We start from the raw sequence: 57,671 nt of genomic DNA, 5'->3' as shown, positions 1-57,671 counted from the left end.
CCACACCGCCTCGGCTTCCTCGGGGGAAAGCGGCCGAACGGCGTGGAAGGCGCGGACGGCCGGCAGCACGTGGTGAGGCTCGATGCCGTCGTGGTGGAGCATCGAGGACAGTGATATGGCGAGTTCGCCGACCGCCCAGCTCGTGGTCACGTCGCCGAAGTCGATGACCCCGTCCGGCACGGTCGGACGGCTGTCGGGGCAGCGGACCAGATTGTCGTCGGTGAGGTCCAGGTGCACGGCCTGCGACGGCAGCGCGGCGGCGAGCCTGTGGACGTGTGCCCAGGCCTCGGCGGTCGCGGTCTGCACGGCGGCGCGCCGGTCGGGTTCGCCGATGTGCCGGGCGAGCTTGGCGACGACGCGATCGGCGTGCTGCGGATCCCACTGGAGCACCCGGTCGAGGCCCGGGTGCCGGAAGGCGCGCAGGGCGGTGCTGACCTTTCCGACGATCGTGCCCATGCCCGCCACGGTGCCGGGTGAGAGGTGCCGTGGTCCCGAGAGCGTGCCGCCGGGCAGGTGGCGCAGCAGGCGTGCGACGGCCGGACCGTTCTCGGTGTCCACCGTCGTGCGCAGCGGGGAGCCGTCGGGGCGGCGCAGGACGGTGGCGACGCGCAGTTCCGGGCGGGCCGAGGCGATCAGGTCGGCTGCCGCGTCCTGGGCATCGATCTCCACCGTGGAGAAGGCGGGGTTGGCGATCTTCAGGATCGTCGCGGGCGTCCCGTCGTCGGCGTGCAGCAGGAAGTTGGCGTCCTGCTGGCTGCCCAGCGCCTGCGCGCGAGCGGTGATGCCGAGGTGTTCGGCGGCGATGAGCTCGGCCTCGGCCGGCGTCGTGCGGGGTGCGGGAAGGGCTTCCTCGGCGAAGAAGTCGATCGTGCGGTAGTCGTCGGGCAGCATGCGGGTTCCTCGGCTGGTGTGGGCGAACAGGGCTCGGACGCTCGGACAGGTGGTGTTCCGCCAGGTGGTGCAGCCGGTCAAGGCGCCGGGATCCGGAGGTCGGGGTCAGCGGCTCCGTCAGGGCGAGTGTTGGACGCGCCCGAGCGGGAGGTCTCCTGGGGTGCCGTCCCTACGGAGAGCGTCGGCGGCCTCGTACCGAAACCCGTGCCCCTCGATCGCTTGCGCCACGACGCGGGACACGGCCCTCGGACGCCTCGGTCGACACCCTCAGTCGACGTGCCACAGGAAGCGGTGCGTGTGAATGCCGAAGTAGGGGAAGTTCGCCACGGATGCGACACCCTCGACGGGCCGCACGACGTCGTTGATGAAGTCCAGAAGATCCCGGGGCTGAGGGCACACCACTTCCGCGAACAGGTCGAAGCCGCCGGCTGTCAGGACCGTGTACACGACTTCGTCGTGCTGGGACAGTTCATCGGCGACCGCCCGGGGATCGCCGTCGATGCGCAGGCCCAGGAGTGCCATCGTCTGCCGGCCCATGGTCATCGGGTCGGTCACTCCGACGACCTGGACCGCCTTGGTGTCGATCAGCCGCTGCAGCCGGAGCCTCGCGGCCGAGGGTGACAACCCCACCTTGGGACCCAGATCGGCGTAGGGGATCCGGCCGTCGACCTGCAACTCCCGCAGGATGGCCCGGTCGATGTCGTCCATGCGATACCTCTCCCCTGCGTGAACGGCAGGCATTGCGCTTGCATCAAGCACAATGACGGATCCATGTGCTCGATTCAAGTGCGACGACGATGGAATCGAGCGAAGCGTGTGTGCGGGCTCCCGTGAGCGCTACACGGTGGATCCGCGGTGCCGCGTACAACCTGCGCGTGCGCCCCGGACGTTTGCTCAGGAGGACGCGAGGAGGCTGTCGTCCAGGAACTCCCTTACGTGGCGGATGACTTGCGCCCGGTCCGTACCCCGCAGCCCGATCGCCACCTGGATGGAGAACCCGTCGAGCAGCGCCCGCAGCCGGGCGCCGAAACGGTCCGGGTCGACCCGTCGGAACTCGCCCCTCGACACGCCCTCCGCCAGCAGTGCCACCAGGTCGCGGTGCCAGACGCCCTCGATCGCGGCCTGTCGGTCGCGGGCCGCGTCGTCGGCGTTCTGCGAGCGGTTCCAGACCTCCAGCCACAGCGTCCAGTGCGGGTCCCGGTGGCCGTCGGGCACGTACAGGTCGACGTACGCGTCGAGCCGCTCACGTGCGGAGGTGGTGCGGGTCAGCAGCCGGCCGCGTTCGGCACCGAGCCGGCCCTCGCTCCATTCCAGGGTCTGGAGCAGCAGTTCGTCCTTGGAGTGGAAGTAGTAGAGGAGATGGCCACTGCTCATCCCGACCTCACGGCCGAGCGCCGCCATGGTGAGCTTCTCCAGACCGCGCTCGGCGATCATCGCCATGGCGGTGGCGAGGACGTCCTCGCGGGCGGGCGGGGTCCGGCGGCGGGTGCTCACTCGGCGTCCTCCGCCCGCACGGCACCGGGGACGAGCCGGGTCTCGTAGCCGCTCGTGCAGTCGGCGGCGACGATCGCGACCTCGGCCCCGCACGCGCAGACGTGGTTGCACCCGGCCTGGCCGTCCGGCCCGCAGCAGCCGATGAGGCGGTGCGGGTCGGGATGCGGGGCGAGGTCCACGACGTCGTCCGGGTGCAGGACGTAGGTGCCGCGCGGCCCGGCGGAGACCAGGAAACCCCGCTCGTCGGACTTCCACATGCCGCCGGGCACGATCCCGTCGTACTCCTCGTCGGGACCGACCGGCTCGAACGGCGCCCCGAACGGGAGCGGGTCGACGACGTACGTCCCGCGCGGAACGCTCGGCGGGTCGTGCCGTCGGCCGTCCGGGCCCGGAAGGCCGTCCCACCCGGGGTACTCGGGCATCTCGTCGAGCTGCAGTACGTTCACCGGTACGTTCTACCTGACCACGGCCCTCGGCTGCTGCTGGGTTATGCAGTGGATGCCGCCGCCGCCCGCGAAGACCGGCCGCGCGTCGACCAGTGTCACCGTCCGCTGCGGGAACAGCCGGCGGAAGATGTCGGCCGCGGTCTCGTCCCGGGGGTCGTCGAAGCCGCACAGGACGACGCCTCCGTTGCAGAGATAGTGGTTGATGTAGGAGTAGTCGGCCCAGTGGCCGTCGGCCTCCAGGACGGTCGGTGCGGGCACCTCGACGACCTCCAGGCGGCGGCCCAGCGCGTCGGTCTGCGCCCTCAACAAGCCGACGACCTCCTGCGTCACCTCGTGGTCGGGGTGGGCCGGGTCCGGCTGCACATGGGCCACGACCACACCGGGACGGGCGAACGCGGCGACGATGTCCACATGGCCGAGGGTGCCGTAGCCGTACGGGGGGTAGTCCGCGGTGAGGCCGCGCGGCAGCCAGATCGCCTTTCGGGTGCCGAGGTGGGCGTGGATCTCGTCCTCCACCTGCTCGCGGGTCCAGTGCGGGTTGCGTTCCGGCCCGAGCTGGACCGTCTCCGTCAGCAGGACCGTGCCCTCGCCGTCCACGTGGAGGGCACCGCCTTCGTTGACGAGCTCCGAGGTGTACGTCTTCGCCGAGCCCGCGAGGTCGGAGACGTACACGGCGATCTTCGCGTCGTGCTCCCAGCGCGCCCAGTGCTGGGCGCCCCAGCCGTTGAACGTCCAGTCGACGGCGGCCAGTTCACCGGCGTCGTTGGTGAGGAACGTGGGCCCGATGTCGCGCATCCAGGCGTCGTCGAGGTCCCGCTCGACCGTGTCTACGCCGGGCCCGAGCAGAGCGCGCGCCTCGGCCGACTGTCCGGGGCCGCACACCACCGTCACCGGCTCGAAGCGACGCACCGCGCGGGCGACCGAGGCCCAGGCGGTGCGCGCGGCGGCGAGGTCCTCGGGGTCGTCGAAGGTCGGGTTCGGGCCCGGCCACGCCATCCAGGTGCGCTCGTGCGGGGCCCACTCGGCGGGCATGCGGAAGCCGTCGGCGGCAGCAGACATGAGTGATCCTCACAGGCTGTGACATTCAGAGGAAATACAGGCGGTTGAGGGAGACGGACTCGGCCGGTTCGGAGCGCAGCGGCTCTCCGTCGAGCGTGACCAGCCCCGTGCGCTGGTCCACGTCGACCGCTCCGGTACGGGAGTTGAGGCGCAGGTCGGCCGGCCCGATGCCGCGCGTGCCCCGTACGGCGACCCTGCGGCGCCGGGTCGGCATCGCGTCGCCTCCCTGGTCGAGTGCCGCCTGGGCGACGAAGGCGACCGAGATGTCGGCGGGCGTGGCGCCCTGGGCCCCGAACTGCGGGCCGAGGACGAGGGGTTCGCAGGCGTCGGTGGCCGCGCCCGGGTCACCGACCACGCCGTACGCCGGGAAGCCGGCCTTGAGCACGAGCTGGGGCTTGGCGCCGAAGTACTCCGGCCGCCACAGCACGATGTCGGCGAGCTTGCCGACCTCGATCGACCCCACCTCGTGGGCGAGGCCGTGCGCGATGGCCGGGTTGATCGTCAGCTTGGCCAGGTAGCGCAGGACGCGCTCGTTGTCGTGGTCGTCGGGCGCCCCGAACTCGGCCTTCATCTTCCCGGCCATCGCGAACGTACGGCGGACGGTCTCGCCGGCCCGCCCCATCCCCTGCGCGTCCGACGACGTGATGCCGATCGCGCCCAGGTCGTGCAGCACGTCCTCGGCGCCCATGGTCCCGGCGCGGATGCGGTCGCGGGCCATGGCGGCGTCGCCGGGCAGGTCCGGCTTGAGGCCGTGGGCGGAGACGATCATGTCGTAGTGCTCGGCGACGGCGTCCCTGCCGAAGGGGAGGGTGGGGTTGGTGGAGGAGCCGATGACGTTCGGGACGCCGGCCATCTTCAGCACGTTCGGGACGTGTCCGCCGCCGCAGCCCTCGATGTGGAAGGCGTGGACGGTCCGGCCCTCCAGCACGCGCAGGGTGTCCTCGACCGAGAGGCATTCGTTCAATCCGTCGCTGTGCAGGGCCACTTGCACGTCGTGTTCCTCGGCGACGCGCAAGGCGGTGTCCAGGGCACGCGTGTGGGCGCCCATGTCCTCGTGCACCTTGAAGCCGGACGCGCCGCCCTCGGTGAGGGCCTCGATCAGGGGTGCCTCATGCGAGGACGAACCCCGGCCGAGGAAGCCAATGTTGACCGGCCAGGCGTCGAAGGCGTTGAACGCGTGCCGCAGCGCCCACGGCGAGTTGACCCCGACGCCCCACACGGGCCCGAACTCCTGCCCGATGATCGTGGTGACGCCGGAGGCGAGCGAGGCTTCCATGATCCGTGGCGACAGCAGGTGGACGTGGGTGTCGACGGCTCCGGCGGTCGCGATGAGCCCCTCGCCGGACACGATCGAGGTCCCGGTGCCCACGACGACGTCGACCCCGTCGAGGGTGTCGGGGTTCCCGGCCCGCCCGACCGAGCAGATGCGGCCTTCCCTGATGCCGATGGAGACCTTATGGATGCCCAGCACCGCGTCGATCACGACGACGTTGCTGATGACCACGTCACAGGTGTCCCGGACGGCCGCCGCCTTGAGGTGCAGTCCGTCCCGGGCCGTCTTGCCGAACCCGGCGAGGAACTCGTCACCGTAGCGCTGCGAGTCGGACCCGACGCGGATCGTCAGGCCGGAGTCGCCCAGCCGGATCCGGTCGCCCGCGCGCGGGCCGTGGGTGGCGGCGTACTCGTACGGGCTGAGGCGGCGGGCCTCGGCGGGGTGGCCTCCTGGGCGGCTCATCGCCCGACCTCCTGATCAGGTGTCTCCGGTACGCCGAGGTATCCGCAGGCGGCGGCGCGGCGCAGTGCCTCCTCGCGGGCGCCGGGCGCGTCCAGTGCCCCGTCGACCAGACCGGCGAACCCGATGGCGATCCGATCGCCCCCGATGGGCACGAGCCCGACCTGGAGGCTCTCCCCCGGCCCGAAGCGCACGGACGACCCGGCGGGTACGGCGAGCCGCATCCCGTAGGCCCTCTCCCGTGCGAAGTCGAGCCGGGGGTTGGCCTCGAAGAAGTGGAAGTGGGAGGTGACGGAGACCGGCACGGCGGCGGTGTTGGTGACCGTCAGCCCGACGGTCGCCTCGGGCTCCGTGTGCTCGGGACCCGGCAGCAGCGCGCCCGGAGCCCGCCCGCCGAGACTCCCGCCGATCGGGTCGCTCACGACGGCGAGCCGCGAACCGTCGTCGAAGACCGCCTCGACCTGCACCTCGGTCACGACGTCCGCGACACCTGGCAACACGTCGTCCGGGCCGAGCACGGATCTGGCGCGCTCGACGGCCTCCGCGAGCCGGGCACCGTCGCGGGCGGCCTCACAGACGGTGTCCGCTATCAGCGCGGTCGCCTCCGGCACGTTGAGCCGCAAGCCCCGGGCACGGCGGGCGCGGGCCAGCTCAGCGGCTCCGAAGAGCAGCAGCCGGTCACGCTCCGTGGGAGTCAGTCTCATGCCGCGGGCATCTCCTCGTCTCGGCCGAATTAGAGCAACACTCTAAGCATGGAATGCCTGGAACTGAAGTCCTTACTCAGTCCTGAGGATCCTCTACATTGAGCAGCACTCTAATCTTTGGGCGCCGCAGGCGGCCGATCAAGGCACGTCATCGGCCCGCTTCCCAGCCCGCCACTACTCCCGCCGGGTCCTGCACGCGGCGTGGCCCGGCCTGGTCCGCCGCCCACCAAGCCCCGGCCACGGCCGCGTCCGTGAACCGGCTCGCCTCGCCGGCGGCGGCGCGGCCACGCGGCAAAGGGGCTGACGACCGGCGAGGTCCAGGCCCACAGCGCCGCGCGGGCCGGAAGCCGCATCGCGTCCGGACGATTCACGCCGTTGCCGGCTCGTCGTCGAGGCGGAACCTCGGGTCGCCCGGGACGGACGCGAGGAGTTGAGCGGTGTACGGGTGGCTCGGCGCGGCGAAGGTGGCCCCGGTCGGGCCGAGTTCGACGAGGTCCCCGTGCAGCAGGACCGCGACCGAGTCGCTCACGTGCCGGACGACGGCCAGGTCGTGCGAGATGAACAGCATCGTCAGCGAGAGCCGGCGGCGCAGATCGGCGAGCAGGTTGAGGATCTCGGCCTGGGTCGTCAGGTCGAGGGCCGAGGTGATCTCGTCGGCGATGACGAACCGGGGACGCGGTGCGAGGGCTCGTGCGATCGCCAGCCGCTGCCGTTGGCCGCCGGAGAACTCGTGCGGGTAGCGGTCCATGGTGTCCGGGTCGAGGCTCACCTGGCCGAGCAGCTCGGCGATCCGGGTACGGACCGGTTTGACCCTGGCCCGGATCGGATCGAGTGCCTCGGCGAGCGACTGCGCGACGGTGCGTCGCGGGTCGAACGAGGAGTACGGGTCCTGCGGGATCATCTGAACCGTCGCGGCTCCCGCCCGTCCGCGCGAGGTGCGCAGCGGGGCGTCGTCCACGAGGATCCGGCCGCTCGACGGCCTGTGGACGCCGACGAGTGTCCGCGCGAGCGTGGTCTTGCCCGACCCGGACTCGCCGACGAGCGCGAGAGTGCTGCCCCGGGGGATGTCGAACGAGACTCCCTTGAGCACCCTGCGGGCCGCGACGCCGTGGCCGAGCTCGACGGTGACATCCTCGACGCGCAGCAGCGGATCGGCCGTTTGCGGGTCCGGTGCGGTGGCGGTGGCGGACATCAACGGCTCCCTTCCGCGGCCGGGGGGCGGTCCGCGGCTTTGTCGAAAAGATCGTCCGACGGCGCCCCGCTCGGCTGCGCCGCGTGCGCGTCGGCCGTCCACCGGACCGCGCTGAGGGTTTCGCCGGCCTCGACCGCGGCGGGCGTCGCCGCGAGCAACGCGCGGGTGTACGGGTGGGTGACCGTCCCCCGGCGCAGGTCGGCGCCCGTCGTCCGGTCGACGACCCGGCCGCCGTGGAGCACCAGGACGGTGTCACAGAGCACGCCGACCACGCCGATGTCGTGCGAGATGAACAGCATCGCCGTGCCGTGCTCGCGGTTGATGCGCCGGAACTGCCGCAGCACCTCCGCCTGGACCGTGACGTCGAGGGCCGTCGTCGGTTCGTCGGCGATGAGCAGCCGCGGGTTCGTCGTCATCGCGGAGGCGATCGAGGCGCGCTGGAGCATGCCGCCGCTCAGCTCGTGCGGGTGCTGGCGCAGCCGCCGGTCCGGCTCGGTGACGTGGATGTCGGCCAGGGCGCGGACCATGTCCCGCGCGGCCTGACGCCGGGGCGTCCGCAGATGCACCCTGGCCACCTCGGTGAGCTGGGTGCCGAGCCTCAGCGCGGGGTTGAACGTGCCGATCGGGTCCTGGTAGACGATGCCGATCTCGGTCGCGAGGCGTCGCTGCGGCGGTGTGCCGAGCAGGTCGAGGTCGCCGAGGGCGAGGCGCGACGCGTTCGCCCGCACGCCCTCGGGGAGCAGACCCGCGACCGCCATGGCGATGGTGGACTTGCCCGAGCCCGACTCCCCGACGAGGCCGACGATCTGGCCGGCCCCGATGGTGAACGACACGTCGTCGACGAGTGTCCGGTCGCCGGCCCGCACGGTCAGCCCGGCGACGGTCAGCAGGCCGTCCGGCTCCGCGCCGGCCGCTGCCCCCGCACCGCCCGACGCCTGAAGCGCCTGAGGCGCCGGTGCCGGGGCGGCCGGTACCGCCGCGTCCGCCGTCCCGGCCGGTGCGGGCGCCGTGCCGCGGGTTCGCGGGTCGACGAGTGAGGCCACGCCGTCCCCGAGGAGCATGGCGCCCACACCGGTGACGATGAGCATGATCGACGGAGCGAGGACGAGCGACGGCTGGGCGAAGATCGACGGCAGCGCCTCGTTGAGCAGCCGTCCCCAGTCGTACTGCGGGCTCTGCACACCGAGGCCGACGAACGACAGACTGCTGATGTCGAGCAGGGACAGGGTGAAGCTCGAACTGAGGAGCACCAGCAGCGGCCCGCTGATGTTCGGCAGGACATGCCGGCCCAGGATGCGCAGGCCGGGGACGCCGAGCAGGCGCGCGGTGAGCACGTAGTCCTTGTCCGCGACGGTCGCGGCGAGATTCGCCGTGAGCCGTGCGAACCCGGGGACGCCGGCGACGGCGATCGCGACGATCGCTGACACCGTGCCCGGACCGAGCACAGCCGCTATGACGAGGGCGAGCACGAGCGAGGGGAAGGCCACCGCCGAGTCGATGAGCCGCAGACAGGTCTCGCGCAGCCATCCGGGGGCCAGGTGGACCAGCGCGCCGATCGCGACGCCGACGACGAACGAGGCGGCGGTGGCGACGGCGGCCATGAGCAGGGTGAGCCGGGTCGCGACGAGCGCCCGGGCGAGGACGTCACGGCCGAAGGCGTCGGTGCCGAGGAGATGCTCGGCACCGGGCCCGAGCCGGGTGTCGTCCGTGAGGGTCTCGGCGGAACCGCTCAGCAGCGGCGGGGCCAGGAGGGCCACGACGAGAAGCAGTCCGAGGATCACGGCGCCGGACAGCAGCGACGGGTTGCGGCGCGGGCGGCGCACGGTCGTGTCAGTGGCCACGACGACCTCCCTCGAGCGTGCGCGGGTCGACGATCCCGAGGACGACGTCCACGAGGAGGTTGACGAGGAGGGCGAGCATGCCGACGACGAGGATGATGCCCTGGATCACCGGGTAGTCCTTGTTGATGATCGCCTGGACGACCTCGGTGCCGAGCCCTGGGTAGGTGAAGACGTTCTCGAGGATGATCGTCCCGCCGAGCAGGGACGTGAGGACGAGACCGCTCAGGGTGAGGACACTCGTCACGAGGTTGGGCAGCGCGTGGCGGAGGTGGAGACGCACGGATCCCAGGCGGTGGCCGCGCGCGGTCCTCATGTAGTCCTGGGCGAGTACCGAGGCCGTCTCCTGCCGAACGACCCGGGCGATGGCGAAGGCCGGGCCGATGCAGAGCGCGGCGATCGGCAGGACGAACGCGCTCGGCGTCTCGGCGCCGCCGGACGGCAGCAGCCCGAGGCTGATCGAGAAGAGGACGATGAGGAGGGTCGCGACGACGTAGACCGGCGCCGACGCGAGGAGTCCGGCGACCGTACCGAAGCCGACGCCGAGCCGGCGGCGGCGTCCGTCACGGGTGAGGACACCGACGGCCATGCCCAGCGGGACGGCGATGACCAGGGAGAGCAGGACGGCCGGGATGACGAGCTGGACGGTGTACGGCAACCGCGTCGCGACGATGTCCGCGACCGGGGTGTCGAACCGGAACGAGGTGCCGAGCCGTCCGGACGCGATGTCACCGAGGTAGTGGACGAACCTCGTCGCCATCGGCTCGTCGAGGCCCAGTCGTTCGCGTATCGACGCGAGCGTGGCCGGGGAGGAGTTGGTGCCGGCGATCGCACGGGCCGGGTCCCCGGGCAGCAGGGGCACGATGAGGAACGTCACGAGGACGAGCAGCAGCATGGACATCAGCAGGCCGCCCGCCCGGCGGACGGCGAACCCGGCCCAGCCACGGCCCAGCCGCAGCCGGGGAACGCGCCGGACGGGTGCGGCCGGCAGCGGCCCGGTCGGGACCGCGGTTTCGGCACTCACAGCGCCCCCGCGAGTGCCGCGTCGTCCGGGTGCCGCTCGTGCCAGCGGAACAGCGGTTCGAGCTGCGCCGACAGGCGCAGCAGTGTCGCCTCGTCGTAGGGCGCACCGATGAGTTGCGCGCCGACCGGCAGTCCGTCCGGGGTCGTGTGGACGGGCAGCGAGATGGCGGGCAGCCCGGCGATGTTGACGAACGCGGTGAACGACACCATCCGGGTCTCGGTGGCCCGCGGGCCGTCCGGGTCGGAGTTCGCCTCGTCGTACACGGGGCCGACCGGTGGCGCCACGACCGCCGTGGTCGGCGTGAGGAGAACGTCGAAGTCCCTGCCCCACTGGGCGAGCACCTCGCGTGACTCGGCCTGCAGGCGTGCCGCCGTACGGGCGTAGTCGCCGGCGGTGACCTCCAGGGCGGTTTCCCGGCGGCGCCGGATGTAGGGGTCCACCGCGTCGGGATCGTCGACCTCGATGGCGTAGGTGGAGGCGCTGATGATCGTCCAGGTGAAGCCCATGATCGCCTCGTACGAGAACATCTTCGGACGGGCCTCGACGACGTCGTGCCCGAGGTCGCGCAGTGCCTGCGCGGCCGTCAGCGCCGCCTTGCGGCACTCCGCGTCGACCGGCAGCCCGGTCGGCGCGTCGAGGAGCAGGCCGATCCGCAGCCGTCCGGGATCGGCGCCGACCTCCTCGATGTACGGGCGCGCCGGTTCGGGCGCGCTGTACCAGGAGAGCCGGTCGGCGCGGCCCATGACGTCGAGCATGAGGGCCGTGTCGCGCACCGTGCGGGTGATCGCGCCTTCGGTCGTCGAGTGTTCCCAGGCCCGGACGAACGAGGGCACGCGTCCCCGGCTCGGCTTGAGGCCCACGAGGCCGGTGACGGACGCCGGTACCCGGATCGATCCGCCGCCGTCGCCGGCATGCGCCACCGGGGCGAGCCCGGCCGCGACGGCCGCCGACGCGCCGCCGCTGGACCCGCCCGAGGTGTGCGCCAAATTCCAGGGGTTGCGTGTCTTGCCGTGCCGGGCGTTCTCGGAGACGGTCAGGGCGCCGAACTCCGGGGAGTTCGTCCGGCCGAGGGGGATCGCCCCGGCGTCGATGAGGAGCTGGACGTCGGGGTCCGTGAGCGTCTGCGGAGTGTCGCGGATCGCCAGCGAGGACATCGTGTTGGGTTGTCCCGCGACGGAGCTGAGGTCCTTGATGGGGACGGGGACGCCGTGCAGCGGGCCGAGCGGATCGCCGCTCAGCACCGCCCGCTCGGCCCGGACGGCCGCCGCGCGTACGGCGTCGGTGTCGAGCCAGACGACGGCGTTGACGGCGGGATTGATCCGTTCGATGCGGTCGAGGTAGGTCTCGGCCACCTCCACCGGGCTGACCTCTTTCGTGCGCACGAGGTCGGCGATCTGCTGGGCGGTGCTGAATGGGTCGATCACCAGGGGACTCCTGTCGGAAAGATGCGAGGGTCTCGGTGCGGGGCGCCGGAACAGCGCGGGGATTCTCCGTGCCGGCCGGTCGCGTCCGGCCGCGTGGGTCTCCGCCGCGTGCCGGCGGCCTGTCCGTCAGCCGGTGACGCGCAGGATGGGGTCGTCGAGCGAGCCGCCGAGCATCTGTGCGCTGAATCCCTTGCGCAGCGCGTAGATGAACGGGTCGTTGACCAGCGGCACCGCGTCCACCTGGGAGATCAGGGCCTTGGCGGCCTTCTGGTAGGCGGCGCAGCGGGCCTCTTCGGTCGTCGCCTCGGCGCCCTGGGCGAAGGCCTTGTTCACCACGGGGTTCTGCACCGCGCCGAGGTTGCCGCCGCCTTCGGGGACGGTCGGGCCCACGAACTTGGCGAGCGGGCTGGCGAGGCTGCCGAGGAAGTTGAGGTCGGCGAAGACCGTGAGGTCCCAGGCGTCGGGCTTGCCGAACACGGTCCCGACCCAGGTCCCGACGTCGACGTTGGCGAGGGTGACGTCCGCGCCCGCGGCCCGCAGCGCCTCCTGGATGTACTGGTTTCCGGCGCCGGCGGGCCCGACGACCTGGGGGCCGACGAGGCGGATCTTCTTGCCCTTGAGCGCGGCCGCTGCCGCGGCTTTGTCCTTCGGTACGAGGAAGGAGGAGCCGGGGTCGTTGCAGGGGATGCCCTTCTGCACGAACATCGTCGACGGCTCGCCCGTGTCCTTCGAGACGACCTTGGTGAAGGCGGCGCGGTCGACGGCCTGGGCGACCGCCCGGCGGGTGGCGACGTCAGCGAAGACGGTGCCGGGTCGTTCGTTGAAGAGCAGGTAGAAGTCGGAGAACCGGCTGATGCTCACGCTGTGGCCGGCCACGCCGTCGAAGCGCGGGATGCCGGAGGCGTCGATCTTGCCGATGTCGAGCTGGCCGCTGGTCACGAGGTTGCCGGTCGCCGTCGGGTCGGGCGAGACCAGGTACTCCATCGTCGCGGCGACCTTGCCGGGGATCTTCGTACGCCAGGCCGGCCATGCCTTGTACTCGGGGCGAAGTTTGTAGGAGTACGAGACGCCGGACTTGGACTTCTCGAGGAGGTAGGGGCCGGACTGGGAGCCCTTGGCCCTACCGGCGGCAAGGGCCTTGAGGTCCTTGAGTCCCGCCGGGCAGACGATGCCCGTGCTCGCGACCGACAGGCCGGTGACCATGTCACCCCACGGCCTGGCGAGCGTGATCCTCACCGTCCGCGCCGCGTCGTCGGCGGTCACTTTCACCGTGTTGCCGGGGCCGAAGACCGTGGGGAGATCGGGCGATGCCGTCTTCGGGTCGATGTAGCGGTCGAGGGAGCCCTTGACGACCGTCGGCGTGATCGGCGTCCCGTCGGCGCAGGTCGCGTCGGTGCGCAGGGTGAACGTGGCCGAGGTCGGCGTGTTCTTCCACTGGGTGGCGAGCCCACCGACGAGCCCGCCGTCGTCCTTGCGCACGAGGGTGTCGTAACTGTTCCGGGCGAGCTGGTAGTCCGGCAGGGAGAGAGCCTTGGCCGGGTCGAAGGAGGCCGGCACATCGATCGTCGTCCGGATCCTCGTCGCCGTGGCGGCATCGCCGCCGCTCGAGTCTCCCGACGTCGATCCCGTGGTGGTACAGCCGGCGAGTACGGCCGTCACGGCGACGGCTGCGGTCACAGGGATCGCGCGGGTACGGGTCTGGCGCATGGGTGCTCCTGGAGAGGGATGTCGCGCTCTGCGCAGGTCGCACGGAATCGGGCGGGACGAGCGCGAGCAGTTCGGGGTGGAGGCGGTGCGCGCGGAGCTCGGCGGACGCTGCTCGGGAGCGAGCCGTGGAGCACTCGGTGTGGAGAGGATGCCGCCAAGTGAACGACGTAGTCAATAGCGTTAACTATCTTTGCGCGCGCCGCTTCGCCGCCGATTTCGGCCATAGACACGCTGCTGGGCGGTGGCCGCGAAGAGTGACGCGTGTCAGTCGCGCGGGAGCGTCGCCGCCTCCGCCACAAGGGCCGCGAGGAGGAGGTCCGTCTGCCGGTGGAAGACTTCGGTCATGTCGATGCTGCGCAGGTGCTCCTTCGCCGCCTCCGCGTAGGGGTACGCGTCAGGATCGGCCGGCTGGTACTCCTGCACCCAGTTCACCTCGGCGCCGAACCGCTGGTTGACGAGCCGCCAGGCGTTGTTGCTCGCCATGGAGAGGATGAAGTTCGAGAACGCCTGATAGTGCAGGACGGCCTCCCGGCCGCGCCAGCCGCCACGGTGGAACGCTTCCAGGACGGCGTCCACGGCGCGCAACTCGTGAACGCCCCGGGTGACTCTCCCCATGCAGAGCGCGGCGGCCGCCGGGTGGTCCAGCGCGGTGTTCCAGGCACGGATCGCCAGGTCACTCAGCGACTCGGCCCACGACTCGTGCGGCTCGTACGCCTCGAGGGAGATCCTGTCGAGCTCCTCCGCGACGGCGATCATGATGTGGTCGCGACTCGCGAAGTGCCGGTACACCGCGGTTGCGGAGGCGGACAGCTCCTTGCCGAGTCGCTGGAAGGTCAGCGCGTCCGGCCCGTCTTCGTCGAGGATCCGCAGCGCGGTCCCGGCGATCAGCCCCTGGGAAAGAGTTCCCCGTTGGAGCCGCTTCCTCGACCGGCCCCCCGCGACTGCCACTCGAACACCTCCGTCGGACGGACGGCGAGCACACGCCGCCGCAGCCTGCGCCTCCTTATCGGCGACAAGGAAACCAGCCTAAGCGACTGAGCGGATCATCTTGAGCCCGGTCACCGGAGTGGCCATCTTCCGCACCGACCACGGTGGCGAATCCACATCCGAGGCGTTCCAGCACCGGGCCCAGGCCGACCACCGCCACCGTCTCGGGTGCGGTCCCGGCGCGCCGCAGTGCGTGCAGGGCGACCGAGGCGGGCTCGAAGAGCGCGGCCTGCTCCAGCGACACGGCCTCGGGGAGGCGATGTGCCATGAACAGGGTGAAGCAGCCGAGCCCGGTGTAGGTGAGCACGATGACCAGGCCCAGCAGCACGGGATCGCTGACATACACGATCGCGAGCGGGCACAGGGCCGCTGTCGCGGAGAAGGCGATCATGGTCGGCTTGCGGCCGATGCGGTCGGAGATGGCCGGGGTGAGGAACCCCCACAGCACCGATCGCCGTGACGGCGACCGAGCGCAGGTGCAGCCCTTCTGGGATGCTGCGCGGGCGAACGGTTCCGATCGCCGTCGCCCACCAATCTCCCGCCGCTGCCTCACCCGATGACGGCGCGGAAGGGACGCGAGCTGAGCGGGGACGGGCGGAGCCCGGGCAGCCGAGGGTGTCGGCGGCCCGGGCTCCGGTCTCGGCCCGTTCGGATCAGGCGGGTGTGCCGTGGCCCGACCTGAGGGCCCGTCGGTGCAGGATCCAGCCGGTCACGGTGAGCGCGGCGGCCGAGGCGGCCACTCCGAGGACGGTCAGGCCGGTGGAGGCGAGGCTCCCGCCGCCGTCCGTCGTGGTGCTTCCCGTGCCGCCGGAGGCACCGGTCGTGCCGTTCGTCCCCGTGCTTCCGGAGGCCGAACTGCCGCCGGAGGTACCGCCGGTGGAGGTACCGTCGTCGGTGTCACCGCCGTCGTCGGTGTCCACCGGGTCCTGACCGACGAAGGCGACCGGGACCTTCACGTCCTGCGAGCGGTCGCCGGAGAGGGTGTGGTCGGCGCGGGTGGCGAGGACGCACCGGGCCTTGAAGCAGTCGGTGTACTCGTCCTTGGCGTCGACGGTCAGCTCGACCTCGAACGCGCCGCCGTCCTCGTACCGGGTGGCCAACTCCTCGCCGTAGTCGGGCGGGTTGGAGGAGATCCACGCGGAGGAGTGCGACTCGCCCGTCATGTCGACGCCGCCGATGCACGGGGACGCCGGGGTGCCCGTGGTGGTCCTCGACCCGGCCGACGAACTCTCCGACGTGAGCACACGGACGACCCGGGTGGCGGAGGCGCTGGGGGTCCCGGCCGCCGGCGAGGCCCTCAACGAGAGGTTCGCCGAGGAGTTGAAGGCCGCGCGGGCCGCCGTGCCCGGGGAGAGTCGGCCGAAGGTCGCGTTCCTGTACATGCGGGGATCGGCCGCCGTCTATCTCATCGGCGGGAAGGGGTCGGGAGCGGACTCCCTCATCGACGCGGCCGGGGCGCAGGACGCGGGGGTGGCGGCCGGGCTGGACAAGCCGTTCACCCCGGTCACGAGCGAGGCCCTGGTCAAGGCCCAGCCCGAGGTGATCCTGATGATGAGCAAGGGACTCGAGTCGGTCGGCGGGGTCGACGGGCTGGTGGATATTCCCGGGATCAGGGAGACGCCGGCCGGGATGGACCGTCGGGTGGCGGATCTGGAGGACGGGGTGCTGCTCGGTTTTGGGCCGCGTACGCCGTTGGTGATCGATAACCGTTCCCCCAGTCAGGTGTCGAAGTCCACCGTCAATCTGTCCGTGACCGCGTAGGACTGGCAGGTCAGCACATATCCCGCCTCCACCTCCGCCGGTTCCAGGGCGAAATTGCGCCGCATCTCGGCCCGGCCGTCCGTGACCAGCGCGCGGCAGGTGCCGCAGACCCCGCCCTTGCAGGCGAACGGCAGGTCGGGGCGGGTGCGTTGCGCGCCGTCGAGCACGCTGCGTTCGCGGGGCAGCGCGGCCGTCGTCGTGCGACCGTCGAGGACGACCGTGACCTCGCTGACGGGCCCCTCGGCGGCAGCCTCCTCGTGCCGCGTCTCGCGGACCGGTTCGTCGTCGGCGTAGAACAGCTCCTGGTGGACGCGGTCGGCGGGGACGCCGAGTCCGTCCAGGACCCGCTGGGCGTCGCGGACCATGCCGTGCGGCCCGCACAGCCACCAATGGTCCGCCGTGTCGACGTCGACCAGGGAGTCGATCAGCGCCGAGAGCCGGTCGGCGTCCAGGCGGCCGGAGAGCACCTCGGCCTCGCGGGGCTCGCGGGAGAGGACGTGGGCGAGCTGGAAGCGCGCCGGGTACAGGTCCTTGAGGTCGGCCAGTTCGTCGGCGAACATCACCGTGCCCGTGCGGCGGTTGCCGTAGAAGAGGGTCACGGTGGAGCGGGGGTCGGCGGCGAGCACGGACTCGGCGATGGAGATCATGGGGGTGATGCCGGAGCCGGCCGCGATCAGCACATGGTGGCCGGGGGCGGTGAGGTCCGGGGTGAAGAAGCCGGTGGGAGCCATGACCTCGACGGTGTCGCCGGGCCGTACGTCGTTGACCAGCCATGACGAGAACAGTCCGCCCGGCACGACCCGTACACCGATGCGCGGTGTCGTCCCGGCCGGGGAGCAGATCGAGTACGACCGCCGCTCGTCGCGCCCGTCGATCTCGCGCCGCAGCGTCAGCGACTGTCCCGGCGCGAACGCGAACTCCTCCGCCAGCTCCGCCGGAACCTCGAACCCGACGGTGACGGCGTCCTCGCAGAGCGGCTGTACGGCGGCGACCCGCAGACTGTGGAAGGCCGGCCGTCGGCGGACCCGGGGGCGTCCCGCACCGTTCTGCAAGGTCGGCGCGTCCAGGAGGCCTCTCGTCGGCTCCTTCTCGAGGCCTTTCATCAGATCTCCTTGACGTGCTCGAACGGCTCGCGGCAGCTGTGGCAGCGCCACAGGGACTTGCAGGACGTGGCGGCGAAGCGGGAGGTCTCCTGCGTGTCGGCCGAGCCGCAGCGGGGGCAGGCCACGGACCGCCGGGTGGGGACAGCTGGAGGGGACCGGGCCCCGGGTGCCGCGCCGGGCGGGGCGATGCCGTGTTCCGTCAGCTTGCGGCGGCCGGTGTCGGTGATCCAGTCGGTGGTCCACGGGGGGTTCAACACCGTGCGGATCTCGACGCGTTCGTAGCCGGCGGCGCGCAGCCGCGCCGCCACGTCGGCGCGCATCTCGGCCATGGCCGGACAGCCGGAGTACGTCGGGGTCAGGCTCGCGACGACCGTGCCGTCGGCCGTCAGCCGCACCTCGCGCAGAACACCCAGGTCGGCCAGGGTGAGCATGGGCAGCTCGGGGTCCGGCACCTGCTCGGCGATGTGCCGGGCGCGCCGCGCGGCGTCGGTCAGTACGGTCACCATGTCGCCCCCGGGTGGGCGCGGGCCACGCTCTGCAACTCGGCCAGCAGCGGCGCCAGATGCTCCGTGTGGTCACCGGCGCGGCCCGCGCCCGACAGCGGCCGGTACACCGGCATCGGTACTCCGGCCGCCTCGGTGACCTGCTTCAGCACCGCTGCGACCTCGTCCTGGACGTCGCACGCGGTGAACAACTCACCGACGTACGGGGCCACTTGTTCCATGGCCTTGCGGATCCGCCGGTGCGACTCCGCCGTGCCGTCGCCGAGGCGCACGGCCCATTCGGCGGCGTACTGCCGGTGATAGCTCAGCTCCTTGACGCCCTTCGCCGCGATCGCCGCGAGGACCGGGTCCGGGTGCGTGACCAGCCGCTCGAAGTGCGCAAGGCGCCAGCTCGACAGAACGAGCAGCCGGACGATGGAGAACGCGAAGTCCCCGCAGGGCAGTTCGGCCAGGCGTACGTTGCGGAAGTCGCCGGCGTCGCGGAAGTAGGCGTAGGCGTCCTCACCACGCCCGGTGCCGTCGACCTGCCCGGCACGGGAGTACAGCAGACGGGCCTGGCCGAGCAGGTCGAGCCCGATGTTCGCCAGCGCCACCTCCTCCTCCAGCTCGGGCGCACGGGTGGTCCACTCGGCAAGCCGCTGGGCACTGACGAGGGCGTCGTCCGCCAACGCCACACAGACGGCGGCCAGTTCACCGGGATCGACGCCGCCGGGCACCGTGGTGTCCACACCGTGCAGGGGGTCCTCGAAGCCGGTGCCGTACGCCCAGCGGGTGTCGTCCTCATGTCCCTCGGCGAGGGCCAGGTAGACGTGGTCGTCACTCATACCCTGCTCCTCAGATGTGCGGGACGTCGTCGGGGATGTCGTAGAACGTGGGATGGCGGTACACCTTGTCGGCACTCGGCTCGAAGAACGGGTCCTTCTCGTCACGGGTGGAAGCCGCGATGTGCCCGGAGCGCACGACCCAGACCGACACACCCTCGTTACGGCGGGTGTACAGGTCACGGGCGTGCGTGAGCGCCATACGGTCGTCGGCGGCATGCAACGAGCCCACATGGACATGGTTCAGACCGCGCTTGCCACGCACGAACACCTCGTACAACGGCCAGTCGCCCTTGTTCGTGCCGGTCATGCCGCCGCTCCCTTCCGGGCTCGCTCGCTCTGCTTCGCCGCGTGGGCGGTGGCCGCCTCACGCACCCAGGCGCCCTCCTCATGGGCAGCCCGGCGCCGGGCGACGCGCTCGGCGTTGCAGGGCCCGTCGCCCTTGATGACCCGCATCAGCTCATCCCAGTCGGGGGTGCCGAAGTCGTGGTGGCCACGCTCGGCGTTCCACTTCAGGTCCGGGTCGGGCAGGGTGACACCGAGCTTCTCCGCCTGCGGAACCGTCATGTCCACGAACCGCTGCCGCAACTCGTCGTTGGAGTGCCGCTTGATCTTCCACGCCATCGACTGCGCCGAATTCGGCGAGGCGTCATCGGGCGGACCGAACATCATCAACGACGGCCACCACCAACGGTCCACCGCGTCCTGCACCATCGCCCGCTGCCCGCCGGTACCACGCATCATCGTCAGCAACAGCTCATAGCCCTGCCGCTGATGGAACGACTCCTCCTTGCAGATCCGCACCATCGCCCGCGCATACGGCCCATACGACGACCGGCACAACGGCACCTGATTGCAGATCGCCGCACCGTCCACGAACCACCCGATCACCCCCACATCGGCAAAGCTCACCGTCGGGTAATTGAAGATCGACGAGTACTTCTGACGCCCCTCGATCAGCCGCTGCGTGAGATCCGCACGATCCGCACCCAGCGTCTCCGCCGCCGAGTACAGATACAGCCCGTGCCCCGCCTCGTCCTGCACCTTGGCGAACAGAATCGCCTTACGGCGCAGCGACGGCGCACGCGTGATCCACTCCCCCTCCGGCTGCATGCCGATGATCTCCGAATGCGCATGCTGCGCGATCTGCCGCACCAACGTCCGGCGATACCCCTCCGGCATCCAGTCACGCGGCTCGATCCGCTGGTCCCGCGCGATCGTCGCCTCGAAATGCTGCTGGAGGGCGTCCTCGGCGTCCCGGGACGGCGCCCCCGCGGAGTCTGTCGTCGTCATCGATACCAGCTTCCCAACCGACCATTCGTTCGGTATCAGTGTGACGTGATTCGAGCGGTCGGGCAAGACCCGCAAGCCCCGCCCCGCCGACTTCCTCAGACTCCCCGCCGACTTCCTCGGTCCCCGCCCCTCCGGCCCCCTCAGAGCCCCCGGTGCACCACATGCCCTCCGGTCACCGTGAGGAGCACGGGCGCGTCGGCGACCTCGTCCGCGGGTGCCTCCACAGGGTCGACTCCCAAGGCCGTCAGATCGGCCCGCAGCCCCGGGCCGACCCGACCGGCGACATCGCCTTCGCCCGCGGCCACGGCCGCGTGACGCGTGCACCCCTCCAGCGCCTGCAGCCCCGTGAGGCCCGCCCCTGAGGACGCCGCCCCCTTCGGCGCCCTCGCCGTCGCCAGTACGGCCCGCGCGTCGTAGTGAGCGATGGGCCAGTCCGACCCCAGCGCGACGATCGCGCCCGCGTCCCGCAGGTCACGCAGGCGCCAGGCCCGGGCGGCACGCTCCTCCCCCAGCCGCAGCGACCACTCGTCGGACAGGTCGGCCCGCGTGTAGTCCGTGTGCGGCGGCTGCATCGAGGCGATGACCCCCACCTCGGCGAACCGCCCGACGAGCTCGTCCGGCACGGACTCGATGTGCTCGATCCGGTGCGCGAGCCGTCCGCCGGGGCCCAACGAGGCGACGGTGTCGAGGACATGGCGTACGGCGGCGTCCCCGATCGCGTGTGTCGCCGTACGCACCCCGGCGCGGTGCAGCTCTCGTACGGCGGCGCTGTACGCCGCCGGGTCGGGCCAGAACGCGTCGGTGCCCTGGCCGTGGCAGTCGGGGTGGTCGAGCCACGCGGTACCGCCCTCGACGGTGCCGTCCATGAAGAACTTCACCCCGCCGACCCTCCAGTGCCGTCCGCCCCGGCTCTGGAGAGCGACGAGTTCGGCGAGGTCGTCCGCGTCGGCGCCGGGCATGCACCAGGGGGCGAAGCGCAGCCGCAGCGGCAGCGGCGACTCCTCGGCGAGCGCGCCCACGAGGTCCAGGTCGCCCAGGTCCATGACATGGGCGCCGGTGAGTCCGGTGGCCGCCATCGCGCGCAGCAACTCGCCCAGTCGGTCGCGGCGTTCGGCGTAGGAAGGCTTCGGCATGAAGGGCTCGACGAGCGCCATCGCGGCATGCTCGACGAGGTGTCCGGTGAGTCGTCCGTCGGCGTCGACGGCGAGGTGCGACCGCTGCGCGAAGGCGCGCGGACCGGTGATGCAGGCGACTTTGAGCGTGGCCTCGCTGACGAGCGCGGAGTGGCCGTCGTAGAGGCGCAGGAAGGCGGGAGCGCCGTCGAGGACGTCCTCGACGAGGGCGCGGTCGACGGTCCGGCCGGCGAAGACGTTGTGGTCGAGGCCGTAGCCGATGACCCAGCCGTCGACGCGTTCGCCGGAGGCGAGCGCGCCCCGCAGGCCGTCGAGGTCCGTCACGGCCGTGAGGTCGATGCCGGTGGCCATGTCCAGGCCCCACACGGGGTGGCTGTGGCTGTCCACCAGGCCGGGCACCAGTCGGCCGCCGCCCAGGTCCACCACTTCCGTGCCGGGTCCGCGCCAGTCCCGTACGTCCGCCTCCTCACCGACGGCGACGATCAGACCGTCGCGTACGGCGACCGCCGTGGCCCGGGGCCGGGCGGGGTCGAGGGTGCGGACACGGGCGCCGGTGACGACGAGGTCGGCGGTGGGCATGGAGAGGTCTCCTCCGGTGGTGGGGTGGGTGCGGCGGTCGGTCGGTGTGGGCCGGTGGTCAGTAGCCGGCGGTGGCAGGCGGTTCGGCGGCGAAGTGCGCGTAGACCCCCGGCCTGGCGCGGCGCAGCCACCCGGCCAGGACCAGACCGACGACGAGGACGGCCGGGACGAGGACGGCGAGGACGGTGTTGACGGTGGTGGAGGCGCCGGTGAACTGGTCGAGGTGGGTGACGACCAGGGCGATGGCGCCGGTCAACAGGACCGCCGCCGCGGTGGGGGCGACGACCGTGCGCAGGGCACCCTCGGTGTGGGTGACGCGCCGGAAGTAGAAGGGCACGGCGAGGGCGGCGAGCAGTTGCAGCAGCATCAGGGCGAGCATTCCGGGGGTGTTCACCCACAGCAGGAGCTGCATGTACGGGTCGGCGCCGGCCGCGGCGAAGGCGAGGACGACGATCGCGCCGAGGACGGTCTGGGCGATGCCCGCGACGTACGGGGAACGATGGCGCGGGTGGACGCGGGCCAGGGCCTTGGGCAGGATCCCCTCCTCGGCGAGGGCGAGGCCGTAGCGGTTGATGGCGTTGTGGAAGGCGAGGAGGGAGGCGAGGACGCTGGTGACGATGAGGATCCGCATCAGGTCGGCCGCCCAGGAGCCGACGTAGGTGGTGATGGCGGTGAAGAACAGGTCGACGGGGTTGGCGCCGGCCGTCGCGATGACCCGGGCGTCACCGAAGGCCTGGATGACGGTCCACACGATGAACGCGTAGAACAGGCCGAGGAAGCCGATGGCGAGGTAGGTGGCGCGTGGCACCGTGCGTGCCGGGTCGCGGGCCTCGCGGCGGTAGATGACGGTCGACTCGAATCCGGTGAACGCGGCGAACGCGAAGGCCAGGACGGCGACCATGCCGGGGACCATGACGTTGCCGGGGGCGAAGGAGGCGAGGGAGAGGCCGTCGGCGCCGCCCTCGACCAGGACTCCCCCGGCGAGCAGGACGAGGATGCCGGTCTCGGCGACCAGCAGGACACCCAGGAGCTTGGCGCCGAAGTCGATGGAGCGGTAGCCCGCCCAGCCGATGAGCAGCAGGCCCACGAGGGAGACGGGCAGCCAGGGGATGTCGGTGCCGAACAGGGCGCGGGCGGTGTCCCGTGTGGCGGTGCCGAGCAGGCCGTAGACGCCGATCTCCATGGCGTTGTAGCCGATCAGCGCGAGCAGGGCGGCGCCGACACCGAGGGGGCGGCCGAGACCACGGGTGATGTACGCGTAGAAGGCTCCGGCGCTGCGGACGTGGCGGCTCATGGTGGTGAAGCCGACGGCGAAGACGGCGAGTGTGAGTCCGGCGAGGAGATAGCCGACGGGAGCGCCGATGCCGCCCATCAGGATGGCGAGCGGGGCGACGCCGGCCATCACGGTGAGCGGGGCGGCGGCGGAGACGACGAAGAAGGCGATGTCGGTGGTGCCGAGCGAGCCGGAGCGCAGGGACGGGGCCGGGGTGGCCGCGTTCCCCGCCGGGTCGGCGGCGGTGGCGTCGGGGGTGACGGTCATGAGGGGAAAGCCCTTCTGACTTCGGGCGAGGGCCCTTCAGCCATGAGAGCGAGGGGCCCTTTCGGCTGCGGGCGCATGCCCTTCTGGCTGTGGACGGGACGGTTGGAGCGGGGCCGTGCGGGATGACCTGGCCCGTAAACCTAAAGGCTTTCGGTTTTCGCAATGTAGCCTTCACCTCGGACTGCTGGGAAGACCCCGGAGGGGACGGACACCATGGGACGGCCGCGCACCCCCCTGCTCGACAGGGAGCGCATCACCACCACCGCGCTGGAACTGCTCGCGGCGCAGGGCGAGTTCAGCGTTCCGCAGATCGCACGGCGGCTCGGGGTGCAGACCGGCTCGGTGTACCACCACGTGGACGGCCGGGACGGCATCGTCGAGCTGCTGCGGGAGCGGGTGACGGAGGGCATCGACATCTCCACCCTCGACCTGCGGCCGTGGGACGCGGCCCTCGCCGCGTGGGCCCGCTCCTACCGCGCCGCCTTCGCGGCGCACCCGCGGGCGATCCCGCTGCTGATGACCTCCCCGGTGCGGGCCCCACGCGTCCTGGAACAGTACGAGCGGGCCGTCGGCCTGCTGCTCGACGCGGGCTTCCCGCTGCCCGACGTGATGCCGGTGCTGGTCGCCCTGGAGAACGTCGTCCTCGGCTCGGCGATGGACCTCGCCGCCCCCGTGGCCATGTGGGAGATCACCGACGAGGCGGCGACCCCGCGCCTGGCCCGGGCGCTGGACGCGGCGGGCGAGGGGCGCGCGGACGCCGCCTTCGAGCTGGCCCTCGACGGCTTCCTCGCGCACGCGCGGCGCAGGCTGGGGACGCACACCCAGGTTTAGCGGGCCGGGCGCGGGGTGGACCGGGGGTGCGTTGTCGGGTGCGGCGGGTGGGGTTGCTCACGCAGTTCCCGCGCCCCTGAAAGCCCAGGGCCCTGCGGGGATGAAAAGCACGGGGCGCAGCCCCTTGCTTTTCATGCCCGGGCCCGGCCGTGTACGGAAAACTCCCGTGCGCCGATTCGTACACCTCTGCGATCATCCCGGAATGGCGCAGAGTCTCGAATCGCTGGTCGTCCGGCACACCCACCGCCTGCCCACCCCCAAGGGGTCCCCCGGTGACGGAACCGCCGCGGCGCGGCAGTTCGACGCTGCGTTGATGGACGTGGGCTTCAAGCTCTCGGCGGAGCTGCTGGAGAGGCTGTCGGGGCTGTCCGAGGCGGCGGTCCTGTACACCGCCCGGCAGACCCTGCGCACGGTGCGCGAGATGGTGGGCGACCACGTCCGGCACAACTCCTACTTCATCGACTTCCCCAGGAACGTCCCGAGCACCGAGGAGTTCTGGACGCGGTGCGTGGCGCACGCCCTCGGCGACAAGAAGGCACGCGAGGGCGTGCTGGCCCAGCTGGCGGGTGGGGTGCTGGACCTGCTCAGCCTCCCCACGTACGGCCGCTACCAGCACACCTACGAGGAGATGCTCGCGGCGCAGGACGAGCTGATCGCCTCGGCCGGTGACCGGATCACCGTGCTGCACCCCGGCCGGGACCTGGACGCCGAACTCACCGACCTGTACCTGGCCCTGGCGGGCAGCACGACCCCGCTGGGCGAGGACGACCTGCGCGACCTCGAGCTCCTCGCCGAGCGGTGCGCCCTCGGCCCCCAGCCGGAGCGGATCCCGGTGCGGGAGAACCGGGCGGTGGTCAACGAGGCACGGCTCGCCGTGGGCGCGGACCTCCTGCTCGACACCGTCACCGATGTGCTGCGGCTGGCCTGCGCGCTGTCGGACGGCGACGTGACGCTCCAGGAGCCGACCCGGTTCCGGTCCTTCTCCCGGCCGGTGCGGCGGGCGCTGCTCGCGGGCCTCGACGCCGTGATCGCGGCGAACCCGGCCAGGCTGGCCGATGTGCACGCGCACCGGGAGCCGTTCAAGCGGCTCGGCGAACGCCTCCACCCGCACGAGTACCCTCGCTGGCCCCACGCCGCCGACGTGTTCGCCGTCGCCCGGGGCGAGAAGGAGGCGCGTTCCTTCGACAGCCGGGTCGAGAAGCTGCTCGACGCGTGCGACATCGCCGGGGCGTCGGCGCTGCTGAAGTCCGCTCCGGGCAAACTGTTCCGCGCCCTGGACCTCCTGCTGCGCGTCGCCGCCGACCAGGAGGAGCGCGACGCGGTCCTGGCCGCGACGGTCGAGGTCGCGCCCGAGGTCTCCGGCCGGGTCGTCCTGTCGGTCCGCGAGCACCTCCACAACCGGGAGCGGGAGAGCGACGCGCCCCGGGTCTTCGTCAACCGCCGGGGCCGCGCCTGGGTCTGCCCCGACGACCGGCCGCCCGTTCCGGCCGCCGACCGGGACCGGCTGATCGCCGCGCTCGACGCCGAACTGCGGCGCCGGCTCCCGGCACCCGGGCGGCTGCTGGTCGACCCCGACGTCCTGGACGTGGCGCTGCCGCTCAGCGGCCGGGCGACGGCGGCCGGGCTCGGCGTACTGCCGCGCGGTTCGGTCTCGGAGGTCTCCGGCGGGCGGCTGCGGTTCTTCGTGTACTGGAAGCAGACCGAGCACCGCACCGACTACGACCTGTCGGCGCTGCTCCTGCACGACGACTACAGCACCGACTCCTGGCTGTCGTACACGTCCCTCACCTCCGTCGGGGGCCGGCACTCGGGCGATGTCACCGAGGCGCCCGAGGGGGCCTCGGAGTTCATCGAGCTGGCCCTGGACCGGGTGCGCAGCACGTTCGTCGTCCCGCAGGTCAATATCTACGCGGGCGAGGGCTTCGAGGAGGTCGAGGAGTCGTTCTTCGGGTTCATGGTGCGCGACCGCGAGCAGAAGGGCCGGCCGTTCGAGCCGCGCACGGTCCGGATGAAGTCGGAACTGCGCGGGGTCGGCCGGGTGGCGCTGCCGCTGGTGTTCCGGCGCGGGGAGGACGGCCGGTGGCGCGCGAAGTGGCTGCACCTGTATCTCAAGGGCATTTCGTCGGCCAACCGGGTCGAGGAGAACCAGGCGTCGGTGTCGAAGCTGGTGCGTGCCGTCGTGGAGCGCGAACAGCTGACGGTGGGGTACCTGATCGACCTCATGACCTGTGAGGACACGGTCATGGACGTGTGGGACAGTTCGTCGGCGCCGGACGAGCCCGTGACGTACATCGGTCTGGAACGGCCCGAGGGGCTGCACCCGGACTCCCGGATCATCACCCTCGAAAATCTGCGCGACCTGATCCCGGGCTGAGTGCTAGCGTGGCCCGTGGCGAGGCCATGAAGGGGCTTCCTTCTCATTCACTCCACATGAAACCGAGTTCCTTCGCTCTCCTCGCCCTCCGCTTCCACCGGGAGGCGCCCGCGCGGCGCCTCCCGGTGTCGTATGTGCGGCCCGCACGATGCGGCGGACCGCCGGTGACTCACCTCCCGAGTGCCGCCCGCGCCACCGCCAGGGTCTGTTCCGCGTAGCCCCGTCCGAACAGCACCGTGTGCACCAGCAGGGGGAAGAGCTGGTGGAGGCCGACGCGGTCCTGCCAGTCGTCGGCGAGGGGTGCCGCCCGCTGGTAGCCGTCCAGGACATGTCCCAGGTGGGGGCAGCCGAAGAGCGCCAGCATCGCCAGGTCGGTCTCACGGTGGCCGCCGTGCGCGGCCGGGTCGATGAGCCGGGCACGGCCGTCGGCGCCCCACAGGACGTTGCCGTTCCAGAGGTCGCCGTGCAGCCGGGCGGGTGGCTCGGCGGGGCCGGCCAGGTCGGGCAGCCGTGCGCAGACCTCCTCGATCAGGCCGGCCTCGGCGGGGCGGATCGTCCGGTCGTCGACCGCCTGGCGCAGATACGGCAGGACCCGGTGCTCGGCGTACCAGGCGGGCCATTCGTCGCCGGGGGTGTTCCGCATGGGGGCGCGTCCGATGTACGCCTCCGTCGGGCCGCCGGGCGGTGGGGCGCCGAAGGCGGGTGCACCGGAGCCGTGCAGGGCGGCCAGTTCGACGCCGAGGCGGACCGCCGCCCCGGCACTCGGTGCCCCCTGGTCCACCAGGTCGATCACCAGGCGGTTCCCCTCGTGGCCGTGGACCGTCGGCACGCGGACCGTGTCCGCCTCGGCGAGCCAGCGCAGTCCGGCCGCCTCGGCCCGGGCGGCGCCGGGGCCGTCGCCCTGCTTGACGAGCACCTTCCGGCCGTCGTCGAGGGTCACCTCGGTCAGGGTGCCGGACAGCCGACGCTCGCCGACCGCCGGGGTGCCGGTGAGCCGGGCCGCGAGGGCACTCGGTGCCGTGCGCTCGCCCACGGCGACCACCTCCGGTTCTCGTCTCCTCAGGCGCTCCACAGGATCCCGCAGCGGCGGAGTGTGGCACCGCCCACATCTCCTACCCATGTCTTGACCTGCAAACGGAACGCTCCGTAGCTCGGCCGATCATTTTGATTCGCGAAGAACGTTCACGGCTGTCAACCGCCGTCACGGCAGCGATCGGCACCGCCCTGCGGCCCACCGTGCCCTTCGCCGCGTATCTCTTCTACGAGTGGGCCGAACACCCCGCCCTCGACGGCCGTCCGGCGGTCGGGGACGACTGTGGTCACTCCGCCTGGGAGAGCGAGACCGCGTCGGGGCCGGCGGGGAATCGCAGTTGGCCGGTCGTGTCGTGCACGGCTCGCCACACTGTCTCGGTGACGTCGCTCTCGTTGGTGAACAGGTCCTGGCCCGTGAAGTCGCCCATGGCCTTCTTCGCCCATGGCGCGTAGGGCGCCGGGACCAGTTCGTCCAGCGCGGCGCCCTTCGTCGCATCGGCCGCGAAGTTCGTCGTCAGGCAGGCGCCCGGCTTGACCGTCTTCGCCCGCACACCGAACGGGGCGAGTTCGAGCGCGAGGGATGCGGTGAACCGTTCCTAGGGCGTGTTTCGGAAGTCCCTTCGTCGCCCGAAGGGCGGCTCTGCGGCGTCCGGTGCGTGCTCTCGGCGCGCCGGACGAAAGGCCTCGTACTGGGTGTACTTGGCCTTTCGTCCGGTGCGGCGGTGGGGGTACCTCCCGGTCGAGCGCCAGCCGAGACTGGGGGAGCGTGCCGGGCGTCGCAGAGCAGAAGGGACTTCCGAAACACGCCCTAGTCAGACAGATCGACATCCCGCCGGAGTGGCTCGACGAGTTCGGCGCCGTCGTGGTCTCCGTCGACTACCGCCTCGCGCCCGAGTCCACCGGCACCGTCCCGGTCGACGACTGTTACCAGGGACTGCTCTGGATCGCCGACCACGCCGCCGAACTGGGCATCGCCCCCGCCCGGATCATCGTCGCAGGCGCCGGCGCGGGCGGCGGCCTCGCCGCCGGCGTCACCCTGCTGGCCCGCGACCTCGGCACCCCGCCGATCGCCGCCCAGGTCCTGATCGGCCCCATGCTCGACCACCGCAACACCACCATCTCCAGCCTCCAGTACGCGAACAGGCCCGGCGTCTGGACCCGCGAGATGAACGGATTCGGATGGCGCTGCCTCCTCGGCGACCTCACCGACGACGAGGTACCCGCATACGTCTCACCCGCCCTGGCCGACGACCTCGCGGGCCGGGCGAGCCAGTCGGTGCGGGTTCGGCGGGCTGTGGCCGAGATGTGTGCCTGCGGGTACAGGGCGTCGAATCCGTGGAAGCCTCCTGCCCAGACGTGGAGTTCGGCCTGGCCGCCGGCCGCCCAGATGCGGGTGGCGTAGTCGGTGTCCTCGTCGCGGAAGACTTCGGCGGAGCCGGTGTCGATTAGGATTCCGCGGCCCTGTCGGCGACCTCCCCGCCCATCGGGCGTTACGTCGCCGGGCTCGCCGCGTGGGGGGCCGGCAACCACGAGTGGCACGCCACCCACACCGAGCGCTACTCCCTGCCCGACTACTGGTAGCGCGCCGAGTCGGCCGACACCCGTCACAGCCTCGGGGCTCCGCCCCGGGGTACGGCCCTCAGGGCCTGAATTGCCGCCGGGTGGTTCCGGGCGCACGCTGGAACGAGGAGGGGCCTTGACGGACAGGGGGCGCGGCAGAAGGGCGCGACGTCATGCCCTCGCTCAAGCATCTCGTCCGGGAGACAGGCCGTGTCGCGTGGTCGTGGCCGCCGGCCGGGGCGCGTCGGGCACGGCGGATCGCCGTGCTCCTCAGGACCGCGCTCACCGCCAACTCGGCCTTCGTGCCGCTGGCCGCCGCGCTGATCGTCCTCGCCGTGACGGGTGTCATCCAGGACGTCTCCGCGCAGTGGTCCACGCTGGAGTGGATCGCGCTCGTCCTGGCCGTCGTGCTCGTGCTGCTGGCGGTCAGCCGCCGGCGTTCCCGACCGGTGCGGATCCTCTCCTTCAAGAACCTCGTCGCCGGGGACGACGTGGGAGAGCTCGACAAGGTCGCGGCGGGTTTCGCCGAACTGCTGCACAGCGAGATCGAGCGGATCTCCGAGCTGGTCAGTCAGGAACCGTTCATCACCCCCGCCGATGTGCTCAACCCGGCGGGCGAGCGGGGCGAGATGGTGCTGCGGTCGTCGGCGCGGGTGCCGTTCAAGTCCGGTGTCGCGACGACCGGACTGCACGGCGACATCAACGCGACCGAGATCGGGACGGTCGCCCTGGGCCCGTTGCAGCTCCAGGTCGGCACGGTGCTCACGCTCGTGGAGCGCGCCTTCGGACGGACCCTGCAGGGTTCGCTGGTGGAGACCGACGGGGTGCTGCGGGTCGTCGCCTCCCAGTCCGGCCACGGCGGCCGGACCTGGTCGGCGCAGACGGACATCCCCGCCGACGCCGACATCCGCCGGGCCAGCGCCGTCCTCGCCCGGGAGTTGGCCCACCGCATCGAACTGGACCGGCCCGGCGCCTCGGAGTCGGGAGCCGACGTCGACAGCTTCCAACGCCTGGTGGACGGTCTGGAGAGCTACCAGCGGTTCCAGCGCGAGGGGCTGCTGCACCATCTCGACGCGGCGGAGGAGCACTTCCGCGCGGCGCTCTCGCACAGCTCCGGCTACGCCGCCGCGTACCACAACCTGGGGCTGGTCTACCGGGAGCAGCGGCGCATCCGCACCGACATCGGGCTCCGGGCCTCGGCCGTGGTGCGCAGCGCGGCCACGCTGATGTGGCAGAAGGCCGTCACCCTCGACCCGACCCTCGCTCCCGCCCGTATCCAGCTCGCCAGAGCCGCGCTCGAACAGGCCGAGCACCCGGACGTCGAGGCACCGAAGCGGGCCGAACTCCTCGACCAGGCGGCCCAGTCGGCCCGCAGCGCCCTGCGCCAGGCCGCCGACGGTCACCGCATGGACGCCGCGCTCGCCTCGTACTGGCTCGGGGTGACCCTGCTGCGCCAGGACGCCGAGCGGAGGCAGCCCGTCGAGTCGGGCGCGGCCCCCGCCGGATCGGAGCCGACCGGGACCGGGACGGGGCCGGCCGACGCCAAGGTGCGCGAGGCGCTGCGGCACTTCCGCCAAACCGAGCAGGACCTGGTCGACGAACGGGCCCGCCGACTGGTCCTGGACGGCGACGAGTTGGCGGTACGGCCGTTGACCGAGCGGATCGCGCACGTCGTCGCGATGCGGTCCGAGTGCTGGTTCCGGCTCGCCGGGGAGGCCTGCAACCGGTCGGGGCGCCGGGCCCGGCGGAAGGCCGACCGGTACATCCGTACGGCCATCCGCTGGGCGCCCGACATGGCCGAACTGCACGCGCTGCGGGGGCGCATGCTGCAGCGGCACAACCGTGAGGGCGCGCTCTTCGCATGTCTGGAGGCGATCCAGCGGGACCCGCAGAACCACCATGTGGCGGTCCGGGACGTCGGGCTGTTCGCGGCCGGATCACCGGAGCCCGGTGGCACGCGGGAACTGGCGAGCTCCCTGTTCACCGTCGCCGCGCACCAGCACCCCGACGACGCCGAGGCCTGGCTGCTGCTCGCCGTCAACCAGATGTTCTGGAGGGGGAACCAGTTCGCCGCCCGGGGCCTCGCGGGCATGGCGTTGGCCCTCGAACCCGGCCGCGAGGACGTACGCCGGATCGTCAACGCGTACTGGCCGTCGCCGTACGGCGCCACCGAGGACGACGACCACGCCGACCCTTCCGATCACAGCGGCGTCGGCCCGGTGGTCGAGGGCGGCGCCGACGGATCCGCGCGGCCGGCCGGTGCGGAGGCTCCGGCCCGGAAGAAGCCCTTCACCCTGCGCTGGGCGCGCGCCTGGGCCCATGCCCGGGAAGCGCAGCAGCACTTCGACGAAGCCGGGCTGCGGGAGGCGCTGGCCGAGATCGAGTCGCTGCGGGCCTCGCCGGGCACGTCCGCGCCCGAGGTCTCCCTGGCCGCACGGGAGATCGGGCTGTTGCAGGGAGCGCTCGCCGGACTGATCCGGCCCTCAGACCGTCAGCGTCGCCACTGGGCGGCGGCGGTCGAGGAGTTGACCCGCGCGGTCCGCGAGGGCCTACCGGCCGGGCTGGAGGCACCGCCGCAGTGGAACGTCGACCTCGGCGACGCGCACGCGGCCCTCGGCGACTCGCTGTCCGACGCCGAGCACGGGGCGTCGGCCGCGGAGAGCTATCGGCGGGCCGTCGCGCAGTACGACGCCGTTCTCGACCGGGCGCCGAAGACCGTGTGCCCGCGCTACCGCTCGGGGCGCCGGGGCCAGGAACGGCTGACGGAGTTGTCCGCCGAGCCGCCGGACCTGCCCACCAGGGCGCGTGCCCTCGCGGGGCGGGCTGCGGTGTACGTACGGCAGGGGCGGGCGAGTGACGCCGTGCGGGACTGCCGGGACGCGCTGAAGCTGGCGCCGCTGTACGCCTATCCACGGTTCACCCTGGCGCGGTTGTACCGCGACCAGCGGGCCCAGTACGACCTGGCGGAGCAGACCCTCCTGCGGCTGATCGAGCTGCTCCCGGCCGGGGAGCAGCGGGACCTGGCGCGCCTCGAACTGGCCGTCACCCATCGGCGACGGGCGCAGACCACGCAGGGCGACAAGCGCGCCGTACTGCTGGAGCGGGCACGGGAGGAGCTGGTCGACGCCACGCTGGAGGCGTCCCTGAGCGCGGACCTGGAGGCCCGGATGCACGAGGAGCTGGCCGACGTCCTCGATCTGCTGGGCCGCTCGGACGACGCGGTCGTCGCGCTGCGCTCGATCGGTGACACCGCGAGCCGGTCGGGGGCGGGCCGGCATCACGAGTTGATCGCCCGTCTGATCGCCGGGCGGGAGCAGCCGTGGGAGGTGGAGCAGGAGCTGATCGAGGCGCAGGACGCCTGCGCGGCCCGGCTGGAGGCGTTCCACGGCACGGACGAGGAACCTCCGCTGCGGGCCGCGCTGGTCACGCTCACCGCGCGGCTCGCGATGTTCTACGCGGAGCAGGGCATCCGGCTGGACGAGGCGCGGCTCCTGGCGGAGGGTGCCCTGAAGAGTGCGCGACAGGTGCTGGAGCCCGGTCGGATGGCCCTGTGCGAGGACGCCTGCGGCTGGGTCGCCTACCGGCAGGGGCGCCTGGAGGAGGCCGTCGACCTCCTCCAGGACGCCGTCGAGCACTCCGGTGGCCATGCCCGTCAGTGGGCGCACCTCGCCCAGGCCCTCGAAGCGCGCGACGACCCCGAGGGCGTCGACCGTGCCCGCGACATCTGGCAGCAGATCTCCGAGCAGTTCCCCCACAGCGACACGGCGGACCAGGCCCGCCGCCACCTCACCACCGCGTCCCCGTGAGGGAGGGGGGTACGGCACGCGGACAGGCGACGGCTCCGGAGGCACGGCTGACGGCACGCGGGTCACGGCCCGCGGCTCACGTGGGACGTGGGGGTCACGGTTCCGTGGTCTCGGATTCGAGGGAGGCGCGGGTGGCCTCGCCGTACACGCCCGACTCGTCCTCCAGGAGGACACGCGTCAGCTGGTAGCCGCGGACCGCGCTCTGGACCTCACGGTCGTAGTCGCCGTCGGCGTCGCCGTTGTACAGGCCGACCTGGCGGAGGCGGAGCTGGAGTTCGGTGACCTCCGCGCCCCGGTCGCCGAGACCGAGGACGGGAGGCGGCCCGTCGGGGGCGGTGGGCGAGGGGCCTCCGTCAGCGTGGCGTCGCCTCCCGAGGGGTCCCTGGTCAGGGTGGCCGACGGGTCGGGCGTCGCCTCGGTCGAGGTCGTGGTCGGGGTCGCCCCGGGCGAGGTGGACGCGGTGCCGGACGGGGACGCCGTGGAGCCCGTGGGGGACGGGGTCGCCGACCGCGACGCCTCCTGGGCGGCCGCCGCGTCCGGGATGCCGGCCCTGATGTCGTCGGGGTCCGAGCCGTCCCGCGACGGTGCGTCGTAGGAGAAGAGGCCGCCGATGATCCCGCCGGTCACCAGGACGGCGGCCGCGGCGGCTCCCACCCCGGCGGCCAGCGCCACCCGACGACGCCGCCGACCACCCGACTCCCGCCCGTCCGAGCGCTGTGCGTCCGCGTCCACGTCCGCATCAGCGTCGTCGACCGGTGTCGGAACGTCGGCCGCGGCCGGCGCGGCCTCACCGGTGGTGGGGGGCAGCTCCTCGACCGACGGCGATGTGCCGTGCGGCTCGCCGTCGTCGTCGCCGACCTGTACGAACGGGCGTATGCGCACCGGGTCGAAGTCCTCGGCGGCCTCGGCCTGTGCCGCGCGCACGTCCCGATGAGCTTCCGACGCGAGGCGGCCGCAGGAACAGGCCGGGGTGCCGTCCGTCGCCCGGGGCGTTCCGCACTGCGGGCAGACAGGGGCTGTCGGTTCACTCACGCGTGGTCTCTCTTCGAACGGGTTTCAGAATTTAAACAGATCTTCTCCACGGAATCGCCAAGACTTGATTGAAACACGAACCAGGAGGCGACGCTGGCTCAAGTCCCGCCACACAACGGCGCGTTCGCGCCCATGAGGACTTCATGCCTCGGGACTGGTGCGCGACCCGCCCCTCGGTGTGTCATGCCTCTGACATCAACCCCGTGTGCCCGCAGCGGAAGGAACCCCGTGAGTCAGACCCGTCCCCGCCCCCGTCGCCGTCCTCGTTCGCGCCCTCGTGTCCGCGCCCGCGCCCTCTGCGCGGTCGCCGTGCTCGCCCTGGGCGTGCCCGTCGCGGTCTCGGGCCCCGCCGCCGCGGCCGTCCCCACGTACGCGGTGTACCTGCAGAACTCCGTCACCGGCCTGAACGCGGCGGCCTCCGGCGGTACGGTCGCCGCGCACAACCCCAAGGGCAACGAGGACCACCAGCAGTGGACGCCCGTCGCGGTCACCGGTGGCCACCAGCTGCGCAGCACCGACCAGTCGGGGATCTGCCTCGGACGCGGCGGCACCTCCGCGGTGACCGCGACCTGCGGCGCGGACGGCACCACGTGGACGGTCACCGAGGCCGCGAACAGCACGTACACCATCGGCGTGCCGGGGACCTCGCAGTACCTGACGGGCGCATCCTCCGACGCCGCCCTCGTGCAGGTCGGGTCGAACGGCTCCTACGCCCGCTGGCACCTCACACCGGTGTCCTACGCGACGTCGCCCGTGCCCTCCGCCGACACCCGCACGCTCGACCAGGTCTCGTTCCTCACCTCGCACAACGCCTACGCGAACGGGGCCGACGGCAACTTCGCGTCGTTCCCCGTCAGTCTGTTCCCGAACCAGGCGCGGGGCGTGAGCCGCCAACTCACCGACGGGGTAAGGGGGTTCATGCTGGACGCGTACACCGTGTCCGGGCAGGCCATGCTCTGCCACAACAGCTGTGCCGGGGTGAGCAACCCGGTGTCGCTCGCCACCGACCTCCAGCGCATGGTCACCTTCCTCAAGGCCAACCCGGGTCAGTTCGTCACCGTCTTCCTGGAGGACTACACCTCCTCGGACGTGCTCAAGTCGTCGCTGGCGTCCGTGAGCGGTCTGTCCGACGTGCTGTACCGGCCGGACCAGGAGGGTGTGGCGACGAGCGGCTGGCCGAGGGTGGCGGACCTCGCGGCCCGGGGCAAGCAGCTGCTGATCTTCAGCGACCGCACCCGGGCGAGCGACACCTCCGCCGGCTACGTCACCCGTGACACGTTCGGGGTGATGTACCAGCGCGAGTGGACCGTAGAGAACTACTGGTCCATGGGCGGCGGGATCGGCGGCTCCGACTGGTCCTGCTACAGCCGCTGGGGCACGGACAGACCGCTCACCACGGACTCCGCCGCCTTCCACCCGCTGTTCGTGATGAACCACTTCCGCGACTACACGATGAGCGGTACGGCGGAGACGGACAACGCCAAACTGGGCAACCGGGCGCAGAACTTCTGCACCCCGGCCGCGCGCAAGAAGCCCAACTACCTCGCCGTGGACCGCTACGAGCTGGGTTCACCGTCCCCGCTGACGACCGTCGGAAACCTCAACACGTACGTCCTCACGGCCGGGCAGTAGCCGCCGCCCCGACGGGCGGACCGGCGGACGGCCCGCCGGACCGTCCGTCGCCGGGCGTCGCCCCGCCCACCGCGCGCCCACCCTGCGGGGCACCGAACGCATGTTCCGCAGGACGGGCAGATGGTTCCGGGAGAGCTTCGCCCGCTCCCCGCCGCCCGCGATCAGGGCGTTGACCGACGCCATCGGGTCGGCGCCGGCCGACCGCGCCACCAACGCGCCGACCACCAGCGGCAGCAGCACCACCGCCAAGGCCGAACCGGTGGCCGTGGCCCTGGCGGTGACCTGGCGGAGGGGGCGCGGGCGCGAGGTGTGCGTGTCCATGACCACAGTGCATCACCGGGACGGGGCGCCCCGTATCGGACCACATACTCAGGTCGCCCCGTCCGACGTACTCAGGCCGCCACCACGGCTCCCCGCTCCCCCGCATCCCGGTGGATCGGTGCGTCCGAACCGGTCAGCGGCACACCCGTGCCACCGCGCCGGGCCGCGACGATCTCCGCCGCGATGGACAGGGCCGTCTCCTCGGGCGTCCGGGCACCGAGGTCGAGCCCGATCGGGGACCGCAGCCGGGCCAACTCCCTCTCGGTGAGCCCGACTTCGCGCAGTCTCCGGTCGCGCTCGGCGTGCGTGCGGCGGGAGCCCATCGCGCCCACGAACGCGACCGGCATCCGCAGGGCCTCCTTGAGCAGGGGGATGTCGAACTTGGCGTCGTGGGTGAGCACGCACAGGACGGTGCGGTGGTCGGTCGCGGTGCGCCGCAGATAGCGGTGCGGCCAGTCCACGACGATCTCGTCCGCCTCGGGGAAGCGGGCCCGGGTGACGAAGACCGGTCGGGCGTCGCACACGGTGACGTGGTACCCGAGGAACTTGCCCGCCCGCACCAGTGCCGACGCGAAGTCGATCGCCCCGAACACGATCATGCGGGGTGGTGGCACCCTCGTCTCCACGAGGAGGGTGAGACCGTCCGGGCAGTACGACCCGTCCGCGGAGAGCTCGATCGTGCCGGTGCGTCCGCCGTCCAGCATGGCCCGCGCCTCGGCGACGGCGGTCCGGTCCAGGTCCAGATGCCCGCCGAGACCACCGTCGTAGGCGTACGCGCCTTCACGTACCCCGCCGGACGCTCCCTCGGCGCGTACGAGCAGGGCCTGTCCGAGGAGTTCCGACGGGCCCCGGACGACGCGGACGACGGCCGTCGGCTCGCCCTCGGCGGCGGCCGAGAGCGCGGAGCGCAGGACCGCTCGGGCGGGTGACCGTGCGGTGACGGGGGTGACCAGGATGTCGATCACCCCGCCGCAGGTCAGGCCGACGGCGAAGGCGTCCTCGTCGCTGTAGCCGAAGCGCTGCAGGACCGTCTCGCCGTCCGTCAGGGCCTGTGTGCACAGCTCGTACACCGCGCCCTCGACGCATCCGCCGGAGACGGAGCCGATGACCGTGCCCTCGGCGTCGACGGCGAGGGCCGCACCGGGACCGCGCGGTGCGCTGCCGCCGACCGCGACGACGGTGGCCACGGCGAAGTCGCGGCCCTCCTCGGCCCAGGCGGTCAGCTCGGTGGCCAGGTCAAGCATCTCGGGCCGCCGTCAGGACGCGGTCGGGCCGGATCGGCAGACGGCGGTGACGGACGCCGGTGGCGTGCCAGACCGCGTTGGCGACGGCGGCCGCCGCGCCGACGATGCCGATCTCGCCGATGCCCTTGATGCCGACGGGGTCCTCGGGGTCGTGGTCGTCCACCCAGTCGGCCTCGACGGCGGGGACGTCGGCGTGCGCGGCCACGTGGTAACCGGCGAGGTCGGCGCCGTAGTGGCCGCCGGACGCCCGGTCGCGTACCGCCTCCTCGTGCAGGGCCATGGACAGGCCCCAGGTCATGCCACCGATGAACTGGCTGCGGGCGGTGAGGGGGTTGACGATCCTTCCGGCCGCGAAGATGCCGAGCATGCGGCGTACGCGTACCTCGCCGGTGGCGGGGTCCACGGCGACCTCGGCGAACTGGGCGCCGTAGGAGTGCCGTTCCTTCTGGGCGAGGGCGCCGATGGCGGCGGTGGTGTCCGAGCGGACAGTGATGCCCTCGGGCGGGACGCCGCCACCGAGGGCGAGCCGTTCCCGCAGTTCGCCCGCCGCGAGGGTGACCGCCCAGGACCAGGAACGGGTGCCCATCGACCCGCCGGCGATCATGGCCGGGCCGAGGTCGCTGTCGCCGAGCCGCACCCGGATCCGGTCCACCGCCACCTCCAGCGCGTCGGCGGCGACCAGGGTGAGCGCGGTGCGGGCGCCCGTCCCGATGTCCGCCGCGTTGACCCGCACGGTGTAGGTGCCGTCGGCCTCGGCCGTCACCGCGGCCGTGGACGGCATGGCTCCCGCGCCGAAGGAGGCCGCCGCCGTCCCCGTGCCGAGCAGCCAGCGGCCGTCGCGGCGCACACCGGGGCGTGGGTCGCGATCGGCCCACCCGAACCGGCGGGCGCCCTCACGGAAGCAGGCCCGCAGGTTGCGGCCGGCGAACGGCAGCCCGGAGACCGGGCCGCGCTCGGGTTCGTTGCGGGCACGCAGTTCGATCGGATCGATGCCCAGCTTCTCGGCGAGTTCGTCGAGCGCCGACTCCAGGGCGAAGGATCCCGGGGCCTCGCCGGGCGCCCGCATGAACGTCGGGGTGGGCACGTCGAGCCGTACGACCCGGTTGACCGTGTGGTGGGCGTCGGCGTCGTACATCACGCGGGCCGGTCCGGCAGCCGGCTCGACGAACTCGTGGACGGTCGAGGTGAGGCTGTGCGAGCGGTGTTCGAGCGCGCGCAGCCGTCCGTCGGCGTCGGCGCCGAGCCGGACCCGCTGGGTGGTGGGGCTGCGGTACCCAGCGAGGGAGAACATCTGACGTCGGGTCATGACCACCCGGACCGGCCGCTGCAGCACGGTCGCGGCCATGACGGCGGCGACCTGGTGCGCGCGCACGCCCTTGCCGCCGAAGCCGCCGCCGACGTGCTCGGAGCGCACCCGCACCGACGCGGGGTCGAGGGAGAACAGACTGGCGAGTTCGCCGGCGACCCACATGGTGCCCTGGTTGGCGTCGACGACATCGAGGCGGCCACCGTCCCAGCGGGCCGTCACGGCGTGCGGCTCCATCGGGTGGTGGTGTTCCTCGGGGGTGGTGTACTCGGCGTCCACGACGACCGCGGACGCGGCGAGTTCGGCCTCCAGGTCGCCCTTCCCGGTCACCGCGGGGCCGAAGCCGCCCGCGTCGTAGGCGTCCGGGTGCTCGGCGGTGAACGTGACGTCGTGCGGTTCCTGGTCGTAGTGCACGACCAGGGCCTCGGCGGCCTCCCTGGCCTGTTCGGAGGTCTCGGCGACCACCAGAGCGACCGGCCAGCCCAGATGGGGGATCCGGTCGTGCTGGAAGACGGCCGTGGTGGGGTCGGGCGTCATCCCCATGAGACTCGTGTAGTCGGTTTCGACGCGCGGGGCGTTCTCGTGGGTCAGGACGGCGAGCACGCCCGGCCGCGCGAGCGCGTCGGCGGTCTCGATCGCACGGATCCGGCCGCGCGCCACGGTCGACAGCGCCAGCCAGCCGTGGACGAGCCCGGCGAACGGGATCTCGCCGGCGTAGCGGGCCGCTCCGGTGACCTTGTCACGGCCCTCGACGCGGGTGTGCGCGGTGCCGACGGCGCCCCGGCGTTCCGTTGGGGTGGTGGTCATCGGGTGGCCTCCTCGGTGGCCGCGGAGGGGTGTTCACGGGTGGCTTCGGAGGTGGGGTCCGAGGCGGTGTCCGAGGTGAGTTCGGACAGGACCGCCACCACCAGGTTGCGCGTCAGCGTCACCTTGTAGGCGTTGTGCCGCAGCGGTCGCGCGGCCGCCAGCTCGGCGTCGGCGGCGGCCGCGAAGGCCTCGGCGTCGGCGGGCGCGCCGGTCAGCGCGCGTTCCGCGGCGTGGGCCCGCCACGGCCTGGACGCGACCGCCCCGAACGCCAGCCGCACGTCGTGGACGACACCGTCCCGGACGTCGAGCGCGGCGGCGATCGAGCCGATGGCGAAGGCGTACGAGGCGCGTTCGCGCACCTTGCGGTAGCGGGAGCGGGCGGCCACCGGGGTGGGCGGCAGGGTGACGCCGGTGATCAGGGCGCCCGGCGGCAGGGCGGTCTCCAGGTGCGGGGTGTCGCCCACCGGGAGGTAGAAGTCGGCGAACGGCAACTCGCCCCGCCCATCGGCCGTTTCGTAGGAGACGACGGCGTCGAGGGCCGCCAGCGCCACTCCCATGTCGGAGGGGTGCGTGGCCACGCAGTGCTCGGACGCGCCCAGGACGGCGTGGTTGTGGTGCTCGCCCTCGATCGCGGGGCAGCCGCTGCCGGGGACCCGCTTGTTGCAGGGCCGGGTGACGTCGGCGAAGTAGCCGCAGCGGGTGCGCTGGAGGAGGTTGCCGCCGACCGTGGCCATGTTGCGCAGCTGTCCGGAGGCGCCGGCCAGTACCGCCTGGGCCAACACCGGGTAGCGGCGACGGACTTCGGGGTGCGCGGCGAGGTCGCTGTTGGTGACGGTCGCGCCGATCCGCAGTCCGCCGTCGTCGGTCGTCTCGATCTCGTCGAGCGGGAGTTCACGGACGTCGACGAGGCGGGCGGGCCGCTCGACGCCGGTCTTCATCAGGTCGACGAGGTTGGTTCCGCCGCCGAGGAAGCGCGCCTCGGGATCGGCGCCGAGCAGGGCGACCGCGCCGGAGACGTCATGGGCGCGCTGGTAGTCGAACTCCCTCACGCCACGGCCTCCTTGGCCTTCGCGGCGCTGTCGGCGGCGGCGCGGGCGACGGCCTCGACGATCGACACGTAGGCGCCGCAGCGGCACAGGTTGCCGCTCATCCGCTCGCGGATCTCCTCGGGCGTCAGCGGTGGCGGTCCTGCCTGTGGGCGTACGTCGTCGGTGGCGGCGCTGGGCCAGCCCGCCGCGTGCTCCTCGATGACCGCGATGGCCGAACAGATCTGGCCCGGCGTGCAGTAGCCGCACTGGAAGCCGTCCAGATCGAGGAACGCCTGCTGCACGGGGTGGAGGTCGTCCCCGTCGGCGACACCCTCGATGGTGGTGATCTCACGCCCCTCGGCGGCCACCGCCAGCTGCAGACAGGACACGCTCCGCCGACCGTCGACGAGGACGGTACAGGCTCCGCACTGCCCCTGGTCGCAGCCCTTCTTGGTGCCCGTCATGTCGAGGCGCTCCCGCAGGGCGTCGAGCAGTGTGGTGCGGTGGTCGACGGAGAGCGTGTGCTTCTCTCCGTTGATGTTCAGGGTGATGGCGCTGTACGTCGATGAGGTGGCTGGGGACATGATCAGCCTTCTTTCGCGTATCCGGGACAGGTCGGGAGGGACTCGCTCCGGCCGACGGTCGAATCAGGAAAACGGTACGGCGCGGCTGTCGGCGCGGATGGCGCCGACGCTACGATGAGGCAACCGGACAGCCGTCCGGTCCGAGAAACGTAACGGACAGTTGTCCGCTTAACAAGCGCGGGTTTCGGTCACGGATTCCTCGGGAGGTCGCGTGCGGCAGAAGAAGGACGCCTCTCTGCGCTCGGACGCCCAGCGGAACCGCGAGCGCATCCTGTCGGTCGCGCTCGTCGAGCTGACCCGTGCCGCCGACACACCGCTGAGCAGGATCGCCAGGGAGGCGGGCGTCGGACAGGGCACCTTCTACCGCCACTTCCCCACCCGGCAGGCCCTCGTCCTGGAGATCTACCGGCACGAGATGCGGCAGGTCACCGACTCCGCCGCCGAACTGCTCGCCACCCGCGAGCCCGACCGGGCGCTGCGCGAGTGGATGGACCACCTCGCCCGGTTCGCCATGGCCAAGGCGGGCCTCGCGGACGCCATCCGGCAGGCCACCTGCGGCCCCGACGCCCCCGGCAAGCCGGACCCCACCCCGGTGTCCGAGGCCGCCGAACTCCTGCTCCGCGCGGGCGAGAAGGCCGGTACCGTCCGCCCCGGGATCACCGCGGACGACTTCTTCCTCGCCATCGCCGGCCTCTGGCAGATCGACCCCGAGGACTGGCAGCCGCGCGCGACCCGCCTCCTCGACCTGGTCATGGACGGCATGCGCTCGGGAGCCCCGGAGAGCTGAGACACCGAGGAAGTCCGCGCGGGTGCGGGACGGTCCTCCCCCGGTTCACCGGGTCAGGACTTCTCGAGCTTGCACGCCTTCTTCACGGCCAGTTCGGAGGTCGACGCCCGGTCGACGCCTTCGACGCTGAGGCTGACCTGGCCGTGGCCGTTGCGGTCGGGGTGCTCGGCGGGCAGCGTGGTGAGCGCCGGATGCGTGATCAGCGCACGGTTCTCGCCACCGGTACCCCCTCGCCGGGTCGCCGCCGTCGAAGGACGCCCCGACGGTCAGCGCCCGGACCTTGCCCCGCGCCCGCTCCCCCGTCCGCTGGATCGTGAACGGCACGGCCGCCGTGCGGCCCTCCGCCGCCCGTGACCACAGGGCGACCGGCGACGCGAAGCGCACCGGCCAGCGGCAGCGCGGCCGTCGGCGACCACGGCTCCACCAACCGACACCGACCGCGTTCACTTTCAACTGGGCCGCCTGCACCAGCGGTTGACGCGCGTCGGCGTGCCGCGCTCAGCCGGGCGGCGCGCCGGCCGCACCACCCTTCAGCCGCTCCAGGTCGGAGGGCCGCACCTGGATGGCCAGGACGGCGATCAGGGCCGCGATCACGGTGAAGATGGCCGCCATGACGAAGGCGGCCGAGACACCCGCCGTGAGCACCTCGTCGGACCAGGGCTTCGGCAGCTGACCGGTCCGCTCGAACTCCAGGCGCTCGGCCGGGGTCGCCGTGGACTCGAAGTCCGAGAGTTGCTCATCCCTCTCGTTGGTGCTGGCCGTGCCGAACATCGTGACGAGGATGGAGAGACCGAGCGAACCGCCGACCTGCTGGGTGGCGTTCAGCAGCCCGGAGGCGGCGCCGGTCTCCGCGGGCGCGACGTCGGAGAGCGCCATCAAGGTCAGTGCGACGAACTCCATGCCCATGCCCAGGCTGAAGACGAGCATCGGGCCGAGCACGCTGCCGGCGTAGGTGGAGTCCACGTCGGTCAGGGTCAGCCACCCCAGGCCGGCCGCCGCGAGGATCGCGCCCACCACCATGAACGGCTTGGGACCGTACACGGGCAGAAACCGTGAGGCCAGCCCGGCGCCGACCGCGATGACCGCGCTGACCGGCAGGAACGCGAAGCCGGTGGCCAGCGGGCTGAAGTCCAGGACGTTCTGGGTGAAGAGCGTCAGGAAGAAGAACATGCCGAAGATCGCCGCGGCCAGGCACAGCATGATGCCGTAGGTGCCCGCGCGGTTGCGGTCGGCGAACATGTGCAGCGGGGTGATCGGCTGCCGGGACCGCCGCTCCACCAGCACGAACACCACGAGCAACACCACGGCCCCGGCGAACGACGCCAGCGTCAGCCCGTCCCGCCAGCCCTCCTGCGCGGCCCGGATGAAGCCGTACACCAGGAGCACCATGCCCAGGGTGGAGGTCAGCGCGCCGGTGATGTCGAAGTGGCCCGGGTGCCGTTCGGACTCCTTGATCCAGCGGGGCGTCGCCAACGCGATCAGCAGTCCGATCGGCACGTTGACGAACAGAACCCACCGCCAGTTCAGCCACTCCACGAGGATGCCGCCGGCGAGCAGTCCGATCGCGCCGCCGCCCGCCGAGACGGCGGCGAACACCCCGAACGCCCGGTTGCGCTCGGGTCCTTCGCGGAACGTCGTACTGATCAGCGCCAGGGACGTCGGGGACGCGATGGCACCGCCGACGCCCTGGAGGGCGCGGGCGGCGAGGAGTTGGCCCTCGTTCTGGGCGAGACCGCCGAGGAGCGAGGCCAGCACGAACAGCAGCACGCCGAAGACGAACACCCGCCGCCCGGCCCGTCCGCCCAGCAGCAGCAGGCCGCCGAACGTGAGCGTGTACGCGTTGACCACCCACGCCAGGCTCGTCGTCGAGAAGTCCAGCGACCGCTGGATGTCCGGCAGCGCGATGTTCACGATGGTGATGTCCAGCACCACCATCAGCTGGCACGAGGCGATGACGAACAGCGCCATCGCACTTCCCCCACCCCCTGTTTCCGAGGTGGTGGTCCGCACTGGGGAGGTCGGCTGCGAATCGCTCATGACGTGTCGCAAAGGCGTCGCTGAAGCAGGGTGCGGTGCGCGAGCGCGTCCACCGCCGCGGTCACTGTTCGACCGTACGCCGGTGCCCTGGCCCGCACCACTCGGGCTCGGTGGCCTCGGGCGCGCACACCCGGGTCGAAAGACAGGTGCGGGAGCGGGAGGTGTGGCGTTACCATCCCCGCGATGACTACTCGTTCCCTCAGCAGATCGGGGGTTCCGTCCGCGCAAGGTGAGTGCTGATGCTCACCGATGCAGCGAACGGGGATCCCCGGCTTTCCTTCTGGTTGCGCGTGCGTGAGTTCGCCGTGCCACCCTCCATGATCGAGACCGCGGCCGCTCGCCGTGCCGTCGGCGACTGGGCCGGCGCATGTGCCGCCGCGGCCGTCGACATCGATCTCGACCTGCGTTCCCTGGCAGCCCGTCACGGCTCGGAGCTGGCGTCCCAAGTCCGTTCGGACCTACGGCACTTGGCACCGGACCTGCTGCGTTGGCACATGCCGAGGATCGCTCCCGACGGGCTGCTGCGACCGGGCCTGACCCTCACCCTCGCCCGGTACCGGACGGCCGGGGGTGCCGGCTCGGGGCCGGTGCATCTGGTGGCCCGTACTCCGCCCGCGTGGGCCGACGCCGGCCAGCGGATCGGTCTCGCGCTGTGGGAGGGGTCCGGGCCCGAGGCCCGTGGCCATCCCCATCCACGGCCCAGCCGTCGCCATCGGTTCGATCTGCACCGCCATCTCTGGGACGCGCGCAGGGCCGGTGAGCTGCGGGGCCGTTCGGGAGCGGATCGACCCACGGGCGAGGGGGCACCACCGGCGGACCACCCCCACTCGCCCTCGCCCTCGCACCCGCCACTGCCTCTTCCGACGGCCTCGGACGAGTTGTGGGCGTGGGCGGCGGAGCAGGGTTGTGCCGTCGAGCGGTGGGCGGCGGAAGCGGCGATCGTGCTGCGCGCCGAGGGGCGGTCCACCGGCTCCGTGCTCGTACGGTGCGGCGCCCGACGGCGGCTCGTCCTGGACCTGGGCCCGGATGCCGGTACGGACCGGGCCCCGGGCGAGGACGCCCACGCGGAGGCGGACGACGACACCCCGCCACCCGCGCCACGGCTCACGGCCGCGTCCGGTGACGGCGGTGCCCTCGGCGCGCTGCCGGTGCTGCCCGACGCCGCGACCTGGGTCCTGCCCGATCTGGAACTGCTCCGTACCGGTGCGCTCGACGCCCATCGGCTGCATCCGCTGGTCGCGTCGGCGCTGGTACCGGACCATGTGCCGTCGGGTCCGGCCGAGGCGCCGGACCGGGCGGGGCAGCCGCGGACCGTGGAGTGCCGGGGAGAGCGGCACCGGATCGGTCTGGTCGACGGCGTGCTGGTGGCACTCGACCACGACCCGGACGAACTCCGGCGTGAGGAACTGCTGGTCGCGCTGACCGGCACTCCGCTCCCCTGCCTGCGGGCCATCGACGAGGCGCATCGCCGTCCGGACTGTCTGTCCGGCGTACGCGAGCGGCTGGACCACGGGGACGTCGCCGGGGCACTGGCCGTCGTCGAAGGGCTGCTGGGCCCCGAGGCGGTCCTGCGCGACGGCCCGCTGCGGGAGGAGCTGGAGTCCGCGGCGCGCCGGCGGATCGCCTACGGCCTGTACCGGGCCGGTCTCGCCGAACCCCTCTCCGGCCGGGTCCGCTCCAACGTCGGCCGTCGACCGTCCCGCCGGCGCCGCCCCCGCGTGGCGACCTTCTTCTGACCGACCACCTCGCACACCCCCCGACCACACATCTCGCGCGCCTCCGACCGTCCACCTCGGACGCTTCTCAGCCCTGAACACCCGTCTCGCACGCTCTGATCAGCCACCTCGCACGCCTGCGACCACACCCCTCGCGCGCCTGCGACCGCGTGCGTTCGGCTTCAGCCCTCTACACCCCAAGGTGATCCCACATGCCCACACGCACTCCGTTCGCCCTGCCCTCCGACGCCGACCCGCTCTCCCAACTCGACGTGGCCGCCGACCTGTTGAGCATGTTGCGCACCACGTCCACCGAACCGCGCCCCGACATCCAGCTGGAGGCGCTGACCCTGGCCGTCGCCGCGGACCTGCCCGTACTGCTGTGGGGTGAACCGGGCATCGGCAAGACCGCGGCGCTGACCCAGCTCGCCGCCTCCCTCGATCTTCCGCTGACGACCGTGATCGCCAGCGTGCACGAGCCGTCCGACTTCTCGGGCCTGCCGATCGTCGGGGACGACCCGGCCGAGCAGGGTGTCCCCATGGCTCCGCCGGACTGGGCGGTGCGCCTGGTGCGCGCCGGCCGGGGGCTGCTCTTCCTGGACGAGCTGTCGACGGCGCCGCCCGCCGTCCAGGCCGCGCTGCTGCGGCTGGTGCTGGAGCGCAGGATCGGCACGCTCCAACTGCCGCCGGACGTAAGGATCGTGGCCGCCGCCAACCCCAGGTCCTCGGCGGCCGACGGCTGGGAGCTGAGCCCGCCGTTGGCCAACCGGTTCGTCCACCTGCAGTGGACGCACGACCACGAGGTCGTCGTACGGGGGCTCGGGGGAACCTGGCCCCGGGCCACCCTGCCGCGGCTGGCACCGGAGCGGCTGGCGGAGGCGGTGGACTTCGCGCGGCGCGCGGTGTGCACGCTGCTGGCCGCGCGCCCCAAGCTCGTGCATCAGCTGCCCAACAGCGAGAGCCGGCGCGGCGGGCCCTGGCCGTCGCCGCGGAGCTGGGAGATGACGCTGCGGCTGATCGCGTTCGCGACCGCCTCCGGTGTCTCGCGCGACGTGCTGTCCCTCCTGGTCAGGGGCACCGTGGGCGACGGGCCGGGGTTGGAGCTGCTGGCCGGACTGGACCGGCTGGACCTCCCCGACCCCGAGGTGCTGCTCGCCGACCCGACGGCGGAGGAACTGCCCCAGCGGGGGGATCTGCGGCAGGCGGTGCTCGACGGGGTGGTGGCGGCGGTCCGGTCGCGACCGGACAAGGCACGGTGGGACGCGGCGTGGGCGCTGCTGGTTCGGGCGCTGGAGACGGGGGCGCCGGATCTGGTGGTCGTCCCCGCCACCACCCTCGCCTCGCTGCGCCGCGACGACTGGGACGTTCCGACGGCGATCGAGAACCTCGCCGGAGTGGTCACCCTCTCCCGCCGGGCGGACGAGGCGGCGGCCCGCGCGAAGGCGGCGACGAAGGTGCGCCGATGAGCACGGCCACCGGGCACGACACCGGCGAAGGCACCCTCGACCTCGACAAGCTCTTCACCGCCCGGCTCCAGGCGGCGCGGGCCCGGCCCTATCTGGCGACCGCCCTGTTCGCGCTGCACACCGTCGAGTCCCGGCGGGTGCCCACGATGGCCGTGGACCGGCACTGGAGGTGCTACGTCTCCCCCGGCTTCGTGGACCGCACGCCGGTGGAGGAGCTGGCCGGGGTGTGGGTGCACGAGGTGTCCCATCTGCTGCGGGACCATCACGGGCGCAGCGACCGGGTCGCCAGGGAACGGGAACTGACCGGCCCCGGGGAGCGGCTGCGGATGAACATCGCCGCCGACTGCGAGATCAACGACGACATCTTCGGCGACGGACTGGTCAAGCCCGCGGGCGTCGTCGAACCGGGGTTCCTGAGACTGCCCACGGGGCAGTTGATGGAGGACTATCTGCGACAGTTCCAACTCGGTGCCGCCACCCTGGAGTTGGCTTGGCTGGACTGCGGCAGCGGCGCCGACGGCCTGGAGCGGGAGTGGGAGCTGGGCCCGGACGGGGCGCATGGCCTGACCCCGCAGGAACGGGACGCGGTCCGCTTCCGGGTGGCCCAGGGCATCAAGGGCCGTCCGGGCTCCGCGCCCGAGGGGTGGCAGCGCTGGGCGGAGGAGGCGTTCCATCCGCCGCAGCCGTGGCGGGCGTTGCTGGGTGCGGCGGTCCGCTCCGCGGCCTCCGCGCCGGGCGCCGGGGAGGACTACAGCTACGGCCGGCCGTCGCGGCGCTCCGCCGGTGTGCCGGGCACGGTGCTTCCGAGCCTGCGGCGCCGCCCGCCCCATGTCTCCGTGATCATCGACACCTCGGGGTCGGTCAGCGACGCGGAACTGGGCAGCGCGCTGCTGGAGGTCGCCGCGATCTCCCGGGCGGTGGGCGGCCGGCGTGACCTCGTCACCGTGGTCCCGTGCGACGCGGCGGCCCGGATCGCCCACCCGCTGTGCCGGGCGGAGGGCATCCCGCTGCTGGGCGGCGGCGGGACGAACCTGTGCGCGGGTTTCGCCAAGGCGCTCCGCAGTCACCCCAAGCCCGATGTCGTCGTGGTCCTCACCGACGGCCAGACGCCCTGGCCCGGCTCCCGGCCGCCGTGCCGGACGGTGGTCGGCCTCTTCCCCCGTCACGACGGACACACCAGGTACAACGAGGACGATCCCGACTATGTGCCGGACAACCCGCCCGAGTGGGCCCGCGTGGTCCAGATCGGCTAGGGCCTGTCGTTTGGATCACGCCGACTTCGGGAGGCGGCGCCTTGATACTGCCGGTGAGCGCGGGCGGACCCCGCCCCTTCTCCACCTCCACCTCCACTCCGCTTCCACCTTCACCCTCCCCCATGACAATGAAAACGATTATCGATAAGGTGCGCATGTCAAGCCGGGCGCCTCCTCGTCGAGGTGCCGTCGGGCTGCCCTGACGCCTGAACGCACCGCACGAAAAGGGGAGCTGTGGCTCATCTGTTGGTGGTCGAGAGCTGGGTCGGATCGATGAGCAGGCTGCTCCCACGGGCCATCCGGGAGGGCGGGCACGAGTTCACGTTCCTCACCCGGGACCTGCACCACTACCTGCGCTCGGCCCCCGAGGGCACGGCCCATCCGCTGCTGGGCGCGCGGAACGTGGTCACGGCCGACACCAACGACCTCGACACCCTGCTGCCGCAGACGGAACGCCTGCACTCGGTGTTCGGCTTCGACGGGGTCATCTCGTCCTGCGACTACTACCTGCCGACGGTGGCCCGAATCGCCGGGCACCTCGGGCTCCCCGGCCCGGGCCCGCAGGCCGTGGCGGACGCCTGCCGCAAGGACGCCACCCGCCGGGTCCTCGCCGACGCCGGTGTGCCGGGCCCCCGCTTCGCCCTCCACGAGGAGTGGGCCGACATCGCCCGCGCGGCACGGGAGATCGGCTATCCGCTGGTCGTCAAACCCGTCGACCTGTGCGCGGGCATGTATGTGCGCAGGGTGGACGACGAGTCCGAACTCGCCGCCGCCGTGCGGTCGTTGGCCGACTTCCCGCTGAACGCGCGCGGGCAGCGCCGGGTGCCCGCCGTCCTCCTCGAAGAGCTGCTGACCGGTCCCGAGGTGAGCGTCGAGACCGTGTCCCACGCGGGAGCGGTGCACGTCGTGGGTGTCACCGACAAGAGCATCGGCGGGGCGCCCGCGTTCATCGAGACCGGGCACATGTTCCCCGCCGCGCTGACGGGCGCCGACACCGAGGCGGCCGAGCAGACCGCGCTGGGGGCGCTCAAGGCGCTCGGGCTGACCGACGGCGTCGTCGCCCACACCGAGATCAAGCTGACCCCGGCCGGTCCGCGGGTGGTCGAGGTGAACCCCCGGCCCGCCGGGAACCGCATCACCGAACTGGTCCGCCATGTCACCGGCATCGACCTCGCCGCGGCCGCCGTGGAGGTCGCCCTCGGCCGCGAACCCGACCTGCGGCGGCGGGAGACCGGCCTGCGCAGCGCGGCCGTCGGCTTCCTGGTACCGGAGACCTCGGGCACGCTCGAAGCCCTGGACGGCGGTGAACTCGCGGGCGCCGAGCACGTGTTGGAGGTCCAGCTCGCCGAGCCGGGCCGACAGGTCAAAGCGGCCGGCAGCAACAACGAGTATCTCGGCCATGTCATGGCGGGCGACCCGGGCGGGCCGGGCGCGCGCGGGCGGGTCGAGGCGCTGTTGGGCGAGCTGCGCGCCGGGCTGGTGATCCGGTGAGCACCGTCGCGCCGGTGGCCGGCACGGTCACGTACGAAGAACTGCTGGAGCGGGCACGGGCCGGTCGGCTCGGCCCGGACCCGGGCACGCTGCGCGTCGCGGTCGCGTTCGTGACCCGGCAGGCCGTCCGGCACGACGGGCGGGGCACCGGCTACCGCAACGAGGTGCTCAGTCTGCGTCTCGCCGGTGCCGTGGGGTCCTGCGCGGTCGAGCCCGGAGCGTTGCCGGACGCGGCGATCGACGACTGTGTCGGCGCCGATGTCGCCCGGCTCCTGGACCATCCGCTGGCGCCGGTGCGGGTGGCCGCGCTGGACGCGTATCTGATGCATATCGGCCCGCACATCCCCGAGAGCGGGGCACGACCGTTCCCCCTCCCGGCCGGTACGTCGCTGGAGAAGTCCCGGGCACGGGCGGGGGCCGTCGTCGAGCTGCTCGACCTGCCGCCGGGCGCGAGCGTGCTCGTGGTGGGGGTCGTCAACTCCCTCCTGGAGGCGTTGCGTTCACGGGGGCTCCACTATGTGCCGTGCGATCTCAAGGGCGGGGTCACGGAGTGGGGCGAGGAGGTCGTCACCGACGCGCTCGGCGCGGCCGGACGCTGTGACGCACTGCTGGTCTCCGGGATGACGCTGAGCAACGGCACCTTCGAGCCGTTGCGACGCCACGCCCTGGCGCACGACAAGCAGCTGGTGATGTTCGCGCAGACGGGCAGCGCGGTGCTGCCGCGGTTCCTCGGGCACGGGGTGAGCGCGGTGTGCGCGGAGCCGTACCCCTTCTTCTGGCTGGACGCGGGCGCGGGCACGCTGCACCGCTACCGCCTGGGCGAGGCCGACCGCGGACCGGGAGGCGGCCGGTGACCTCCTCGACCGTCCTGCGCAGCGTCGCCCGGCCGGAGCTGCTGTCCCTCGTCGGACGCACCCCGCTGGCGCGCATCACCGCGGATCTGCCCGGTCCGCACCCGGGGTTCTGGGCGAAGCTCGAAGGGCTCGCGGCGGGCGGGATGAAGGCACGGGCCGCCGTGTCCATGCTGCTGGGCGCCCGGGACCGCGGTGAACTGCGTCCCGGCGCACCGGTGGTGGAGTCGACGTCCGGCACGCTCGGCATCGGGCTCGCCTTCGCCGGACAGGCCCTCGGCCATCCGGTCGTGCTGGTAGGCGACAGCGAACTGGAGCCGTCCATGCGGCAGTTGCTGCGCTCGCACGGCGTCAGGCTGGAGCTGGTGGACCGTCCGGCGGCTCGGGGCGGCTGGCAGGCGGCGCGTCTCGCGCGGCTGCGGGAGCTGCTCGCCGTACTGCCGGGGGCGTACTGGCCCGACCAGTACAACAACCCCGACAACACGGCTGGATACGCCTCGCTGGCCGCCGAACTCGCCGTGCAGCTGGATCACCTGGATGTCCTGGTGTGCAGTGTCGGCACCGGCGGCCACAGCGCGGGCATCATCGGCCCGCTGCGTCGGCACTGGCCCGCGCTGCGCCTCATCGGCGTCGACTCCACCGGTTCGACGATCTTCGGCCAGCCGGCCCGGCCGAGACTGATGCGCGGCCTCGGCAGCAGCATCCATCCGCGCAACGTCGCCTACGACGCCTTCGACGAGGTCCACTGGGTCGGCCCGGCGGAGGCCGTCGACAGCTGTCGTCGTCTCGCCCGGGGCAGCTTCGTCAGCGGCGGCTGGAGCACCGGCGCGGTCGCGCTCGTCGCCGCCTGGGCGGCCCGCGTCCACCCGGGCGCCGTCGTCGCCACCGTCTTCCCGGACGGCCCGCACCGCTACCTCGGCAGCGTCTTCGACGACGACTTCGCCGCCGCTCACGGCCTCGACCCGGCCTCCGCCGCCGCGCGGCCCATGGAGATCCCCCATCCCGGCGCGGCCGAGGCCGTCGGCTGGGTGCGGTGCGGCAGGGTCGCCGACCCGCTCAAGGTCCCCGCTTCGGAAGAGAGACTGTGAAGGTCACCCAGCGCACCGTACGCCTCGAACTCGCCGAGCCGTTGCGCATCTCCCGCTCCACCATGGCCGCGCGCGACGCGGTGTGGCTCACCGTCCAGGACGACGACGGGATCCAGGGCCACGGTGAGGCCGTCACCAGCGTCTACTACGGCCTCGACGCCGACACCCTGGGCCGGCTCCTCACGGACGCCGCCTCGGACCTGCGCCGGTTCCCCGATCCGGAGAGCGCGCTGGAGGCCCTGCGGGACGGCGAGGTCGCCGGTCCTGAGGAGACTCCCGCGGCCGTGACCGCGGCGGTCGGCGCCGCGCTCCTCGATCTCGTCGGCAAGCGGGCCTCGGCCCCGGTGCACCGTCTGCTGGGCGCGCCCGACGCACCCGCGGCCGCGACCGCCCGGACCATCGGCATCACCTCACCGAGCCGGGCCGAGGCCGAGGCGCGCCGCCTCGCCGCGAGCGGCTTCGAGGTCCTCAAGGTCAAGGCCGGGGCGCCCGACCCCGAGAGCGACGTCGAACGCGTCCGGGTGGTCCGCGACGCCGCACCCGGGATCCGGCTTCTCCTCGACCCCAACGGCGCCTGGACGGTGGCTCAGGCGGAGGCGCTGCTGCCGCGCTTCGCTGAACTGGGCGTGGAGGCGGTCGAGCAGCCCGTCGCCCCGGGTGCCCCGGACGCCCTGGCCGCCCTGGCCGAGCGCTCCCCGCTGCCGGTCATCGCCGACGAGGACGCCGTGGGGCTGGAGGACGTCCGGCGGCTGGCGGGCCGGGTGCACGGGGTCAACGTCAAGCTCGCCAAGTGCGGCGGTGTCCCCGCGGCGTTGCGGATCGCCGCGCTGATCGAGGGCAGCGGGACGGAGCTGATGCTCGGTTGCCTCACCGCCAGCAGTCTCGGTCTCGCCCCGGCCGTCCACCTCGCCGACCGCGCCCGCTGGGTGGACCTCGACGGGCACCTCCTGCTCGCCGACGACCCGTGGACCGGTATCGGCGGCACCGACGGGGTCGTCCGGACGACGGACGCGCCCGGACTGGGAGTTCGGCCGCGCGCGGCCGACGGGACGGGGGAGGCACGCCGTGTGGACGTGGCGGCCGACGGGACGGGGGAGGTACATCGTGCGGACGTGGCATGAGATACGCCGTTTCCCGTTCGCGGTCCGCCTGCTCCTGGTCAACCAGCTCGGCGTCAACATCGGGTTCTATCTGCTGATCCCCTACCTCGCCACGCACCTCACCGAGAACCTGGGCATGTCGGCGGCGGTCGTCGGCGTCGTCCTGGGGGTCCGCAACCTCAGCCAGCAGGGCCTGTTCATCATCGGCGGTTCCGCCTCGGACCGGCTCGGCGCGCGGGGCGTCATCATCGCCGGGTGCGCCCTGCGGACCGTCGGGTTCGGGCTGTTCGCGCTCGGCGACGGACTGACGGTGCTGCTGGCCGCCTCGGTGCTCAGCGGGCTCGCCGGTGCGCTGTTCAACCCGGCGGTGCGGGCGTACCTGGCACAGGAGGCCGGGGAGCGCAAGGCGGAGGCGTTCGCGCTGTTCAACGTCTTCGCGACGACGGGTGCGCTGATCGGGCCCCTGCTGGGCAGCGTCCTGCTGCTGGTGGACTTCCGTACGTCGGCGCTCACCGCCGCCGGGATCTTCGCCGTCCTCACCGTCGCCCAGGCCCTCGTCCTGCCGGCGCGGAAGGTCGAGCCGAGCGGCGGCGGTGTCCTCGGGGACTGGCGGGAGGTGCTCGGCAACCGGGCGTTCCTGGCCTTCGCACTCGCCATGGTCGGCATGTTCACCCTGGAGAACCAGCTGTATCTGCTGCTGCCCGCCGGGGCCCGGGACGCCACCGGCTGGGACGGTGCCGCGGGGCTCGTCTTCCTCGTCGGCACGCTCGCCAACCTCGCGCTCCAGCTGCGCATCACCAAGGCACTCAAGTCACGTGGTGCCAGGGCCCGTTGGATCAGTGGAGGGCTCGCCGTGACCGGTCTGGCGTTCCTGCCGCCGGCCCTGGGGGCCGTCCTCGGCAGCCCGGGGTGGACCGGCGCGGTGCCCGTCCTCCTCGGCGCGCTGCTCCTCTACCTCGGCCTCATGGTGGCCTCGCCGTTCGTGATGGAGCTGATCCCCCGCTTCGGCCGCCCGGAGCTGACAGGCACGTACTTCGGGATCTTCTACGTCGTCTCCGGCGTCGCGGCCGCCGTCGGCAACACCGTCGTCGGCTGGGCCATGGACGCCGGGGAGAGCGGCGGACACACCTGGCTGCCGTGGGTGTGCTGTGCCCTGTTCGGTCTGGTGTCGGCGGCCGGGGTCGGCTGGTTGCACCGGCTGGGGGCGTTGCCCTCGAACCCCGAGGCCGTGGTGCCCGCCCCGGCCGGTGAGCGGAGCAACGCATGACGAACGCCAACCTCCTCACCGACAACCCGGAGCTGTACGAGGCCCGCTTCCCCGATCCGGAGCGGCTGGCCGGGCGCTGGGCCGAGGACTGCCTGCGCCGCCACGGGGCCGGACCACGGGTCCTGGACATGGGCTGCGGCACCGGACGCGACGCCGCCCACCTGCATGGCGCCGGCCGTACGGTGACCGGCGCCGACCTCTCCGAGGCGATGCTGGCCCACGCCCGCGCCCGGTATCCCGGTCCGTCGTACGTACGGGCCGATCTGCACGGCTTCGACCTGGGCCGGGCGGCCTTCGACGCGGTCGTGTGCCTGGACAGCTCCCCGCTGTACTGCCACACCAACGCCCAGCTCGACGGCTTCCTCTCCTCCTGCCGCCGGGCACTGGCGCCCGGCGGGCTGCTGGTCGCCGAGATGCGCAACGGCGCCTACTTCCTGGGCCGCACCGACCTGCTCGACGCCCCGGCCGTGGACTCCTTCACCTGGCGGGGCACCGCCTACCGGTCCACCACCACCCTCACCGTGGACCGCACCGCCCAACTCCTGCGCCGTACCCGCGTCTGGATCTCGGACGACGGCGCGGCACCCGTCGAACAGCGTTCCGCCTGGCGGTTGTTGTTCCCGCAGGAGCTGCGCCACTTGCTGACCGCGCACGGTTTCGACGTGCTCGAACTGCACGACGGGCCGGGACCGCGCACCGAACCGCCGTGGCAGGAGGGCCGATTGCCGGGCCGGACGGCCGACGCGGACCGTCTGCACGTCGTCGCGCGCCTCACCCCACCCCTGATCCCCTCGCCCCACCCCTGGTCGCCCCTCGCTCCCTCCTCCTCTCGACATCCAAGGAACCCTCATGCACGACGAACGTTTCCCCGGTCTGCGCCGACGCGGATTCCTCGCCGCCACGGGCGCCGCCGCACTCGGCACGCTCGCCCTGACCGCGTGCGGCGCGGACGGCACCGACACCGACACCGACTCCGGGACGAAGGGCGACGGCGGCACCCCCAAGCGGGGCGGACGGCTGCGGGCCGCGTTCGCGGGCGGCGGTGCCAGTGAGACCCTCGACCCGCACCTGGCCAACCTGTTCGCCGACGTCGCCCGCGCCAAGGCCCTCTACGACAAGCTCGCCGACTACGGGGCCGACCTGTCCGCGCGGCCGCGCCTGGCCGCCGAGTGGGAGTCGAACAAGACCCTGGACCGCTGGCAGGTCACCCTGCGCGAGGCCACCTTCCACGACGGCAGCCCGGTCACCGCCAAGGACGTCCTCTACAGCTACCGGCGGATCGCCGACCCCGAGAAGGCGTTCCGTGCGAAGGCGTCCCTGGAACCCATCGACCTCGACGCGAGCCGGGCCACCGGTGAGCGGTCCGTCGAGTTCGTGCTGAAGCGGCCGACCGCCGAATTCCCCAACGTGCTGGCGGCGTTCGGCGCGTACATCGTGCCGGAGAACGCAGGGAAGAACGCCGGCGACTTCGACAAGATGCCGATCGGCTCCGGCCCCTTCCGCTTCGTCTCCTTCTCCCCCGGCCGCTCGGCCGTCTTCCGCCGCTATGACGCCTACTGGGAAGGCGCCCCGCACCTCGACGAGCTCGAGTTCGTCGTCGCCAACGAGGAGTCGGCCCGGGTCAACGCGCTCCTCGGCGGGCAGGTCGAGTACGCCCACGAGCTCAACCCCACCACGGCCCGCGCCCACGAGGGCAAGGGGCAGATCGAGATCGTCCGGTTGCGGGGCAGTGCCATGCAGGCGTTCTGCATGAAGACCGACCGGGCTCCCTTCGACGACAAGCGCGTCCGGGAGGCGTTCTTCCTGATCGCCGACCGGCAGGAACTCGTCGACGGGGCCCTGTCCGGCGCGGGCGTCGTCGGCAACGACCTGTTCGGCAAGGGCTACGAGTACTACGCAGCCGATCTCCCGCAGCGCGAGCAGGACCTCGACCGCGCCCGGGCCCTGCTGAAGCAGGCCGGTGCGGAGAAGCTGAAGGTCACCCTCGACACCTCGGCCGTGGCCGCCGGGTTCACGGAGGCGGCCAGCATCTTCAAGGACCAGGCCGCCAAGGCGGGCGTCACCGTCGATGTGCGGATGGGCAGCAAGGACTCGTACTGGAGCGACATCCTCGACTCCGGCACCCTCTCCTGCTACCGGTCCGGTGCCATGCCCATCGAGGCGCACATCTCGCAGCGGCTGCTCAGCGACTCCACCACCAACGCCACCAAGTGGCACCACAAGGACTTCGACGCCCTGTACCAGCAGGCCCAGTCGACACGGGACAAGAAGGAGCGGGCCGCCGTCTACGAGCGGATGCAGCGCCAGCTGTACACCGAGGGCGGCTTCCTGATCTGGGGGTTCGCCGACTGGATCCTCGGAACCGCCAAGACGGTGAAGGGAGTGGAGACCAAGGCCCCGGCCAACACCCTCGACTGGGCACGCTTCGACAAGGTGTGGCTCGCGTGACACCGATGTTCACCCGCGCCCCGAAGGGGCGCGGGGAACCGCGCGACCAGCCACGACGGCGCCGCACCCACAGGACGCCCCCGTCCGGCACCCCCCGCGCAGCGCTACGCTCCTTCGTCGCCCGACGGCTGCTCCTCGGTGTCGCGCAGACCGTGGCCGTCGTACTGCTGGTCTTCGCGCTCACGGAGGCGCTGCCGGGCGACGCGGCGGTCGCACTGGCCGGCGACCAGCCCGACCCGGCGCGCATCGCCGCCATCCGCGAGGCGATGCACCTCGACCGGCCGGCGCACGAACGCTTGGCCGACTGGGCGACGGGGCTGCTGCACGGCGACTTCGGCACCTCGCTGACCTCCGGCCGCCCGGTCACCCAGTACATCGCCGACGGCTTCGGGCCGACGCTGCTGCTCGCCACGCTCACCGTGGCGCTGCTCGTCCCGGTCGGCTTCGGCCTCGGCGTACTGGCCGCCCGTCACGAGGGCGGCTGGGTCGACCGCCTGGTCAGCTCCCTGACGCTCGCCGTGTACGCGGTCCCCGAGTTCGCCCTCGGGGTGCTGCTGGTGACCGTGCTCGCGCTGAAGCTGGGCTGGCTGCCGCCGACCGCCGTCGGCTACGGCACCGATCTCCTCGCCCACCCGGCCGCCCTCGTCCTGCCCGTTCTCGTACTGCTCTCCCGGCCCGTCTGCTCCCTCGTCCGGCTGGTCCGGGCCGGCATGGTCGACGCCCTCGCCTCCCCGTACGTCGCCCACGCCCACCGGTACGGCGTCCCCGGCGCCCGCGTCCGCTACGCCCACGCCCTCCCGAACGCCCTCGCTCCCGCCGCCCAGCAACTCGCCCGTACCGTCGACTGGTTGCTGTGCGGCGTCATCGTCGTGGAGGCCCTCTACGTGATCCCCGGACTCGGCACCGTCCTGCTCAACGCCGTCGCCGAACGCGACGTCCCCGTCGTCCAGGGCCTCGCCGTGGTCTTCGGCGTCCTGACCGTCGTGCTCAACCTGGGCGCGGACGTGGTCGCCCGACGGCTGGCGCCCCGGGCGGGGGTGGCGTCATGACGACGGGCACGGACCTCGACGGGGCCGGCACGGGCGCCGCCCCGCGCACCGGGCGCAGACGGCCCACGGGCCGCTTCGCGCTCGGTGTCACGGTCATCGCCGTACCCCTCGTCCTCGCCCTGCTGGGACCGGTGTTGGCGGGCGAGCCGACCGCACGGGCCGCGTCCTTCACGCTCGGCGACGGGCACTGGCTCGGCACGGACTTCGTGGGCCGGGACGTGTGGCGGCAGGTGCTGCACGGCGGCCGGCCGGTCGTGCTCACCGCGCTCGGCGCCGGAGCTCTGGCCTATCTCGTCGCGCTGCCGGTCGGTCTCGTCGCCGCGCTGACGCA

At 72.5% G+C, this 57,671-nt stretch carries 45 protein-coding genes and 7 pseudogenes (2 of these 52 running past the window's edge); 20 read left to right on the top strand and 32 right to left on the bottom strand.

Going from position 1 to position 57,671, the window contains the following annotated elements:
* The 15 genes from E4N62_RS21515 to E4N62_RS21445 form a co-directional block, all read right to left on the bottom strand.
* A protein-coding gene (locus tag E4N62_RS21515) for an aminotransferase (RefSeq protein WP_230216778.1) crosses the window boundary here: on the bottom strand, positions 1 to 891 show its 5' portion. The gene continues 2,067 nt to the left of window position 1, outside the view; the window shows 891 of its 2,958 coding nt (coding positions 1-891); its start codon is at positions 889 to 891; its stop codon lies off the left edge, out of view.
* A gap of 267 nt (positions 892 to 1,158) precedes the next feature.
* Positions 1,159 to 1,599, bottom strand: coding sequence for an Lrp/AsnC family transcriptional regulator (locus tag E4N62_RS21510; protein ID WP_230216776.1), 441 nt, complete (start codon positions 1,597 to 1,599; stop codon positions 1,159 to 1,161).
* Positions 1,600 to 1,785: 186 nt separating this feature from the next.
* Positions 1,786 to 2,331, bottom strand: a complete 546-nt coding sequence (locus tag E4N62_RS21505) for a TetR/AcrR family transcriptional regulator (RefSeq protein ID WP_268269700.1) — start codon at positions 2,329 to 2,331, stop codon at positions 1,786 to 1,788.
* 50 nt (positions 2,332 to 2,381) lie between these two features.
* Complete coding sequence (locus tag E4N62_RS21500; protein WP_230216772.1) at positions 2,382 to 2,831, bottom strand: hypothetical protein; 450 nt, start codon at positions 2,829 to 2,831, stop codon at positions 2,382 to 2,384.
* 9 nt (positions 2,832 to 2,840) lie between these two features.
* Positions 2,841 to 3,890 (bottom strand): agmatine/peptidylarginine deiminase, encoded by a 1,050-nt coding sequence (locus E4N62_RS21495; protein WP_230216770.1) that lies wholly within the window; start codon positions 3,888 to 3,890, stop codon positions 2,841 to 2,843.
* Between the two features lie 25 nt (positions 3,891 to 3,915).
* Positions 3,916 to 5,625 carry an urease subunit alpha gene (locus E4N62_RS21490; protein WP_230216768.1) on the bottom strand — a complete coding sequence of 570 codons (1,710 nt, stop codon included), beginning with the start codon at positions 5,623 to 5,625 and terminating at the stop codon, positions 3,916 to 3,918.
* Positions 5,622 to 6,326, bottom strand: a complete 705-nt coding sequence (gene ureA / locus E4N62_RS21485) for an urease subunit gamma (protein ID WP_230216766.1) — start codon at positions 6,324 to 6,326, stop codon at positions 5,622 to 5,624. The genes E4N62_RS21490 and ureA overlap by 4 nt, the downstream gene beginning before the upstream one ends.
* A 367-nt stretch (positions 6,327 to 6,693) precedes the next feature.
* Positions 6,694 to 7,518 (bottom strand): ABC transporter ATP-binding protein, encoded by an 825-nt coding sequence (locus tag E4N62_RS21480; RefSeq protein WP_230216764.1) that lies wholly within the window; start codon positions 7,516 to 7,518, stop codon positions 6,694 to 6,696.
* Positions 7,518 to 9,359 carry an ATP-binding cassette domain-containing protein gene (locus E4N62_RS21475; RefSeq protein WP_230216762.1) on the bottom strand — a complete coding sequence of 614 codons (1,842 nt, stop codon included), beginning with the start codon at positions 9,357 to 9,359 and terminating at the stop codon, positions 7,518 to 7,520. Before E4N62_RS21475 ends, E4N62_RS21480 begins: the two co-directional genes overlap by 1 nt.
* Positions 9,349 to 10,380: an ABC transporter permease gene (locus E4N62_RS21470; RefSeq protein ID WP_230216760.1), complete on the bottom strand. Its 1,032-nt coding sequence runs from the start codon at positions 10,378 to 10,380 to the stop codon at positions 9,349 to 9,351. The genes E4N62_RS21475 and E4N62_RS21470 overlap by 11 nt, the downstream gene beginning before the upstream one ends.
* Positions 10,377 to 11,804, bottom strand: a complete 1,428-nt coding sequence (locus tag E4N62_RS21465) for an amidase (protein ID WP_230216758.1) — start codon at positions 11,802 to 11,804, stop codon at positions 10,377 to 10,379. Before E4N62_RS21465 ends, E4N62_RS21470 begins: the two co-directional genes overlap by 4 nt.
* Positions 11,805 to 11,930: 126 nt before the next feature.
* Entirely contained in the window at positions 11,931 to 13,511 is a 1,581-nt protein-coding gene (locus E4N62_RS21460; protein WP_230216756.1) for an ABC transporter substrate-binding protein, read from the bottom strand.
* A gap of 264 nt (positions 13,512 to 13,775) precedes the next feature.
* Positions 13,776 to 14,459, bottom strand: coding sequence for a TetR/AcrR family transcriptional regulator (locus E4N62_RS21455; RefSeq protein WP_230216754.1), 684 nt, complete (start codon positions 14,457 to 14,459; stop codon positions 13,776 to 13,778).
* A gap of 55 nt (positions 14,460 to 14,514) precedes the next feature.
* Positions 14,515 to 14,946 carry a hypothetical protein gene (locus tag E4N62_RS21450; RefSeq protein ID WP_230216752.1) on the bottom strand — a complete coding sequence of 144 codons (432 nt, stop codon included), beginning with the start codon at positions 14,944 to 14,946 and terminating at the stop codon, positions 14,515 to 14,517.
* Positions 14,947 to 15,151: 205 nt separating this feature from the next.
* Positions 15,152 to 15,661, bottom strand: a complete 510-nt coding sequence (locus E4N62_RS21445) for a hypothetical protein (protein ID WP_230216750.1) — start codon at positions 15,659 to 15,661, stop codon at positions 15,152 to 15,154.
* 22 nt (positions 15,662 to 15,683) lie between these two features.
* On the opposite strand from E4N62_RS21445, the pseudogene E4N62_RS21440 reads away from it, so the two are divergent.
* A pseudogene (locus E4N62_RS21440) lies at positions 15,684 to 16,259 on the top strand (hemin ABC transporter substrate-binding protein); the annotation flags it as partial.
* Here the strand turns inward: E4N62_RS21440 and paaE are convergent.
* The 7 genes from paaE to E4N62_RS21405 all read right to left on the bottom strand — a co-directional run bounded on the left by paaE (position 16,217) and on the right by E4N62_RS21405 (position 23,231).
* On the bottom strand, positions 16,217 to 17,362 hold the full coding sequence (gene paaE / locus E4N62_RS21435; protein ID WP_230216748.1) for a 1,2-phenylacetyl-CoA epoxidase subunit PaaE: 1,146 nt from the start codon (positions 17,360 to 17,362) through the stop codon (positions 16,217 to 16,219). The pseudogene E4N62_RS21440 and the gene paaE overlap by 43 nt on opposite strands.
* Entirely contained in the window at positions 17,362 to 17,868 is a 507-nt protein-coding gene (paaD, locus tag E4N62_RS21430) for a 1,2-phenylacetyl-CoA epoxidase subunit PaaD (RefSeq protein ID WP_230216746.1), read from the bottom strand. Before paaD ends, paaE begins: the two co-directional genes overlap by 1 nt.
* Positions 17,862 to 18,689, bottom strand: a complete 828-nt coding sequence (paaC, locus tag E4N62_RS21425; protein WP_230216744.1) for a 1,2-phenylacetyl-CoA epoxidase subunit PaaC — start codon at positions 18,687 to 18,689, stop codon at positions 17,862 to 17,864. The genes paaD and paaC overlap by 7 nt, the downstream gene beginning before the upstream one ends.
* 10 nt (positions 18,690 to 18,699) lie before the next feature.
* Positions 18,700 to 18,996 carry a 1,2-phenylacetyl-CoA epoxidase subunit PaaB gene (paaB, locus tag E4N62_RS21420; RefSeq protein ID WP_230216742.1) on the bottom strand — a complete coding sequence of 99 codons (297 nt, stop codon included), beginning with the start codon at positions 18,994 to 18,996 and terminating at the stop codon, positions 18,700 to 18,702.
* Positions 18,993 to 19,979 carry a 1,2-phenylacetyl-CoA epoxidase subunit PaaA gene (paaA, locus tag E4N62_RS21415; protein WP_230217072.1) on the bottom strand — a complete coding sequence of 329 codons (987 nt, stop codon included), beginning with the start codon at positions 19,977 to 19,979 and terminating at the stop codon, positions 18,993 to 18,995. Before paaA ends, paaB begins: the two co-directional genes overlap by 4 nt.
* 140 nt (positions 19,980 to 20,119) lie before the next feature.
* On the bottom strand, positions 20,120 to 21,691 hold the full coding sequence (locus tag E4N62_RS21410) for an amidohydrolase (protein WP_230216740.1): 1,572 nt from the start codon (positions 21,689 to 21,691) through the stop codon (positions 20,120 to 20,122).
* A 58-nt stretch (positions 21,692 to 21,749) separates the two neighbouring features.
* Complete coding sequence (locus tag E4N62_RS21405; protein ID WP_230216738.1) at positions 21,750 to 23,231, bottom strand: APC family permease; 1,482 nt, start codon at positions 23,229 to 23,231, stop codon at positions 21,750 to 21,752.
* A 213-nt stretch (positions 23,232 to 23,444) separates the two neighbouring features.
* Between E4N62_RS21405 and E4N62_RS21400 the strand changes: the two genes are divergently transcribed.
* Together E4N62_RS21400 and E4N62_RS21395 are read left to right on the top strand one after the other, a co-directional pair.
* Positions 23,445 to 24,062: a TetR/AcrR family transcriptional regulator gene (locus tag E4N62_RS21400; protein ID WP_230216736.1), complete on the top strand. Its 618-nt coding sequence runs from the start codon at positions 23,445 to 23,447 to the stop codon at positions 24,060 to 24,062.
* Between the two features lie 202 nt (positions 24,063 to 24,264).
* Positions 24,265 to 26,436 carry a TerD family protein gene (locus E4N62_RS21395; protein WP_230216734.1) on the top strand — a complete coding sequence of 724 codons (2,172 nt, stop codon included), beginning with the start codon at positions 24,265 to 24,267 and terminating at the stop codon, positions 26,434 to 26,436.
* Positions 26,437 to 26,605: 169 nt separating this feature from the next.
* Here the strand turns inward: E4N62_RS21395 and E4N62_RS21390 are convergent, their stop codons facing one another.
* Together E4N62_RS21390 and E4N62_RS21385 are read right to left on the bottom strand one after the other, a co-directional pair.
* A complete protein-coding gene (locus E4N62_RS21390; protein ID WP_230216732.1) occupies positions 26,606 to 27,469 on the bottom strand; it encodes a fructosamine kinase family protein in 864 nt (287 codons plus the stop codon).
* A gap of 286 nt (positions 27,470 to 27,755) precedes the next feature.
* A pseudogene (locus E4N62_RS21385) lies at positions 27,756 to 28,064 on the bottom strand (short-chain dehydrogenase/reductase); the annotation flags it as partial.
* Positions 28,065 to 28,285: 221 nt separating this feature from the next.
* On the opposite strand from E4N62_RS21385, the pseudogene E4N62_RS21380 reads away from it, so the two are divergent.
* Positions 28,286 to 28,729, top strand: a pseudogene (locus tag E4N62_RS21380) (alpha/beta hydrolase fold domain-containing protein); the annotation flags it as partial.
* Here the strand turns inward: E4N62_RS21380 and E4N62_RS21375 are convergent.
* Positions 28,729 to 28,914: pseudogene (locus tag E4N62_RS21375) on the bottom strand (alpha/beta hydrolase); the annotation flags it as partial. The pseudogenes E4N62_RS21380 and E4N62_RS21375 sit on opposite strands and share 1 nt — an antisense overlap.
* Positions 28,915 to 28,917: 3 nt before the next feature.
* Here E4N62_RS21375 and E4N62_RS21370 point away from each other — a divergent pair.
* Positions 28,918 to 29,049 (top strand): annotated as a pseudogene (locus E4N62_RS21370) (cyclase); the annotation flags it as partial.
* 152 nt (positions 29,050 to 29,201) lie between these two features.
* Positions 29,202 to 32,834 carry a tetratricopeptide repeat protein gene (locus tag E4N62_RS21365; RefSeq protein WP_230216729.1) on the top strand — a complete coding sequence of 1,211 codons (3,633 nt, stop codon included), beginning with the start codon at positions 29,202 to 29,204 and terminating at the stop codon, positions 32,832 to 32,834.
* A 94-nt stretch (positions 32,835 to 32,928) separates the two neighbouring features.
* On the opposite strand, the pseudogene E4N62_RS21355 reads toward E4N62_RS21365, so the two are convergent.
* A pseudogene (locus tag E4N62_RS21355) lies at positions 32,929 to 33,866 on the bottom strand (peptidoglycan-binding protein).
* Positions 33,867 to 34,094: 228 nt separating this feature from the next.
* Here E4N62_RS21355 and E4N62_RS21350 point away from each other — a divergent pair.
* Positions 34,095 to 35,498 (top strand): phospholipase, encoded by a 1,404-nt coding sequence (locus tag E4N62_RS21350; RefSeq protein ID WP_230216725.1) that lies wholly within the window; start codon positions 34,095 to 34,097, stop codon positions 35,496 to 35,498.
* Here the strand turns inward: E4N62_RS21350 and E4N62_RS21345 are convergent.
* The 5 genes from E4N62_RS21345 to E4N62_RS21325 form a co-directional block, all read right to left on the bottom strand.
* Positions 35,436 to 35,819: a hypothetical protein gene (locus tag E4N62_RS21345; protein ID WP_230216723.1), complete on the bottom strand. Its 384-nt coding sequence runs from the start codon at positions 35,817 to 35,819 to the stop codon at positions 35,436 to 35,438. The genes E4N62_RS21350 and E4N62_RS21345 overlap by 63 nt on opposite strands.
* A 71-nt stretch (positions 35,820 to 35,890) precedes the next feature.
* Entirely contained in the window at positions 35,891 to 37,063 is a 1,173-nt protein-coding gene (locus tag E4N62_RS21340; protein ID WP_230216721.1) for an XdhC/CoxI family protein, read from the bottom strand.
* A complete protein-coding gene (locus E4N62_RS21335; RefSeq protein WP_230216719.1) occupies positions 37,056 to 39,176 on the bottom strand; it encodes a xanthine dehydrogenase family protein molybdopterin-binding subunit in 2,121 nt (706 codons plus the stop codon). The genes E4N62_RS21340 and E4N62_RS21335 overlap by 8 nt, the downstream gene beginning before the upstream one ends.
* A complete protein-coding gene (locus tag E4N62_RS21330) occupies positions 39,173 to 40,225 on the bottom strand; it encodes a xanthine dehydrogenase family protein subunit M (protein ID WP_230216717.1) in 1,053 nt (350 codons plus the stop codon). The genes E4N62_RS21335 and E4N62_RS21330 overlap by 4 nt, the downstream gene beginning before the upstream one ends.
* Complete coding sequence (locus tag E4N62_RS21325; RefSeq protein ID WP_230216715.1) at positions 40,222 to 40,788, bottom strand: (2Fe-2S)-binding protein; 567 nt, start codon at positions 40,786 to 40,788, stop codon at positions 40,222 to 40,224. Before E4N62_RS21325 ends, E4N62_RS21330 begins: the two co-directional genes overlap by 4 nt.
* 211 nt (positions 40,789 to 40,999) lie before the next feature.
* Between E4N62_RS21325 and E4N62_RS21320 the strand changes: the two genes are divergently transcribed.
* Complete coding sequence (locus E4N62_RS21320) at positions 41,000 to 41,575, top strand: TetR/AcrR family transcriptional regulator (RefSeq protein WP_230216713.1); 576 nt, start codon at positions 41,000 to 41,002, stop codon at positions 41,573 to 41,575.
* A 498-nt stretch (positions 41,576 to 42,073) separates the two neighbouring features.
* On the opposite strand, the gene E4N62_RS21315 is transcribed toward E4N62_RS21320, so the two are convergent.
* Positions 42,074 to 43,543, bottom strand: coding sequence for an MFS transporter (locus E4N62_RS21315; protein ID WP_230216711.1), 1,470 nt, complete (start codon positions 43,541 to 43,543; stop codon positions 42,074 to 42,076).
* Positions 43,544 to 43,851: 308 nt separating this feature from the next.
* On the opposite strand from E4N62_RS21315, the gene E4N62_RS21310 reads away from it, so the two are divergent.
* The 12 genes and pseudogenes from E4N62_RS21310 to E4N62_RS21255 form a co-directional block, all read left to right on the top strand.
* On the top strand, positions 43,852 to 45,348 hold the full coding sequence (locus E4N62_RS21310) for a hypothetical protein (protein ID WP_230216709.1): 1,497 nt from the start codon (positions 43,852 to 43,854) through the stop codon (positions 45,346 to 45,348).
* Positions 45,349 to 45,539: 191 nt separating this feature from the next.
* Positions 45,540 to 46,793, top strand: coding sequence for a MoxR family ATPase (locus E4N62_RS21305; RefSeq protein ID WP_230216707.1), 1,254 nt, complete (start codon positions 45,540 to 45,542; stop codon positions 46,791 to 46,793).
* Positions 46,790 to 48,046, top strand: a complete 1,257-nt coding sequence (locus tag E4N62_RS21300; RefSeq protein WP_230216705.1) for a VWA-like domain-containing protein — start codon at positions 46,790 to 46,792, stop codon at positions 48,044 to 48,046. The genes E4N62_RS21305 and E4N62_RS21300 overlap by 4 nt, the downstream gene beginning before the upstream one ends.
* Positions 48,047 to 48,280: 234 nt before the next feature.
* Entirely contained in the window at positions 48,281 to 49,537 is a 1,257-nt protein-coding gene (locus E4N62_RS21295; RefSeq protein ID WP_230216703.1) for an ATP-grasp domain-containing protein, read from the top strand.
* Positions 49,534 to 50,391, top strand: coding sequence for a Rossmann-like domain-containing protein (locus E4N62_RS21290; RefSeq protein WP_230216701.1), 858 nt, complete (start codon positions 49,534 to 49,536; stop codon positions 50,389 to 50,391). Before E4N62_RS21295 ends, E4N62_RS21290 begins: the two co-directional genes overlap by 4 nt.
* On the top strand, positions 50,388 to 51,476 hold the full coding sequence (locus E4N62_RS21285) for a PLP-dependent cysteine synthase family protein (protein ID WP_230216699.1): 1,089 nt from the start codon (positions 50,388 to 50,390) through the stop codon (positions 51,474 to 51,476). Before E4N62_RS21290 ends, E4N62_RS21285 begins: the two co-directional genes overlap by 4 nt.
* Entirely contained in the window at positions 51,473 to 52,597 is a 1,125-nt protein-coding gene (locus E4N62_RS21280; RefSeq protein ID WP_230216697.1) for a mandelate racemase/muconate lactonizing enzyme family protein, read from the top strand. Before E4N62_RS21285 ends, E4N62_RS21280 begins: the two co-directional genes overlap by 4 nt.
* Positions 52,581 to 53,843, top strand: coding sequence for an MFS transporter (locus E4N62_RS21275; protein WP_230216695.1), 1,263 nt, complete (start codon positions 52,581 to 52,583; stop codon positions 53,841 to 53,843). The genes E4N62_RS21280 and E4N62_RS21275 overlap by 17 nt, the downstream gene beginning before the upstream one ends.
* Positions 53,840 to 54,619 (top strand): annotated as a pseudogene (locus E4N62_RS21270) (class I SAM-dependent methyltransferase); the annotation flags it as partial. The gene E4N62_RS21275 and the pseudogene E4N62_RS21270, both read left to right, overlap by 4 nt.
* 73 nt (positions 54,620 to 54,692) lie before the next feature.
* A complete protein-coding gene (locus E4N62_RS21265; protein ID WP_230216693.1) occupies positions 54,693 to 56,291 on the top strand; it encodes an ABC transporter substrate-binding protein in 1,599 nt (532 codons plus the stop codon).
* Between the two features lie 5 nt (positions 56,292 to 56,296).
* Positions 56,297 to 57,340 carry an ABC transporter permease gene (locus E4N62_RS21260; protein WP_230217067.1) on the top strand — a complete coding sequence of 348 codons (1,044 nt, stop codon included), beginning with the start codon at positions 56,297 to 56,299 and terminating at the stop codon, positions 57,338 to 57,340.
* Positions 57,337 to 57,671, top strand: the 5' end (the start) of a protein-coding gene (locus E4N62_RS21255) for an ABC transporter permease (RefSeq protein WP_230216691.1). It continues 568 nt past the right edge of the window; 335 of the gene's 903 nt are visible here — the first part of the coding sequence; the start codon lies at positions 57,337 to 57,339; its stop codon lies off the right edge, out of view. Before E4N62_RS21260 ends, E4N62_RS21255 begins: the two co-directional genes overlap by 4 nt.

This window comes from Streptomyces sp. MNU76 (assembly GCF_020982545.1).
Lineage (GTDB): Bacteria > Actinomycetota > Actinomycetes > Streptomycetales > Streptomycetaceae > Streptomyces.
Note: the sequence above shows the minus strand (reverse complement) of the source record. Positions and strands in the feature narration are given on the sequence as shown.

Coding starts and splice junctions, on each gene's coding strand:
- E4N62_RS21510 (WP_230216776.1), bottom strand. CDS start 1,599: ATGGACGACATCGACCGGGCCATCCTGCGGGAGTTGCAGGTCGACGGC.
- E4N62_RS21505 (WP_268269700.1), bottom strand. CDS start 2,331: ATGGCGATGATCGCCGAGCGCGGTCTGGAGAAGCTCACCATGGCGGCG.
- E4N62_RS21495 (WP_230216770.1), bottom strand. CDS start 3,890: ATGTCTGCTGCCGCCGACGGCTTCCGCATGCCCGCCGAGTGGGCCCCG.
- E4N62_RS21490 (WP_230216768.1), bottom strand. CDS start 5,625: ATGAGCCGCCCAGGAGGCCACCCCGCCGAGGCCCGCCGCCTCAGCCCG.
- ureA (WP_230216766.1), bottom strand. CDS start 6,326: ATGAGACTGACTCCCACGGAGCGTGACCGGCTGCTGCTCTTCGGAGCC.
- E4N62_RS21480 (WP_230216764.1), bottom strand. CDS start 7,518: ATGTCCGCCACCGCCACCGCACCGGACCCGCAAACGGCCGATCCGCTG.
- E4N62_RS21460 (WP_230216756.1), bottom strand. CDS start 13,511: ATGCGCCAGACCCGTACCCGCGCGATCCCTGTGACCGCAGCCGTCGCC.
- E4N62_RS21445 (WP_230216750.1), bottom strand. CDS start 15,661: ATGACGGGCGAGTCGCACTCCTCCGCGTGGATCTCCTCCAACCCGCCC.
- paaE (WP_230216748.1), bottom strand. CDS start 17,362: ATGAAAGGCCTCGAGAAGGAGCCGACGAGAGGCCTCCTGGACGCGCCG.
- paaD (WP_230216746.1), bottom strand. CDS start 17,868: ATGGTGACCGTACTGACCGACGCCGCGCGGCGCGCCCGGCACATCGCC.
- paaC (WP_230216744.1), bottom strand. CDS start 18,689: ATGAGTGACGACCACGTCTACCTGGCCCTCGCCGAGGGACATGAGGAC.
- paaB (WP_230216742.1), bottom strand. CDS start 18,996: ATGACCGGCACGAACAAGGGCGACTGGCCGTTGTACGAGGTGTTCGTG.
- paaA (WP_230217072.1), bottom strand. CDS start 19,979: ATGACGACGACAGACTCCGCGGGGGCGCCGTCCCGGGACGCCGAGGAC.
- E4N62_RS21410 (WP_230216740.1), bottom strand. CDS start 21,691: ATGCCCACCGCCGACCTCGTCGTCACCGGCGCCCGTGTCCGCACCCTC.
- E4N62_RS21405 (WP_230216738.1), bottom strand. CDS start 23,231: ATGACCGTCACCCCCGACGCCACCGCCGCCGACCCGGCGGGGAACGCG.
- E4N62_RS21400 (WP_230216736.1), top strand. CDS start 23,445: ATGGGACGGCCGCGCACCCCCCTGCTCGACAGGGAGCGCATCACCACC.
- E4N62_RS21395 (WP_230216734.1), top strand. CDS start 24,265: ATGGCGCAGAGTCTCGAATCGCTGGTCGTCCGGCACACCCACCGCCTG.
- E4N62_RS21365 (WP_230216729.1), top strand. CDS start 29,202: ATGCCCTCGCTCAAGCATCTCGTCCGGGAGACAGGCCGTGTCGCGTGG.
- E4N62_RS21345 (WP_230216723.1), bottom strand. CDS start 35,819: ATGGACACGCACACCTCGCGCCCGCGCCCCCTCCGCCAGGTCACCGCC.
- E4N62_RS21340 (WP_230216721.1), bottom strand. CDS start 37,063: ATGCTTGACCTGGCCACCGAGCTGACCGCCTGGGCCGAGGAGGGCCGC.
- E4N62_RS21335 (WP_230216719.1), bottom strand. CDS start 39,176: ATGACCACCACCCCAACGGAACGCCGGGGCGCCGTCGGCACCGCGCAC.
- E4N62_RS21325 (WP_230216715.1), bottom strand. CDS start 40,788: ATGTCCCCAGCCACCTCATCGACGTACAGCGCCATCACCCTGAACATC.
- E4N62_RS21315 (WP_230216711.1), bottom strand. CDS start 43,543: ATGGCGCTGTTCGTCATCGCCTCGTGCCAGCTGATGGTGGTGCTGGAC.
- E4N62_RS21310 (WP_230216709.1), top strand. CDS start 43,852: ATGCTCACCGATGCAGCGAACGGGGATCCCCGGCTTTCCTTCTGGTTG.
- E4N62_RS21305 (WP_230216707.1), top strand. CDS start 45,540: ATGCCCACACGCACTCCGTTCGCCCTGCCCTCCGACGCCGACCCGCTC.
- E4N62_RS21300 (WP_230216705.1), top strand. CDS start 46,790: ATGAGCACGGCCACCGGGCACGACACCGGCGAAGGCACCCTCGACCTC.
- E4N62_RS21265 (WP_230216693.1), top strand. CDS start 54,693: ATGCACGACGAACGTTTCCCCGGTCTGCGCCGACGCGGATTCCTCGCC.
- E4N62_RS21260 (WP_230217067.1), top strand. CDS start 56,297: ATGTTCACCCGCGCCCCGAAGGGGCGCGGGGAACCGCGCGACCAGCCA.